The 57,671-nt window shown below is 38.4% G+C and carries 46 protein-coding genes and 3 tRNA genes (1 of these 49 running past the window's edge); 25 read left to right on the forward strand and 24 right to left on the reverse strand.

Annotated features, from left to right (window positions below; genetic code table 11):
• Positions 1-9: 9 nt before the first annotated feature.
• Positions 10-660 (forward strand): hypothetical protein, encoded by a 651-nt coding sequence (locus tag C1E24_RS08135; protein ID WP_138480400.1) that lies wholly within the window; start codon positions 10-12, stop codon positions 658-660.
• Between the two features lie 22 nt (positions 661-682).
• Here C1E24_RS08135 and C1E24_RS08140 read toward each other — a convergent pair whose 3' ends face one another.
• Complete coding sequence (locus C1E24_RS08140; RefSeq protein WP_240721962.1) at positions 683-925, reverse strand: hypothetical protein; 243 nt, start codon at positions 923-925, stop codon at positions 683-685.
• 334 nt (positions 926-1,259) lie between these two features.
• On the opposite strand from C1E24_RS08140, the gene C1E24_RS08145 reads away from it, so the two are divergent.
• Positions 1,260-4,805, forward strand: a complete 3,546-nt coding sequence (locus C1E24_RS08145) for an AAA domain-containing protein (protein WP_138480402.1) — start codon at positions 1,260-1,262, stop codon at positions 4,803-4,805.
• A 429-nt stretch (positions 4,806-5,234) separates the two neighbouring features.
• Here C1E24_RS08145 and brxL read toward each other — a convergent pair whose 3' ends face one another.
• The 8 genes from brxL to C1E24_RS08185 all read right to left on the reverse strand — a co-directional run bounded on the left by brxL (position 5,235) and on the right by C1E24_RS08185 (position 19,730).
• Positions 5,235-7,286, reverse strand: coding sequence for a protease Lon-related BREX system protein BrxL (gene brxL, locus C1E24_RS08150; protein ID WP_138480404.1), 2,052 nt, complete (start codon positions 7,284-7,286; stop codon positions 5,235-5,237).
• A 17-nt stretch (positions 7,287-7,303) separates the two neighbouring features.
• On the reverse strand, positions 7,304-9,556 hold the full coding sequence (locus C1E24_RS08155) for a PglZ domain-containing protein (RefSeq protein ID WP_138480406.1): 2,253 nt from the start codon (positions 9,554-9,556) through the stop codon (positions 7,304-7,306).
• A gap of 12 nt (positions 9,557-9,568) precedes the next feature.
• The gene (pglX, locus tag C1E24_RS08160) at positions 9,569-13,270 is read right to left on the reverse strand and encodes a BREX-1 system adenine-specific DNA-methyltransferase PglX (protein ID WP_138480408.1); all 3,702 of its coding nucleotides are present in this window, start codon (positions 13,268-13,270) and stop codon (positions 9,569-9,571) included.
• A gap of 2 nt (positions 13,271-13,272) precedes the next feature.
• Positions 13,273-16,974: a BREX system P-loop protein BrxC gene (brxC, locus tag C1E24_RS08165; RefSeq protein WP_138480410.1), complete on the reverse strand. Its 3,702-nt coding sequence runs from the start codon at positions 16,972-16,974 to the stop codon at positions 13,273-13,275.
• A 9-nt stretch (positions 16,975-16,983) separates the two neighbouring features.
• Positions 16,984-17,532 carry a hypothetical protein gene (locus tag C1E24_RS08170; protein ID WP_138480412.1) on the reverse strand — a complete coding sequence of 183 codons (549 nt, stop codon included), beginning with the start codon at positions 17,530-17,532 and terminating at the stop codon, positions 16,984-16,986.
• A complete protein-coding gene (locus C1E24_RS08175) occupies positions 17,510-18,298 on the reverse strand; it encodes a BrxA family protein (RefSeq protein ID WP_138480414.1) in 789 nt (262 codons plus the stop codon). The genes C1E24_RS08170 and C1E24_RS08175 overlap by 23 nt, the downstream gene beginning before the upstream one ends.
• A complete protein-coding gene (locus C1E24_RS08180) occupies positions 18,291-19,202 on the reverse strand; it encodes a helix-turn-helix transcriptional regulator (RefSeq protein WP_138480416.1) in 912 nt (303 codons plus the stop codon). Before C1E24_RS08180 ends, C1E24_RS08175 begins: the two co-directional genes overlap by 8 nt.
• Before the next feature lie 342 nt (positions 19,203-19,544).
• Complete coding sequence (locus C1E24_RS08185) at positions 19,545-19,730, reverse strand: AlpA family transcriptional regulator (RefSeq protein WP_138480418.1); 186 nt, start codon at positions 19,728-19,730, stop codon at positions 19,545-19,547.
• 115 nt (positions 19,731-19,845) lie between these two features.
• Between C1E24_RS08185 and radC the strand changes: the two genes are divergently transcribed.
• Both radC and C1E24_RS08195 read left to right on the forward strand, forming a co-directional pair.
• The gene (gene radC / locus C1E24_RS08190; protein ID WP_138480420.1) at positions 19,846-20,319 is read left to right on the forward strand and encodes a RadC family protein; all 474 of its coding nucleotides are present in this window, start codon (positions 19,846-19,848) and stop codon (positions 20,317-20,319) included.
• A 9-nt stretch (positions 20,320-20,328) separates the two neighbouring features.
• Positions 20,329-20,751: a hypothetical protein gene (locus C1E24_RS08195; RefSeq protein ID WP_138480422.1), complete on the forward strand. Its 423-nt coding sequence runs from the start codon at positions 20,329-20,331 to the stop codon at positions 20,749-20,751.
• Between the two features lie 73 nt (positions 20,752-20,824).
• On the opposite strand, the gene C1E24_RS08200 is transcribed toward C1E24_RS08195, so the two are convergent.
• Entirely contained in the window at positions 20,825-21,484 is a 660-nt protein-coding gene (locus C1E24_RS08200) for an inovirus Gp2 family protein (protein ID WP_138480424.1), read from the reverse strand.
• 470 nt (positions 21,485-21,954) lie between these two features.
• Here C1E24_RS08200 and C1E24_RS08205 point away from each other — a divergent pair, with 470 nt between their 5' ends.
• From C1E24_RS08205 to ftnA, 3 genes are all read left to right on the forward strand, one after another.
• Positions 21,955-22,866 (forward strand): hypothetical protein, encoded by a 912-nt coding sequence (locus C1E24_RS08205; RefSeq protein ID WP_138480426.1) that lies wholly within the window; start codon positions 21,955-21,957, stop codon positions 22,864-22,866.
• Positions 22,867-23,214: 348 nt separating this feature from the next.
• Positions 23,215-23,370, forward strand: a complete 156-nt coding sequence (locus C1E24_RS20930) for a hypothetical protein (protein WP_169792717.1) — start codon at positions 23,215-23,217, stop codon at positions 23,368-23,370.
• 220 nt (positions 23,371-23,590) lie between these two features.
• Positions 23,591-24,115 (forward strand): non-heme ferritin, encoded by a 525-nt coding sequence (gene ftnA, locus C1E24_RS08210; RefSeq protein WP_138480428.1) that lies wholly within the window; start codon positions 23,591-23,593, stop codon positions 24,113-24,115.
• A 142-nt stretch (positions 24,116-24,257) separates the two neighbouring features.
• On the opposite strand, the gene C1E24_RS08215 is transcribed toward ftnA, so the two are convergent.
• From C1E24_RS08215 to C1E24_RS08225, 3 genes are all read right to left on the reverse strand, one after another.
• Positions 24,258-25,634, reverse strand: a complete 1,377-nt coding sequence (locus tag C1E24_RS08215; protein ID WP_138480430.1) for a class II fumarate hydratase — start codon at positions 25,632-25,634, stop codon at positions 24,258-24,260.
• A 9-nt stretch (positions 25,635-25,643) separates the two neighbouring features.
• On the reverse strand, positions 25,644-25,907 hold the full coding sequence (locus C1E24_RS08220) for a hypothetical protein (protein WP_240721963.1): 264 nt from the start codon (positions 25,905-25,907) through the stop codon (positions 25,644-25,646).
• Between the two features lie 811 nt (positions 25,908-26,718).
• A complete protein-coding gene (locus tag C1E24_RS08225; RefSeq protein ID WP_130255919.1) occupies positions 26,719-28,245 on the reverse strand; it encodes a fumarate hydratase in 1,527 nt (508 codons plus the stop codon).
• A gap of 145 nt (positions 28,246-28,390) precedes the next feature.
• Here C1E24_RS08225 and pabB point away from each other — a divergent pair, with 145 nt between their 5' ends.
• The 3 genes from pabB (at position 28,391) to C1E24_RS08240 (ending at position 31,791) form a co-directional block, all read left to right on the forward strand.
• Positions 28,391-29,743 carry an aminodeoxychorismate synthase component I gene (pabB, locus tag C1E24_RS08230; RefSeq protein WP_138480432.1) on the forward strand — a complete coding sequence of 451 codons (1,353 nt, stop codon included), beginning with the start codon at positions 28,391-28,393 and terminating at the stop codon, positions 29,741-29,743.
• 21 nt (positions 29,744-29,764) lie between these two features.
• Entirely contained in the window at positions 29,765-30,325 is a 561-nt protein-coding gene (locus C1E24_RS08235) for a CoA pyrophosphatase (protein WP_138480434.1), read from the forward strand.
• 89 nt (positions 30,326-30,414) lie between these two features.
• Complete coding sequence (locus tag C1E24_RS08240) at positions 30,415-31,791, forward strand: L-serine ammonia-lyase (RefSeq protein ID WP_138480436.1); 1,377 nt, start codon at positions 30,415-30,417, stop codon at positions 31,789-31,791.
• Positions 31,792-31,855: 64 nt separating this feature from the next.
• Here the strand turns inward: C1E24_RS08240 and cysB are convergent, their stop codons facing one another.
• Positions 31,856-32,833, reverse strand: coding sequence for an HTH-type transcriptional regulator CysB (gene cysB / locus C1E24_RS08245; protein ID WP_138480438.1), 978 nt, complete (start codon positions 32,831-32,833; stop codon positions 31,856-31,858).
• A 274-nt stretch (positions 32,834-33,107) separates the two neighbouring features.
• Here cysB and C1E24_RS08250 point away from each other — a divergent pair, with 274 nt between their 5' ends.
• Positions 33,108-33,869 carry a hypothetical protein gene (locus C1E24_RS08250; RefSeq protein WP_138480440.1) on the forward strand — a complete coding sequence of 254 codons (762 nt, stop codon included), beginning with the start codon at positions 33,108-33,110 and terminating at the stop codon, positions 33,867-33,869.
• Between the two features lie 29 nt (positions 33,870-33,898).
• On the opposite strand, the gene C1E24_RS08255 is transcribed toward C1E24_RS08250, so the two are convergent.
• Complete coding sequence (locus tag C1E24_RS08255; RefSeq protein ID WP_138480442.1) at positions 33,899-35,188, reverse strand: NCS2 family permease; 1,290 nt, start codon at positions 35,186-35,188, stop codon at positions 33,899-33,901.
• Positions 35,189-35,657: 469 nt separating this feature from the next.
• Between C1E24_RS08255 and C1E24_RS08260 the strand changes: the two genes are divergently transcribed.
• The 3 genes from C1E24_RS08260 (at position 35,658) to C1E24_RS08270 (ending at position 37,249) form a co-directional block, all read left to right on the forward strand.
• On the forward strand, positions 35,658-36,107 hold the full coding sequence (locus C1E24_RS08260) for a tetratricopeptide repeat protein (protein ID WP_138480444.1): 450 nt from the start codon (positions 35,658-35,660) through the stop codon (positions 36,105-36,107).
• A 237-nt stretch (positions 36,108-36,344) separates the two neighbouring features.
• Entirely contained in the window at positions 36,345-36,776 is a 432-nt protein-coding gene (locus C1E24_RS08265; protein WP_138480446.1) for a SulA-like leucine-rich domain-containing protein, read from the forward strand.
• A 14-nt stretch (positions 36,777-36,790) separates the two neighbouring features.
• On the forward strand, positions 36,791-37,249 hold the full coding sequence (locus C1E24_RS08270; protein WP_171040829.1) for a YchJ family protein: 459 nt from the start codon (positions 36,791-36,793) through the stop codon (positions 37,247-37,249).
• A gap of 38 nt (positions 37,250-37,287) precedes the next feature.
• On the opposite strand, the gene C1E24_RS08275 is transcribed toward C1E24_RS08270, so the two are convergent.
• Positions 37,288-37,809 (reverse strand): VC2046/SO_2500 family protein, encoded by a 522-nt coding sequence (locus tag C1E24_RS08275; RefSeq protein ID WP_138480448.1) that lies wholly within the window; start codon positions 37,807-37,809, stop codon positions 37,288-37,290.
• Positions 37,810-37,921: 112 nt separating this feature from the next.
• On the opposite strand from C1E24_RS08275, the gene C1E24_RS08280 reads away from it, so the two are divergent.
• The 3 genes from C1E24_RS08280 to C1E24_RS08290 all read left to right on the forward strand — a co-directional run bounded on the left by C1E24_RS08280 (position 37,922) and on the right by C1E24_RS08290 (position 38,222).
• A tRNA-Tyr gene (locus C1E24_RS08280) sits at positions 37,922-38,006 on the forward strand.
• A gap of 19 nt (positions 38,007-38,025) precedes the next feature.
• Positions 38,026-38,110: transfer RNA gene (locus C1E24_RS08285), tRNA-Tyr, on the forward strand.
• A 27-nt stretch (positions 38,111-38,137) separates the two neighbouring features.
• Positions 38,138-38,222, forward strand: a tRNA-Tyr gene (locus C1E24_RS08290).
• A gap of 26 nt (positions 38,223-38,248) precedes the next feature.
• On the opposite strand, the gene C1E24_RS08295 is transcribed toward C1E24_RS08290, so the two are convergent.
• A complete protein-coding gene (locus C1E24_RS08295) occupies positions 38,249-38,920 on the reverse strand; it encodes a M48 family metallopeptidase (protein ID WP_138480450.1) in 672 nt (223 codons plus the stop codon).
• 84 nt (positions 38,921-39,004) lie between these two features.
• On the opposite strand from C1E24_RS08295, the gene C1E24_RS08300 reads away from it, so the two are divergent.
• Positions 39,005-39,985, forward strand: a complete 981-nt coding sequence (locus C1E24_RS08300; protein WP_138480452.1) for an ion channel — start codon at positions 39,005-39,007, stop codon at positions 39,983-39,985.
• Between the two features lie 27 nt (positions 39,986-40,012).
• Here the strand turns inward: C1E24_RS08300 and C1E24_RS08305 are convergent, their stop codons facing one another.
• The 4 genes from C1E24_RS08305 to C1E24_RS08320 form a co-directional block, all read right to left on the reverse strand.
• Positions 40,013-41,620 (reverse strand): hypothetical protein, encoded by a 1,608-nt coding sequence (locus tag C1E24_RS08305; protein ID WP_138480454.1) that lies wholly within the window; start codon positions 41,618-41,620, stop codon positions 40,013-40,015.
• Between the two features lie 236 nt (positions 41,621-41,856).
• Positions 41,857-44,277 (reverse strand): ATP-dependent helicase HrpB, encoded by a 2,421-nt coding sequence (hrpB, locus tag C1E24_RS08310; protein ID WP_138480739.1) that lies wholly within the window; start codon positions 44,275-44,277, stop codon positions 41,857-41,859.
• 29 nt (positions 44,278-44,306) lie between these two features.
• On the reverse strand, positions 44,307-46,169 hold the full coding sequence (locus C1E24_RS08315; RefSeq protein ID WP_138480456.1) for a GGDEF domain-containing protein: 1,863 nt from the start codon (positions 46,167-46,169) through the stop codon (positions 44,307-44,309).
• Positions 46,166-46,975: a hypothetical protein gene (locus C1E24_RS08320; RefSeq protein ID WP_240721964.1), complete on the reverse strand. Its 810-nt coding sequence runs from the start codon at positions 46,973-46,975 to the stop codon at positions 46,166-46,168. Before C1E24_RS08320 ends, C1E24_RS08315 begins: the two co-directional genes overlap by 4 nt.
• Positions 46,976-47,357: 382 nt before the next feature.
• Between C1E24_RS08320 and C1E24_RS08325 the strand changes: the two genes are divergently transcribed.
• Positions 47,358-47,855 carry a MarR family winged helix-turn-helix transcriptional regulator gene (locus C1E24_RS08325; protein ID WP_138480460.1) on the forward strand — a complete coding sequence of 166 codons (498 nt, stop codon included), beginning with the start codon at positions 47,358-47,360 and terminating at the stop codon, positions 47,853-47,855.
• Between the two features lie 95 nt (positions 47,856-47,950).
• Here C1E24_RS08325 and ablB read toward each other — a convergent pair whose 3' ends face one another.
• Complete coding sequence (ablB, locus tag C1E24_RS08330; protein WP_138480462.1) at positions 47,951-48,805, reverse strand: putative beta-lysine N-acetyltransferase; 855 nt, start codon at positions 48,803-48,805, stop codon at positions 47,951-47,953.
• A 587-nt stretch (positions 48,806-49,392) separates the two neighbouring features.
• Between ablB and betI the strand changes: the two genes are divergently transcribed.
• The 5 genes from betI to C1E24_RS08355 all read left to right on the forward strand — a co-directional run bounded on the left by betI (position 49,393) and on the right by C1E24_RS08355 (position 55,325).
• Positions 49,393-49,983 carry a transcriptional regulator BetI gene (gene betI, locus C1E24_RS08335; protein WP_138480464.1) on the forward strand — a complete coding sequence of 197 codons (591 nt, stop codon included), beginning with the start codon at positions 49,393-49,395 and terminating at the stop codon, positions 49,981-49,983.
• Positions 49,984-49,985: 2 nt separating this feature from the next.
• The gene (betB, locus tag C1E24_RS08340; RefSeq protein WP_138480466.1) at positions 49,986-51,449 is read left to right on the forward strand and encodes a betaine-aldehyde dehydrogenase; all 1,464 of its coding nucleotides are present in this window, start codon (positions 49,986-49,988) and stop codon (positions 51,447-51,449) included.
• Positions 51,450-51,458: 9 nt separating this feature from the next.
• Complete coding sequence (gene betA / locus C1E24_RS08345; protein WP_138480468.1) at positions 51,459-53,108, forward strand: choline dehydrogenase; 1,650 nt, start codon at positions 51,459-51,461, stop codon at positions 53,106-53,108.
• A 298-nt stretch (positions 53,109-53,406) separates the two neighbouring features.
• Complete coding sequence (locus C1E24_RS08350; protein WP_138480470.1) at positions 53,407-54,624, forward strand: BCCT family transporter; 1,218 nt, start codon at positions 53,407-53,409, stop codon at positions 54,622-54,624.
• 2 nt (positions 54,625-54,626) lie between these two features.
• Entirely contained in the window at positions 54,627-55,325 is a 699-nt protein-coding gene (locus C1E24_RS08355; RefSeq protein WP_138480472.1) for a TorF family putative porin, read from the forward strand.
• A gap of 83 nt (positions 55,326-55,408) precedes the next feature.
• Here C1E24_RS08355 and C1E24_RS08360 read toward each other — a convergent pair whose 3' ends face one another.
• Positions 55,409-56,386 (reverse strand): aldo/keto reductase, encoded by a 978-nt coding sequence (locus C1E24_RS08360; RefSeq protein ID WP_138480474.1) that lies wholly within the window; start codon positions 56,384-56,386, stop codon positions 55,409-55,411.
• Between the two features lie 106 nt (positions 56,387-56,492).
• Between C1E24_RS08360 and C1E24_RS08365 the strand changes: the two genes are divergently transcribed.
• Positions 56,493-57,359: a LysR family transcriptional regulator gene (locus C1E24_RS08365; RefSeq protein ID WP_138480476.1), complete on the forward strand. Its 867-nt coding sequence runs from the start codon at positions 56,493-56,495 to the stop codon at positions 57,357-57,359.
• A 5-nt stretch (positions 57,360-57,364) separates the two neighbouring features.
• Here C1E24_RS08365 and C1E24_RS08370 read toward each other — a convergent pair whose 3' ends face one another.
• On the reverse strand, positions 57,365-57,671 hold the 3' end of the coding sequence (locus tag C1E24_RS08370; RefSeq protein ID WP_138480478.1) for a zinc-binding dehydrogenase. Its footprint extends 701 nt past the window's final position; 307 of the gene's 1,008 nt are visible here — the last part of the coding sequence; its start codon lies beyond the right edge, outside the window — the gene reads right to left on this strand; it ends in the stop codon at positions 57,365-57,367.

The following is a 57,671-nucleotide window of genomic DNA, read 5'->3' on the forward strand; positions in this document are numbered from 1 at the left end:
CTGATTTAGTTGCGCAGAACACCTTCACTTGAAGAAGAAAAAGAAATTTATTTTAGTGAAAGCTCAACCTGCGAAGATAATGATAACCTATTAGACTCATACTACAGTGAAAAATCTAATTACACATACTGTATTGAAGAAGTTAACCGACTAATTGATGCATGTAAGTTCTGTATTAAAAGTGAATTGCAATATGATCCCCTTAAGGCATGGCAATACCTTCACGAAGCATTCAATGAGAAAATAATCTTTGGTGTCAGCAAATATATTGGGAATGGCAGAACTTATGGGACAATGCATGGTGCTGATTATATAAAGTTTACAAAAGAAGCATCGCAGCTCTTCAACAAAATCAGCTGTCACCCTGATGGGCTGGTATTCAACTCAGATATTAACGAAAAATGGCTTAATGTAGACCGCTCGTTCGAATTAATATGTAACCTGCACAATTCATTTTCTTCAGAGTTTGAAAAGTTATTTTTAGATGCTTTAAAAGAAGACCCACAGACAGACTTAGTTGACCTTGTTGATTCACTTAGTAACTATCCGGATAGACTTACATTCCAACAACGTTGTGAGTTATACAAAATCAACTTGTTTGATATAATTAGACTTCATGACAAGGCTTATTACTATTTGGGGGAGTTACAGATTTCATAGTTCATATCGAGCTGTTCTATTTTTAAGCGCCGCAGATCACAAGAGCTGAAGGACTCACTCTTTGACGAACAGTATCAGTGATAAAATTGTAATTACCGAGCGAGATTTCATCTTTACAGTTTATTTGAATAATAACACCCGAACTTGATGCCATACCGGCACTGCTGACTAGCGGATTTGAAAGTGCTTGCTCTAATGCAATTTGCAGCTCATTCTCATCATTGCATTTGCCCACGCCTAATACAGCATCACCCTGCGTATCCATGACCCGCACAAAGTCTCTCAAATCAACATTAATCAAACCTTAATTTACCAGATCTAATTGTATGGTTCAGACAAGCATAAATATCGCGCACTACTCAAACAATTTTCTGGGTATTACCGGCACCCCAATAACTTTCAAAACCTATTAGTAACTATATATTCACAGAATTAATTATGGAATTTATATGGCACTATACTCCAGCCACAATTCTTCGACTACTCGAATAGTAAATATCAGTATGGCTAGAAGGTTGTTTTGTTAGAACTTGATCAAGTTCTAACAAAACAACCTCCATTAGTAATATAATATCCGAATACGAATTAAAGGACAGTGTATGAATAATCAGGACTGGATTCTCTATTGGCGTAACTCTCTTGCCGATGCTGATAGCGCGAAAGGTGCACTAAAAAAGCAAGAGCTGAAGAATTATGTGCGAGCTACAACCAACGAGTTCAAAGAAGGTAAACTTAAACCTGATTCTAAATTGCTACAAGATCTGTTTCATAATGAAGAAGACACTCTTAACGCTGTAGAAATTCATTATCGACCAGTTACCTATTATCTGCGAAAAGTACATGGCAAAGATTACAAAAACAACATGCCTGATGTACTGACTCCGATTGTCTGCACTTTATATGTAAATCGTGAAGGGTTGCTATTTCCCCATACAACACCATTCATATCTCGTGATTTACTTGCTCCTCAAGGAAATGACGCCTTTACTATTGCTGAAGTCGATAAACTCGATGAATTCCTGACAGAAAATGAAATTCCAAAACAGTCAACTGAAAGCATTTCAGCCAAATTCGAACAAAAAGAACAATATCAAAACCATCAAAAAGAATGGCAAAACTACTACGAGCTCACCCAACAACTATTTGCAGATTACTGTGATAGAAGTCGAATCGATCAGTTTTACGAACACATCGAAAGCGGTGGCTTAGTCAACAAAATCAGTGATTGCTTGGGAGTTTCAAGGCATATATTAAAACTGTACGATAAACTGAGCACTTCAAACACAGCCTTGCCTTTGATTGATAGTTACGCGACAAAAACAGTAATCAACCATGAAGAGTGTATTGATGTATCACAGACTGTTAATTCGCGTTTGGGCCACTCAAATAGTCAATTCCCACTTGCTAAAGCGCAATGCGATGCCTTGGCGCATACCTTAGCTATGCAAGAAGGCGATATTCTTGCAGTAAATGGTCCTCCTGGCACTGGTAAAACAACGTTTGTTTTGTCTGTAGTCGCATCAATGTGGATTGAATCTGCGTTAAAAGAAAGTAAGCCACCGTTAATCATTGCGGCATCGACTAATAATCAAGCAGTCACGAACATAATTGATGCTTTTGGTAAAGACTTTGATGAAGGCGACGATGAACTATCAGGCCGTTGGATCCCCAATATTTTTAGCTATGGTGGCTACCTACCGTCGGCGTATGGGGCAGTGGAAGCTGCCAAAAGTTATCAAACTAATTATTTTTATGAAAAAATAGAGCAGTTGGACTTTCTAGATCAAGCGCAAGCACATTATTTGGAAAGAGCAAAGCAGGCGTTTCCAGAAGAGAATTTTGACGATGTAACGCAAGTTAAAGCGTATCTCCTTGCCGAATTACGCCAACATAAGAAAAAGTTAGATCACATTCAAAACAATTGGAATCAATACAACCGCCAACTAAATGAAATCTATTCTCGGCTAGGGGAGAACCCCCAACAAGCATTAGCAGCTCAACGACAAGTAGTTTCTAATGCACAAGTATTGAAAGATAACGCCAAAAAACACTTAACTGCTTGGCGAAACTACCTTGGTAAGGAATCTATATGGTTAACACTGTTTAAGTGGTTACCGCCAATCAAAAATAAACTTGAACTCCAGCGCAGGAGTTTCATGCTAAACCTTATTAAGCACGATGAAGAGCAAATTGAGAACCAGTCATCAGACTTCTTTGAGAGTCTACTCAAGGGAGTATTTTCTAGTAAAAAAAACGACTTTGATAATCAAAAAAAACGATATCAATCAAACTTAGAGCAGTATCAAGAGTTTGAACAATCACGTTTGAATTGGCTTGATGCTATCCATGACTTTACTGAAGACTCTACAGAGCAAACTATTCCGCATCTGACCGATATCGATTCGCTTTTAGATATTACGACCCGCTTTCGAATGTTTCGATTATCAGTACATTACTGGGAAGCATGCTGGCTGCTAAGTTGCCGTGGTATGGGCCAAGATCTGAATAAGCAGGCCCGCAAAACAGGTTTGAAAACGGTTCGTCCTCGCTGGCAACGCCGAATGATGCTTACTCCTTGCATTGTATCAACGTTCCATTCTCTGCCTTCTCATATGTCTTACCAATCTCACGTTGGCAATAATGAATTTGAATCTGACTATCTACTCAATGAAATTGATCTGTTGATTGTTGATGAAGCAGGTCAAGTAGCTCCTGAAGTCGCTGCAGCCTCATTCTCACTAGCCAAAAAAGCATTGGTGATTGGTGATATTTACCAGATCTCGCCGATTAGAAGTGTTTGTTCATCAATTGACCGGGGGAATTTAAAACAGCATAAAATTATCAGTTCTGATGAAGACTACCCAGTCATTCAAGAGGAAGGCCGAAGTGTAGTGACAGGCAGTGTTATGCATATAGCACAACAAGCAAGCCGCTTTCATTATATGCAGCAAGCTCAGCCTGGCATGTTTTTGCAAGAGCATAGACGCTGTTACGATGAATTAATCTCATACTGTAATGACCTTTGCTATCAAGGTATCTTGATCCCAAAGAGAGGACAAGCGATCGAAGATAGCCTCTACTCCCCTTTCAGTCATGTACACGTAGACGGTATCGCTGAATCATTTAGTGGCAGCCGACGCAATAAGTTAGAAGCTGAAACTATTGCTGCATGGTTACATGCCAAAAAGGTTGAAATAGAGAATTACTATGGCGAACCACTGTTCAAATGTGTAGGTATCATTACTCCATTTTCAGCACAAGTGAATCAGATTAAGACCGCATGTGGTGAATTCGATATCAAAGCGGGTAAAGCTGAAGATCAACTAACCGTTGGGACAGTTCACTCTCTCCAAGGAGCTGAACGAAAAATCATAATCTTTTCCCAAGTCTACACCAGGCACAACGATGGCGGGTTTATCGATATGGATCCCTCAATGCTCAACGTCGCTGTCTCTAGAGCCAAAGATGCATTCTTGGTGTTTGGTGATTTGGATATCATTGAAGCTGCACCATCATGCTCCCCAAGGGGGTTACTCGCTAAGCATCTCTTCACAGACGAGCGAAATGAGCTTGAGTTTAGTGTTGGTCAACGCCCCGATTTATTACAAATATGCAGCCATCCGAAACTGCTAACAAATACCGAAGAACATGATGCTTTCTTATCAAAACTGCTGAGTGAAGTACAAAGAAAAATAGATATCGTCTCGCCTTGGTTACTGCTAGATAAAGTGCAATCAACTGGGCAGTTAGAACTACTAAAGGCTGCACTGAACAGAGGTGTCCAGATAACCATTCACACCGACAGACATTTCAATACCACTGTCGCAAATCACCTAGATACTAATAAAATAAAAGCGTTTCAACATTGCTGTGCAATCTTAGAACAGCTTGGTATCGTTATTAATGTAATAAATGGTGTTCATAGTAAATGTATTTTTGCCGATGAACGGTATATGGCCGTAGGGTCATTCAATTGGTTTAGTGCAAGTAGAGGCGGAAAATACACCAATATAGAAACATCATTAATCTATGTTGGTGAATTAGAGAAAGAGATCAAAACTCAACTAGACTTCTTAAATAGTCGTGGCTGTAGCACGAATAAGCATATCGGGACGAAGTCACAATGTGCCACTCTTTTACCCTAAGAGGACACAAAATCATTTTTAGAATGCCCTTAGAAAGCTAATTGATAATTATTCATTTTTAATTACCATTTGCGAAGTAAATTACTACCATTCTTATCAATTTTATTGGGGAAATTTGGAGCTAGGAGAGTAACAAATTTTATAAACAAAAATCATAGTTGGCACTTAGAATATCTGAAGTGCCAACTATGAAAGTTCTGGACAATTGCGAGTTAGATATTAAGGTTAGATCTGTGTTAAAGTCGGCAGCTAAAGAGACTTTTCCTTTTGTCTTTGGCATCCAAACCTTCGTTCGACTAAATCAAATTAAGGCTCTTGATATTTAGCGAATGTAAATCTATTTACTTTTTCTCCTAAGTTATTATTTAAAAAAATAGCTAGAGTCAGCTTTGATATAGTGACTAAAGAAAGCTGTTCGATTCGCAAGTATTAATCAAGTAATATAGCCTTCTGCATAAGTAACTGGTTATTTTGATAGAATGGCACATCAGTGTCACCTAGAATAGTTGCCGGGATATTTGCGAGTTCAGCTAAGTTATCCATTGGAACAATAACCACTTTCGCACCATTTTCTGAAAGCATGGTTACTTTATCTTCAAAGTTAATTGCTCGTTCAATTGCCCCACCAACAGATATGTTTCCAAGCACAGCAAGACCAGCTTTAAGGTTCTTTTTGTATAATGCTGAAACTATAGAGATATAAACCGCAGAGCCAATACCAGACGATATAGAACCTCCTAGCAGGTTACTAACCTGTATTGTTATGTCGAAGTTCTTAAGTGAGTGTTGTTCGCTTAAAATAGTCTTCTCATTACCTTTAATATATTGGTAAGTATTTTTGATATTTTCTTTTACCGCAGTACTGCTAACACCTGTGATATTTAGCTTACCTGAGCCACCAACTACTATCGCTTCAATTCTAACTAAAGCAACATTATCACCATCACTGGTACTGGTATAACAAACACCTGCTGGTAATGGTGTATTTTCAATTAAGTGAGAACCTTTTTCTTCAGGTAAACCAACAAAGTGCTCTTCTTGAGTCTCTTTATCAATGTATGAAAAGTTAGTATCCCAAAATTCCATACCACCAATACGTTTTAATTGCTCTTTAACCCTTCTACGCATTTCTAATGCAATCTCAAGGTATTCTCTAACATCTTCTTTGGTGTAGTTACCGTCAGGGTGCATTAGTTTAATAAAACCTGAAACAGTCTTTTTAACAGGCTTAGTATCACGTTGCTTTAAGTGAGCACCAAGCGAGAAGAACTTTTCAACTACATCGGTATAAGTTGTTCGTCTAAATGATTTTAAAGCTTCCGAGAAGTAATCAGTACTAAAACCAAAATTTGCGGTGAAGTGACGAGGAGCAAACTTGATCATTTCCCAACCAGGTAAATAGAAATGAATACGATCAAGAAATGCCGTATCATTATTTACTTCATCAGATAACGGACTGAATAAGTGAGATGTTTGTAATACGGTTTCTACAGGCTGGTTAATATTACCGTTAAGAATAATCGATGCTACACCCGTTATTTCACCACCAGCACCAGCACGAGAGAATGAACCTGATTCCATATAATCTTTCATTAAAGGAACTGCATCACGGTCTTTAAATATTTTATCCGTTGCTTCATCGAAGCAAATAGCGTCCCACTGGCCAACCGCTCCAACTTTGCCCGTAGAGCCGTGAACAAATAGTTTTGCAATTGTGCCTTGGCCACCAGAAATTAAAACAGCGTAAGGAGTCAGTTCTTTATAAACAAATGATTTACCCGTTGAACGAGGCCCCAACTCGATAAAGTTAAAATTAGATTCAACCATTGGCAGTAAACGTGAGAGCAGTAGCATTTTAACTCTATCACTAACACCTTCAGCGGTTGGTTCATAACCACAGCTTCTAAGTAACAGGTTTAGCCATTCATCTTTATTAAATTCATTTCGCTTACTTACTATCTTGCTATTATCGAATGAAGATAACTGAATAGGTTTAATATCGGTGATCACAAACGGATAAATATTTGAGCCAATTTTAATATCAGGATCATATTCAACATCAATGATCGCCCAAATACCGCCCATTAATATTTTTTCATGATCTTTAACTAAGCGATCAGTAATATTGCCGTTCTTGATATTACTGTTTTGTAATTTAGCCCAATAAATATCTTTTTTAGAATCTAGTTCCACAGATATTTTATCGATTATTTTATAACGACCTTGCTCTCTAATCTTAGAGTGAATTAACGTGCTTTCTTCAGGGTTTACATAATGCTCAGAAAGTATCTTCTTAACATTCTCCATCCCTTTTTTAATTTGCTCATCATCATCAGTAGAGCATGAATTGGCAATTAAATACTCTAAAACAAATACAGGAACATTTGCCCCAACTTTTACTGAGCTAACAAGGTCTTTCTTAACCACAAAGCCTCGAAAATGCTCTAATAATTTTTCATCTAATTCATTTGAAACTGGCATCTATCAATCCTTATGGGCTAAAACAAGCCACCTAAATCACGGTCATTGTTTTTCTTTACAACGGCCTTGTCTAATTGTTCTTTAGTTAGTGCATCAAGTAACTGAACTTCAATTTCATTATTACCATCAAAGGTAAACTCTTTAGTAGTTGTTTCACCCCGTTTAAGAGTAAAAACATCACTTTTACCGATTGGTTTACTGTCACAAAACTTAACTAAATAAACCTTTCGTTCCATCTCAAAAATATTATCTTCAGAATCATCTGCTTTTATTTTTAATAAGTAGAGTTCACCAGACACATTTTTCAAATCAGCTTTGTTAGTAAATTTAGCGTTAAGGGAACCACCAGTTTCTGCTGTTCTTTCCCAACAAAAATACGGTGTAATTAGCTCTTGAGGTGCTGCACCACCATGTGCAAAGCCATAAACACTTGGCGTTTTAAATGGATTCATTGTTTTAGAAAAGTAATTGTAATTAAACTCTTCATATTGCTTTTCTATTTCAACATATGAATCTAGAGATTGCTGTTTATCTACAGTACGAATATAACGTTCAGCAACATGATTTTGACCATTTAATGTCGGTGTTATTTTATCTGCTTCAGACAACATGCCCGTTAATACAAAACCATGATCCGTAATTAAAAACACTTTCTGATAACCACTGTTTAATAACGTGGTTATTTTATTGGTAAAGGTTTCTACCGCTTGTGGGAAGAACTTAAGGGCTTTGTTATTTAACTTATCACCCATATCGTCAATATCTTTGTAGGTACAAATAAGATACTGACCTGAAAGTGCTTCATTGTTCACATCATCTAAAAGTACATAATCAATATCGCTGCTAGGATTCTGCTTTGTAAGGTAGGTTTCTCGTTTTTTCTGAACTTTATCTACCATGCCGTTAGCCATGTAGATTCGACTCATGTTGTTTACCGTAAGTGACGGTAAATCAGCCATTATAATGTCGTTAGTAAACTTAAAGTTATCACTTACCTTTTTCGATACTTCACAAGCCAATTCATAAGCAACACCATCACCAACAATAATTGCAATTTTTTGACTGTTTTCATTAATGATACGCTGCAATATACCTGTTTGATTCTCTTGATAGCCTTCAAGGTATTTAAACCATTTATCAAAAAACACATCGACTAAGTGCTTATAATAATCTTGGTATGGGGCAAGTATTTCAGGGGTATTTAAAAATTCGGTATATAAATTCCGAATGGCAGTATCGAGTTTATAAAAGTACTTAGTATAAAATTCAATACATTCTTCTCTAGTACTTAAATAGCCAATATCCTTGTCATCAAACTCTAACAGTACTTTTACATCAGCCCAAAACGTTATGTTTACTGACTGTGCTTGTTTTGACTGATCACGCTGAGTAATTCTAGCTAAATGATTTGGTATTAACGCTTTATTGTTAATATCTTGGCCAATTGCTTTCAGCCATTGCTCATCAATTAATTTGAATGGGTGATTTACATTGATGTTCCAAATATCATTATTACTATCTAAAACATTAGCATTACTATTTTTACTTAAGTAATTGGTGAGGTACTTTTCAAATGAGCCTTCATGTTCTTTAGAGTTTAGCCAATGAACATAAACAGACTCTAAAATAGAGTCGCAATCGTCACAGGCTAACCCATCAAACATTTTCGCCACTATTTCATCAGCTAATGTTTGAGCAGGTTTTTTAATATACTCTTGTCCTAGTAACTCATTTACTTTCTGATAAAAGGTTGTGAGTAATTGTTCATCATACTTTTTAGTGAAAAGAGCAGGATCATGAATAAAAGGTAACAGCTCTTTTTCTAAATCAAATATTTCAGATGCACCTTTATGGCATAAATCCATCCAATAGGATAAGTCTTTGCCAATACTTACTTTAGCCGCAGTGATTAATTCATCTTTTGGCATGTTAATATTTAAGTTTAGAGCTTTATGCACTTTGCCTTTTATATAGTTTTCTAAATGGCGAATATCTAAACAACCATTCACTTCGCAATATTCTCGAATGTACTTTAAATCGTCTTTAACTAAATTAGTATAAATTACGTGCTTAGTAGCAGTCGGCTGCTCTTTCTCAATTAAATACTTAACATGCAGCTCTTCAATTTCTGAGTTTGCACGATGCACATTAAAGGTTTTATTTAGTATATCTAATATAAATTCAGCATCGGTGTGCTCATCAATAAATACTGCAACAATGTTTTTACTAAAAATCTCTTCGAGATCTTCTTTTAACCATAAATCAATCATAATGAGTTCCGTCTACCAATCTGCATTTAAGTATTTTTTCATTTGCTTGGCATTTAATACATCACAAGCTAACATTTTCTTATGCTGTAAAGGTGCAATATTTTTTGCTACGCCGTCATCAATGATGGGGTCATACCCCTCTTCGAGTAGCTCATCAATTTTAATTTTAAAGACTTCAATTTCTTTCAATTGTTTAAAGATTTTATCTTTTTCATTTTGAGCACCTACAGATTCGTTATTGATTAAGTCACTTTGACGATTAACCAACGATCTTTCTCTATTTTCAATATACACAGAGCGTATCCGCATTAAATTATCACGATTCCATTTATATATAGACACATAGCAATCAAAGCCTTGCATTGGGCCACTTGTTAAATGCCATATATAAGGTGTCTTTGGTAGATATAGGAATAGATTAAGAAGGTTAGAGACCTCAGAGAAAAAATACTTATCAATAAAATCACTTATAGTTACACCTAATATTGTGTCGAAAGTTGAAAATTGAGCCTGTGTAAAACCTTTTTCGATAAACCTATTTTCAATTCTTTCTATTAGTATTTTCTCTCCAGAGTTTGGAATTAGAGGAATTATTCCATCTTCATCATCTAATAATATTTCATTTATTAGCTGCAATAAAAATTCTAATGCGATTCTGTTTTTTCTTTGTTTTGGTAACTGCCCCAATTTACTGAATGTAAACCATAAATTGATAGGGTTAATTTGTTTTTTTTCACTGAAAGCTAAAAAGTCATTATTTTTTTGATAAAGAGTTTTTAATTCTAATTCTTCAGCTTCCATTTCACTTTCTTTAAGATCAGCTTTAACTTGACTCGTTATATAATGAAGAATTTCTTCTTTATAAAAATCACTTTTTTTATATTTTAAAATAAAAGCATCAAGTGCATCATTGTCTATAGGATAATTGCAACAATCAGTACCTTCCTTTTCATTCAACGCATTTTTATCACTATCACTTAATTCGTATATGTCTTCTATAAGATAATTTATATATGTTTCATTCAGAGAAATTATACAATTTAAGAAATTTTCCTCATTCAGATATCTTGAAATTCGAACGTTCAATTTACTATCTGAGTAAGTTTCTAGAGGTGATGATAAATATTCATGCTCTAGAATTGAATACTGACAAAATTGCTTTCTAATTTTAATGTTCATTTCCACTAAACTAGCAATCTTTTTACTTACGTCTTTTGTCGGGATAATTAAAGGAATTCTTTTAATATCACCTACTTGTATTTCTACGGTAGGGTTTAAGCAACCAACTATATAATTTGAAAACTTTGAATTTAACACGGCTAATAAATACGAATTAGGCGCAGTATCACTCAATGGAAATATACTTGAACCTTTGATATCAAATATAAAATCCTCTGGAAGAATCCGATAAGAGGCAGAGTCACCTCCAGTAGCAGAATAAGTTATTCCCTCTTTAAAATAAAAAGATTCATTTTGAGGCCGTGACCTTTGCTTTCCATTTTTATCAACCATGCCTCGAATCTCTTTTCCGTCTTCCTCCCAATTAACAATCAACCAATTATTTCCGTACCACTTATTATTAGGGCCACCTTTTGCGTACATAAACCACTTTTTTGGGGCATGTTTATTTAAGGTATAAATATTTGATGCTTTTACTTCCCACCAATATCTTAAAAACCTATCATTATCAGCCGTAGCTAACCCTTGACAGTTCTTAAAGTGTTTTTGAATTGTAGACTTCTTAAATTTATCTCTTAAGCCATCTGAAATCCAATATACAAAAGGGCTAGTTTCTATCTTCTTGAAGTTTTCTTGGTCTATACGAATAAATGTTTTATTGCTTAAACTTTCATTTAAAGCTCTTCTCTCTACTTCTGAGTCCATCTTGAGTGAACGTAAGTCGATAATGATAGACGGCACGTCAATTCTTTGTTTCTGTAGTACATATAAAACGGGGTATATCACTCGCAACTTAGTACCAAAGACACCTCCAGTACCAAAATGAACCAAGGTACTTAAGTGCATCTCATTAATGAGGAAGTTTCTAACATCTTCAAATGACTTTATAAACATAAAAGTATCAGGATGAATCATTGCAACCATGCCTGATTGTCCAATCAACTCATAGCAACGCATAATGAATGATGAATACAAATTCGAGTGAAATTTGTTAGGTTTTTTATAGTTTGCTTCTACAAAGGCTTTTAATTCACTACCAAAATCACCACTATCTGTATAAGGTGGATTAGCAGTCGCTATATCATATTCAGTGGTTAATAACTCTAGAAAAGTTATCGCATCACGAGTTTTATTAGCAATAAAAGTATCGGTATCATTGCTCGCAAACAGCTCTACCGCAGCTTTTAAATTACTGAAGAACTTTTCCGTGAAATCTTTTTGCTCACGTATATCTGCATCAGCAAATAGATCAAGAACTTTGTCACCTTGCTTGGCTTCAAGTTCCTTTAATTTTGCTTTTAGCTTTTCATCTAAACGAATTAATGAACCAAATTTATAGGCATAACGAAGGTCATTCCAAATATCTTCAATCAATTCTTTTTGGGTATTATCTAAATTGCTACCTTCTTCAAAGATATGGCGAGCTTCATCATAATCAGGCAGGTAAAAGTCTGAAGAAACCACTTTGAAGTTAAAGCTACCTTTGATAAACCTACGCTTTTTACGGGCTTTTATGTATAAGCCTAATTGGGCTAACTGAATGGCACGATCATCTAAATCAATACCATGAAGGTTATTCTCGATTATTAGCTGTGGAATATCATCTTCGTCATAGTCGGCATCGTAATTTTCGATTTGATCGATATATAACGCATAGAAAAAGTCAAAAGCATATAGCAAAAAGTTACCAGAGCCAGAAGCTGGATCTATTAACTTTATTTCATGTAATGGTTTAGGGTCACGCTCTTGAGTTTTTGGCGCATTAGCTATTTTAAATTGTTCTTTAATTTCTGATTCTGGATACATTTCTAGGTAAAGTTTACCCAATGAATTTTCAATCAAAAACTGAACAACCCAACGTGGCGTATAAACCTGTGATTGCAAAGATACTTTGTCGTATTCTGTTTTCGCTTTACTGTCTTTAAAAGCTTGTTTCTTAGCGTTGTTATAGCTTTCGTATAACCAACCTAATACATCATCACTTTGCCAAATATCGTTTTCAACTTGAGAGTCTTCTTCAATTACGTTAAATGCTTCGATGATTTCATTTAACGATATTGCGTCAGGCAATAGTGCATAAGGGTATTCTTTACCATAAAGCGATAGTGAATCACCTAATTCGTTAAAAGCGTATTTAAAGTAGTCACGAATACCTTCTAACTCATTATCACGATTTTCAGGGTGTTCTTCTAACCATGCTTTATGTCCAAATGAACGACCACCATGCTCTGCTTGTTTAGTGATAACAGGTGGGAATAAATTGGCTGATTCCATTACTTTAACGGCTGCGAGTCGGTTAAATAAGGTAAAGCTCAATTCATCCAGTAACTTTTCTCTAGCATCTTGATAGCAGCCTGTTTCGCCAATATGGTTTTCAAGCATTACCTCAAGATGTTGGCGTTTCCCTCTAACTTGCTCTGGCAGTTTTTCGAGTTCTATTTGTTTATTTGCACCTATGCCTAATCTAGCAAATTGCTTATCAAATGAGGCGGTTATTAAATTGCGAATTTTATCTACGTGATCCGAAAGTTTCATTATTAAGCGGTTCCCTTGCTTGAATTAGCATTAACAGAACTAAGATCTAGCTCTATTTTTTCGTCTGGTTGCGCTGAGGCCAGCGCACGTAATTGAGCCGTTAAGATGTCTTTATATTCTTGCACTGTCATATCAGTACTTGGAATAGACAATTTCAGCTTGCGAGGCGTTTTAGGTTGTATAGGCTTCGCAGTTATAGGGGCAGGTGCAGGCTTCCCACCACTAGGTTGCGGCTCTGGTACAGGTGTTGGCTCAGGTTGAGCAGGTGGTTCACTCACAAAACTATTTTCGAGAATTAGTAAGTCGTTTTCTTTAGACGGAACTAATTCTGTACTTGTTAATAATTCAGATAACGAAAAACCACTGCTTTTACATGATATTGAAAAACCTAATTCTGGCTCTGTTAATACTCGGTCTTGGCAATATTTTTTAATGGTATTTAGCTGAGTTATGTTGTGAGCATTTAACTCTTTTGGGTAGTTAGTAGTTAATACACTATTCGCTTTGTTCACTTTAATTAATAGTGCTTCGCATTGAGTTGTTAACTCTTGTGTAGCCGATTTAACTAATCGGTAATAAGCATCTTTAATTTTTTGTGCTTGTTGCTGAATTGCTGCAAAGTTTTTCACCATGTCTTGTTTATATAAGCTTAATAACTCTTTACTAGCGATGTGAATGGCTTCATCGGTAATGTTAGCTTTAACTAATTCAGATGTAACTGATTCTGCAAAGGCTTTAAAGTCGTTAACCTTTTCGTAGTTTTTCTTAATAAACTTTTGTGCTTTTAATACGGTTTGAATTGCCGATTTATAAACATCTGCATTGGTTAATAGAAACTCTACTTTTTCTTTATAATTGTTTTCAGTAACTTTGCTAGAGAAATCTAACAATGTGTCTTTTTGAACAGCAACATTGCTAAATAAAGATTCAAAATTATTAACGGTACTGTTTAATGTTGAAATAGCGGTAATGAAATGATCCGCTAAGTAACGAGTCGCTTCTGCTAATTCGTAATCGTTAGTACTCCAATCCACTTTTTTATTTGTATGCTTCTCAATATCTATTTCCATCAATAACTGAACTGCTTGGTTTTTCTGTGTTGAAGTTAAAGATGCTGTAATAGATTTAAACGAAGCTGATTTAAATTTGGTGGTGTTGGTAAAAGCTTCATGAACTGCTTTTTGGTCATGCGATAAATACGGGTCGCCATTGTACTTAACTGCCAATTTACCTGCTCTGAGTAATACAGCTAACGTGGTAGCTATTGTACCGAAAGAGTAGCCCCAAGGTGCATTTGAGAAGTCTGTTTCAAGTGTACGCCCATCAACATGGCGCGATTTAATTTTTGCATTTAGCTCTTCAACTAACTTAAGGTGTTCACCTGTAAAGTTACCGTTAGAGTCGAAAAACTTGAAATCATCACCAGAAAATAATTTGTGTAAATCTTCTTTCCTGTTGCTAAATATTTTAGGAATTAACCCTTCAGATAACTGAGTTTTCAGTTGCTTGAAATAGATGTTTTTAACAAGCTTTCTTTGATTTTCAGCTATTGTGCCTTTAAAGGTATCTTCGTTAAGTAAATGCTCATCAAACAAATATACTAATGTTGAATGTTTGTAAGCATCTTCAATTAATGATCTAAGCTCTTTTTCTTTTTCTTCTTTTATTGTTTTAAATTCACCAATAATTTTACGTTTATCAGCATCTGACTCTGTTGAGTACTTTTCTTCCATTAACTGGTAGCGGTGAACCTCAGCAATTAACTTATCGATTTTTGCAAAGTTTTTGTTATCTGGAATTAATGTAATTAAGTCTTTGTCGTATTGAGTTTCTAACTTTATGTTCTCAATAAAGTCTTGTCTGTCATCACTAATATTAAACAAGCTATATGCTGTTAATTTCAGATTTTTATTACCGCCAGAGCTAGATAGTTCATCTTCTTGATCTGATAAAACGCTAAATTTAAAGTTGGTATGGCCATCGTTAAATGAAGCTACTGGATTAAACGTTTTGTAGTTTTTAATAAAATTAATAAGATCACGTTTTTTAGTAAATAGCTCAACGTCAAACTCTTTCATTTCATCAAGTAATTTACCTTCAAGATCTGATGTTATCTTGTAGTTATTATTTGATAATAAAAGTACCTTAGCTTCTAACAATAAAGCTAAAGACTTTTCTACTTTTGGTTTGATGCTGTAGTAGTCATTTACGTCTGCAATATAGCTTTTGGTAATATTTTCAATGGTTGGTGATACAACTTCTGAATCTGCTAATAAATGAATTGTTTTTAATAGCTTCTCACCATCAATTTCTAAAGCACTCTCATCGAGTATCTTTGTCGCTGTTTGATATTTATTAACTAAGTCTACTGGTGGAGCGGTTTGAGCTTCACTACAAAGTGCGTGACCCGTAGTAAATGAAAATAAGCTTTGTTCACGCATTTGTTTGCGTAGTACATCAAACGTGGTGATGATCATGCCACGGGCTGCAATTTGTGTTGCAACTAGTGCGTTTGAACTGAATAAGAACTTTTGCAAAATATCGAATTGATACTTATGAAACGGATAATACGTTGCAAAATCATGAGCTGATTCTGTTTTCGTTGGAAATGACGATTTTAAGTTTGTTGCGTCAGAAATGAGTCCGTCATTCTTATTATAATATTCGACAAGTTGCTCAAAATAGCTGTCTTTCTTCTGTAGTAATCGGCTACGAATAATGACATCAACTTCTGTCGCTTCAAGATGAATTTTAGTTTTAAACCTATCTGTTACTTTGGTTAAGCTGCTTCGGCTAACATTTGCGTTGTTAATAACACTGTCTAGCTTTTCTTGAGCAATTGCCATTGTCCAAACTTTGCTCGCTATACTCGATAAAGCTTCGCTTACTGCCTCAAGTTCTAACAATGAAAACTTATTTTGACTAATTGCTTCACTGGCTTCATCGAATACGAAGACTAAAGTTTCATCTGTTACAAAACTAAGATATCGCTCCAACTCCTCTTTAAATTTAACTGCTGAAAAACTTTCGATAGACTTTGAATAAACGTCTTTTGTCTCTTGATATTCAACTTCAGAGTAACCCATTGCGGTAAAGAGCTTTCGCATCACTCGTGCAACTTGTCGGTTACTTTTCTTTAATTCACTCCATTCTTTACCTTCAAGCTCTATAGCTTTTTGTTTGAATTCTTCATATTTACCTTCAATGAAAAGTTCAAACTCCATATAGCCGTATACATCATCTCTAAAGCCTAAATTTTTGAGTAAATTAGAAAATAATGTAAAAGAAAGACCTTGATCGGTGTTTTGTTTTGCTACGTCAAGAAAGACCACGCGACTGTTAATACTATCTAAATTACGTAGTGCGTTTTCAATTAATCCTTCGTTCTTAATGCCCTTTAGTTGAGCTATAAAACGCTCTCTTGCAGGAGTACCATTAATATTGGGGTTATCAATGATGTAACCGAGCATTTTACCAAAGTAGGACTTACCAGAACCATAGAAGCCTGATAACCAAACACCAGTTTCTTTTATGTTTGAAGTAAATATATTGGTGAAATTATCTAAGTGACGACCCAAACCTTCAGTAACAATATAAGACTCAATCTCTTGCTGGATTTCATTTTCAGTTCTGTCTTCTAAATCAATTACGTTCTTAATATCTTCTTGAAGATCTAGGGTTAAAATTTCGTTTATTGTGGTCATTATTTGCCCTTACTTCAGCAAGATACAGCGATATTTAGACGCTGCTTTAAAATTTAAGAAAAATACGTTGTCATCAGTAATTTTTGCAGGATAAAAGATGACTAAAGGATGCTCTAGTTTCATTACAGCGGGGTGTTCCATGATATTTACGTTTTCTATGCCTGTACCATATAAACAACCAGAACGGACAAGCATTGGAATTTTGCCATTAGCGATAGCCTTTTCTATCGCTTGAATGATTAAATCAAACAAGTCTGTTTCGGGATCATCTGATTTGAAAAGCTTGCTAGGTGTACTAATAAAGTCTTTATAATACTCTTCAAAAGCATCCCAACCATCTTCATCAATAGCTTGGACAAGTAATTTACTAACATCGATAAACTCAGCTTGTTGGTGATAAAGCTCTTGAGCTTTCTCTAGGTATTCTTGCTCTTGGTTTGGTGGATAAGTAAATAAAATACTATTTCCACCATTCGCTTGTTTCCGAAGCTGATCTTGATTGGTTATTTGAAATTTTAACGCTTCAAATTTTTGCTTATGTTCTAGCAGATAAGACATCGCAAATTCCTTTATAGCTATGTGTTAATTCAATATTTAATTCAACACCATTGAAATCCATGTTGAAGTAATCTTTGAGTGACAATTTCTTTAATCTTTCTTGAATATCGCTTTTGTCAATAAATACCAAAGGAAATATTTCATTTGAGAAAACTTCACTATTCTCAGGCTCATTTATTTTTAAAATGTATAAAAACAGAACCAGTAATTCTGAGGATATTAAGATTCTTTTAAATGCTTTTTTTCTTAAGCCTTCAACAAAGTTTATTTTGGTTAAAAAGTTAAGGTACTTGGTAGCTAGAGTTGAGGTTGTAGTTTCTGACCACTTCGCCTTTAACTCTTCATTCTCACCAACAAACTCTTTTAAATAACCAATAAGTACATCTTTAGAAATGAATGTTTTACCTGATGAATATTCTTTCGAAAAAATTCGAACTGAAATATCTCTGAATAATCTATTGGTTAACGCAAACTGCCAAAACAAGATTACTTCTTTGGTTTGTAGAGTTAGGTCACTGGCAAAAATAGACTGTATTAAATCTTGATGGTCTTGATTTCTAAATTGTAAAAAAGCAACTTCAACACCTCTTTCAATTCGAGTACGACTTTTTTCCGTTCTCAAATCAAATTCATTATCACTTGCCGATTCAACATCAAAATATGATTCAATCGTTTTAAAAATAGGTTCACAATCTTTGATACTACCAATGACGTTTATAGTCGTATCATATTTTTGTAGCTTGGAGGCCGGGTTTAAATTATTCATTCTCTGTGTATCCTGGTGCAATAACTAAATTTTTAGCACCATATAATGCTATGGAATTTTTCAGCCATAATTGATATTCAGCACCTTTGAGGGTTGCATCAGGAGTGCAATCGACATTCCATCTGCGAAGCAAATATCCAGCTAATGCAGCACGAACTTTCAGTTCTAAAACACCATCAACCATTCCATAGTCCATCATTATGGCTTTTGGTTCTTTGATGTTATTGGGGTGCGGTACGATTTGTAAATCGATCATTCTCACCCATTGATGGTCATTGATTTCTTCTTCATGACTTTCTATAGGAGTGTCTTTAATTACCACTTTTGATATACGAGTCAAAACAAAATCCCTAAAAGACTCTGTTTTTTTATCAAACGCTCTAACATGCCAGCGCAAGCCATTATCAACTATCGTATGGGGAATAATCTCCCTCGCTTTTGAACCTGAGCTTAACGATGTATAAATAATTGAAATAGGTTTCTGTTTTAATATTGCTTGAACAATTTTCGCTACGATAAATATATCTGGAACATTGAGTTGATAAGGTGCATCTACAGGGAAAGGAGTTTCTAAAACGCCATGGAACCCATCACTGATCTTATTTGATAGTTTCGCCATAGTTTGACGAGCATCATAGTTAAATAGTGGTTTGAAGGTTTTAGCTTGAAAATAAGTTCTTTCTTTTTGATCAAACTCCATATTGCTTGGGGCTAACTCTTTATAAACAGCTAGATCTCTTGTGGCATTTGCCATGCCCATTTCGAATTTTGTAGTGAGTTTTTTTCGGCTAACAGCACCTTTGAATAGTAAAGAAAAATCGATAAACGATAATCTTTGCTTCTGTGCAAAGCTCAAACTGTTAAGATCAACCGCTTGTTCTTTTGTTTTTTGAAGAGAACCCATATCTGCACTATTAGTATAATCAATTTGATTAGGTTAATATAATACATTTTAAGGGAGTGTCAAAAACTATTTGGTGATCTCTTTAGCTTCTACCAAATCATGCTTATTTTCTTGTTATGCAGCATAAAGCCTGAGAGGGTTACTGCATTGCAATGCTTCAACATAGAACTGGTTATTGCTCATAAAGTCATTACCAATAAAAAGTACTGTATATCCATAGTTATTTCGTTGTAAAGTTCTGTATTAAACGTGACTGTTTTTCCATTACTAGCTCCTTACCAATCAGGTTGACGTTATAATTTCCCAATTTAATTAACGTGAAAAACTTTTAGTTTGAAATCCTCATTGTTCATCTCTCGCAGCAACTTTTGCCAAAATCCAATCTTCTACCTCGCCTTCAACCCAGGCGACAGAATTTGCGCCTAATGAAACGCTTTTCGGAAATTCATCTTTAGACATGAATCTGTAGACAGTGGCTCTGCTTAAGCCAGTGATGTTTAGTACTTCTGATAATTTAATTAGTCTCATTTTATTCTCCTGATGGGTTAGTACATACCATCTCGGGGAGACGTAATTTTTTATCCCAAACCAATCTATTTCACATATACATCATTCACTTGCATACAAACATTCGGAGACTTTTATGCAAGTAACAAAACCCAAATATGAATTTACTGAATGCGTAACTGATGAGCAGATACTTGAAGCAGCGGCTTATGTGATTGCGCAAAAGAATATGCGTCAAGGCATTCTTAGTTGCCCTGCTGATTGCGCTGAGTTTTTACGCTTTAAATTAGCGCTGGTGGAGCACGAAGTATTTATGATGTTTTTGCTCGACTCACAAAATCGCATTATTGAGCTGGTGGAGATGTTCAGAGGCACCATTAATGGCGCGACTGTTTACCCTAGGGAAGTTGTTAAAACTGTACTGAAGTTTAATGCGGCTTCTGTAGTGATTTCACATAACCACCCTTCAGGTATTTGCGAGCCATCTGAAGCTGATAAGTTAATTACCAATAGACTCAAACAAGCATTAGCTTTGATTGATGTGTCTGTTCTAGACCACATTGTGGTGGGCGAGCAATGTTATTCATTTGCTGAGCATGGTTTGCTTTAGGGAGGACTTATGACTTTACGATTAAAAGAGCTTCCTAACTTAGCTATACCCGATCCACTAATTGAGCTCATATCTACTGAAGTGATTAAGAATAAGCCAAGTAAGCAAGGCTATAAGGCTTTTTCGATTCGATTTAATGTAGTAGATGCCAACCATGAAGAAGCAGCCACCAGCCCCGCTATTGAGCTTAGATTTGAACGCACTGCCAATGGCTTTCAATTGGTCTATATTCTTGACCTAGAAGAAGCTGGACAGATGTATCCTTGGTTCAAATTAGCAAATATGTTGATCGGGCTTGATAAACGCTGTGTGCCACAATACGGCTGGCAAGATGAGCAAACATCAAGCTCACTTAATCAAATAGAGCTTATTGCTTTGGCGTATCGATACTCAACGGGCGTCTATAAAGTTGAAATAAGCTTCGAATGGTAAAAAATGCAGGGGCTTAACCCCTGCTATCTCTTTCTATTTTTTTTCAGATATACATTATTTAATAAAAGCGTTCTTATTTTTGGCTGCACCCGAATGTGCGATGCCCTTCACCAAATTGCTTAGTTCTCACTTTGGCAAAGTACGATACACGATGAAACAGCGCATTAAATTGCTCAGTAAACTGAAGGCTATTCGCATCAAGAATGTAGTAAGGGTTCTTAGGTATATGAACTAAACACTTTACCTCTTCAAAGGGCTTTGCTAAGGCACTCGCCCATGCAGTTACAATACGATTAAACAGATTAACTTTCTCTGACTCAAAGTTACCTAATGTTGAGAATTGGTCTTTATTAAATAAAAGAACAACGTGATAGTGATGATGCAAAGAATGGTTGTGCTCTCTTGCCCAAATGTACCTTAAGTTAGTCTTATGTACTAACCCACCTGCTTTATGCTTTCGTGCTTCATGACTTTTGATCTGTGCTTTTAATGAAGCGAAGAATCGCTTTAAAACGTTGTTAGAACTGTCTACTTCTCCTTTAGGCAATCTTAAGTCAACACGCACTGCAAACGTGCGTTTATGATCACATAAAGCCTTGCTAATCACCTGCTCCATTATTGCGAGTTGATGAATAAAAAGAGGCTGCTCTTTGTGAGCTTGTGTGTCCCATTTAAAGTATTTGTTTGTCGTTGTTGTTTGTAATCGAGACGTAGTACTTGATTGAAATGACATGATTCATCCTTTTGTTTTGAGAATTCATATCACTGCTCTAATGCTTATTTTTTTATTTGTTTTGAGTATCTATCAAGTCGTGAATGCTATGACTGCATTCACTTGTTAAGTCTTAAAAGGGTTCTTAATAAACATACTAATACTACCAAACCGAAAATATAGGTGATAACAAAGCCTGAGACTTTAAGGCTTTAATAAGCTTCAACGCCCAGACTTATTGGCATTTAAAATCACTTTACTACTCTGAAGTTAGCTGCATTCAAAGGTTTTTATGGTGCAAACCCAGATAATACAGTAAGAATAGGATGTTTTATCAACTGGAAATCTACATGAGATAACAATGGTATCCTTAAGAGATCTTAGCAAGGTAGAATGGGGATTCTATGGAATTCTTTGTGTAGATAAATTTAGCTACAAATATTATGCTTAGATGTGTAAGTTTAGTACTTAAATAAAATGGAGTTTGACAGATGATTGGAAGTGCTAGTAGCGAAAGTCATGAGCTAATGTATTTAAGAAAGCTGGCTGATTATGAACTTATGTGTCTTTATTTTTTAGGACCGGGCTCTGATGGAAACTTAATTCAAGATACAAGTAGAGATTTCATTATCAGCTCTTTGCTAACCTTCATCGAACTGAATAACGTAGGTAAAGACTGGTGTGAGAACTCACTTAAAGAAGCTCTTAGCTTTAATGAAATAAATGAAATAATTGGCGCTGATGGCTCTATTAGATTTATCTGTTTCAAATACAAGCCTTTTAGTCTATTTTTTCCCCTAAACTTAGAACAACTTGCCTATGTTTCAATCAACAACACTGCTAACAGCAAGCAAGAAAAAGTATCTTATTTACGGCAAATACTTAACGAGCATAGGAAATTAAAAAAACCTGCAGATCTCGAGTTTATAACCAATGATTCAGACCTTACACTTTGGGCTTTAAACTATATTACGAAATACTATCAGACACGCGACCTTAATCAATCAAAGCCCCTCCTTAATAATTGGCACAGTAGAATTACAGATATTTATCAAGTCGAAGCAAAAATATTAATTGATACGCTGATTTCACAAATTGTATCTATAAACACAATTCATCTTAATAATTGCGTATACAGTTTCGAAGATAAGCAAAGACTATATGAACTCGAGAGGCGAGACTTAGTTTTAAAACTTAAAAGTGCTTATACAAGAAGAAAATCAAGGACTAATAAAGATAAAGAGACTAAAGAGTTTTCTTTTACTATGAATAAGAGTATCGAAAAGAAACTTTCTGAGCTTTCCGCCCATGAAGGTAAGACAAAGTCAGCTATTGTTGAAGAGCTACTCACAAAAGCTTACAGAACAATGAAAAAGAAGCCATCAGTTTTAGGTGAGGATTAATCTATCTTTGTTTTTTACCATTGCACTCCAGGTTGCACTCCAGCGAAAAACATAAATACATTAAAGCCATATTTAACAGTGAATTAATAACAAAACTAGACTTCCCCCAGCTCCACCAAACGTATAAATCAAGACATCTCAGGATGTCTTTTTTTATGTCTTTTACTCAATAACACCATATCTTTTATTGTCAGCAACTTACCTTATAACAAGCACAAGAGCCCTCAAATCCTGCTCTCTTTACACCCCGATTTATCTGGATTTTTTCGCGTAATTCATGTAAAAAGCTCGCCTACTAGCAATATGATAATAATGTGTATTTGTATTTAACCCATTTAGTAGGTATCGATGAGTAAGACTTTATGTGAGTGGAAGCGAAAAGATATTGAAAGCAAGTTATCTCAGCTTGCTGATATTGTGTCGCCTAGTCATTTTATTTGTAAAAAATGTGCGCGTTCTGCCAGTGATAAGAAATACCTTTGTAAAGGCACTAAACTGAAATAATCATTCGCATTCTTACTAACAATTTTACCTAAATAGTCATTCATCGCTGGTTTTTACGTGATGAGCTTTAATGAGAGTGATTGCGCTTTTTGCTTAGTTGGATTTTTGCGCTTTTTCTCGCCTAAATTGTTATTTTTATTTGTTTTTCTTTATGATCTACTTGTATTCATGAGCGTATTAAAGAACAATGCGTGCATAAATTCTTAGAGGAGTAACCGCTATGTTAGCCCCAGCAATGGTTGAAAAATTAAACGAGCAAATTAATTTAGAATTCTATTCTTCAAACCTATACTTACAAATGAGTGCTTGGTGTGAAGACAAAGGCTTCGAAGGTGCTGCTGAGTTTTTAAGAAAGCATGCAGTTGAAGAAATGGAACATATGAACCGTTTATTCACTTATGTAAGTGAAACCGGTGCTTTACCTATCTTAGGTTCTATTGAAGCACCTCCTCATGAGTTTAATTCTCTTGGTGATGTATTTAGAACCACTCTTGAACATGAATGCACTATCACTAAAGCAATCAATGAGCTAACTCATGTTGCTTTCACAACGCATGATTACTCAACGTTTAACTTCTTGCAATGGTATGTTGCAGAACAACATGAAGAAGAAAAGCTGTTCAAAGGTATTTTAGATAAGCTAGAATTGATCGGTGAAGATGGTAAAGCACTATTCTGGATCGACAAAGATCTTGCTGAATTAGCGAAAACTGGTAGTACTTCTATCATGGAAGCTGGCGCTTAATCTAGATGTCACTCACAAAAAAGGTAGCTATTCAGCTACCTTTTTTGTTTTAAAATCAAAAGCACAAAATTATCATTAAACATACTTTCAATGAGAGTTACATTCACCGAATTTAAATTAACTCTATTGATTTCTGACTTTTTTACAATCCACCTTTAGTTAGTTTTTCTGGGTTTAACAACTCTGTTAACTCACCTACAGACAAATCAGTGTGTTCGCTAGCCACATCAACAATCGGGCGCCCTTCTTTGTATGCTGTTTTGGCGATAAACGCCGCTTTTTCATAACCTATGATCGGGTTGAGAGCCGTCACTAGAATAGGATTTTTTGCCAGTGCTTTATTAACGTTTTCTTCGTTCACATTAAATGTTGCAATGGCTTTATCGGCGAGGAGTCGGCTGACATTAGCTAAGATATCGATACTTTCAATAATGTTATGCGCAATCACAGGCAACATGACATTGAGCTCAAAATTACCTGATTGCCCAGCCACCGAAATTGTCGTGTCGTTACCAATCACTTGAGCGCTTACCATGGCTGCCGCTTCTGGGATCACCGGGTTAACTTTACCAGGCATGATTGAAGAGCCTGGCTGTAGCGCTTCTAGTTCAATTTCAGCAAGACCTGCCAACGGGCCTGAGTTCATCCAACGTAAGTCATTGGCAATTTTCATATTCGCCACAGCCATTACTTTTAATTGTCCTGAAAGGCCTACAATCGCATCTTGTGAACCAATATGATAAAAGTGGTTGCTACTTGGTTTAAAACGAATACCAATATTTGTACTTAAATATTGCGTGAACACCTTGGCAAATTGTGCGTCGGCATTTACACCCGTGCCTACTGCTGTGCCACCTTGTGCAAGTTCGTAGACTCTTTCTACGCTACTTAATATACCTTGGTACGCGCAGTCAATCTGATGCTGCCAACCACCTAAGGTTTGAGCAAAAGTCACTGGCATCGCATCCATTAAGTGTGTACGACCCGTTTTAACCACATGACCGACTTGTTTAGATTTTTGCTCTATGACTTGTGATAAGTGCTTTAACGCAGGTAATAACTCATAAACTACAGCAACCGCACTACTGACATGAATAGCGGTTGGAATAACATCGTTTGAGCTTTGCCCCATATTCACATCGTCATTAGGGTGGATCTGAATACCACTTTGCTGTGTTGCAAGTGTCGCGATCACTTCATTGGCATTCATATTCGAGCTTGTACCCGAGCCTGTTTGAAACACATCAACCGGGAATTGGTCTAAGTGATCGCCTTCAATAATACTTTGCGCTGCTTTGGCAATCGCCTGTGCTTTATCTTGTGAAAGATGCCCTAGCTCTGCATTTGCCTCGGCCGCCGCTTGTTTAATGTAAGCAAGTGCTCGAATAAACTCTTGCGGCATAGTTAACTTGCTAACTGTAAAGTTATTGACTGCACGCTGGGTTTGCGCTTTATAAAGTGCGGCTTCAGGCACATCTAATACACCCATGCTGTCTGATTCTTGGCGAAATGTAGTCATCTTTGACTCCTATAAAAATGGATTAAATTCACGACACAGCACTCTTGCTTCAAGCTCCAGCGCCAAATATTTTTGTTTATCGGCTTGCTGCTGTTTGTAGAATCGCTTCAAAGCGAGAAGAGGCTTATATAGCTGCTCAAAACATTGCTTTCTGATTGACTCATGTACGAGCGGATCAGCAATTTTATTGAGTAACTCATTGAATACTCTTTTTAAATACAGTTCTTGTAACAATGTGCAATGACTGCTGCCGTACCATTTTGCTAATGCCAAACTGCCCTCAATATATTGGGATACCAAAACAGGTGCTTCTAATTGAGGTCTTCGACAGTGGGTTTTTAAACAAGGTGTGTAACAAGCAATAGTTTCTTTCAAACACATATGAACCGATTTCAAAATCACAATTGATAATCATTATCATTACAGTTAATCGATTGGTTTTCAAGTTTGAATTTGAAGAATTTAAATTGCTGTAAATAATCAGAAGAAAGTTCGGGCACTGAGGCAGGAATAAATATGAAGAAATTCAGTGATTACGCGGCGTAATTATTTGAATATAAACGTGATGAAAATCGCTGCTACCAAACCAACTCTGTAGCACCGACTATATGTCGGGTACGCAGACTGATAATGAAAATAAACGCGATATAAAATCGCTGCTACCGAGCCACTCCTGTTGCACCGACTTTATTTTGGGTATGTAGACTAATATTGAAAATAAACGCGATATAATATTGCTGCTACCAAACCAACTCTGTAGCACCGACTATATGTCGGGTACGCAGACTGATAATGAAAATAAACGCGATATAAAATCGCTGCTACCAAGCCACGGCTGTAGCACCGACTTTATGTCGGGTATGTAGACTTATTTTAAAAATAAACGCGATATAAAATCGCTGCTACCAAGCCAATTCTGTAGCACCGACTTTATGTCAGGTATTCAGACTGATAATGAAAATAAACGCGATGTGAAATTGCTGCTACTGAACCAACTCTTGAGCACCGACTTTATTTTGGGCGTTTAAATACAAAAAAGGAGTGAAATTCACTCCTTTTATTTTAATTAAAATAAACTAATTGCTTATTTTAATTTGCTGTCTAGCTCTTCGATTTTCGCTTTCCAAATCGCAGGGCCTGCAGTGTGCGCGTTGTTACCATCACTGTCTACTGCAACTGTTACTGGCATATCTTCTACTTCAAACTCGTAGATTGCTTCCATACCTAAATCTTCGAACGCTACTACGCGCGCTTTCTTGATTGCTTTAGATACTAGGTAAGCTGCACCACCTACTGCCATTAAGTAGATTGATTTGTTTTGCTTGATAGACTCAACTGTCGCTGGACCACGCTCAGCTTTACCGATCATGCCTACAATGCCTGTGTTTTCTAGCATTAGATCGGTGAATTTATCCATACGCGTTGCCGTTGTTGGGCCTGCAGGGCCTACTGCTTCGTCGCCTACTGCATCAACAGGACCTACGTAATAGATAAACTTGTTCTCGAAATCTACACCTTCAGGCAAACCTTCGCCTGATAAGATCATGTCTTGAAGACGCTTATGCGCTGCATCACGACCTGTTAAGATTTTACCTGAAAGAAGAACAGTTTCACCCATCTTCCAATCTAGCGTGTCTTCTTTCGTTAATGTGTCTAAATTTACACGACGAGTGTCTTCACCCACTTCAAAAGTCAGCTCTGGCCAATCTTCAACTTTAGGTGCTTTAAGATCAGCAGGACCTGAACCATCTAGCGTGAAGTGTACGTGACGTGTTGCCGCACAGTTCGGGATCATTACAACTGGCTTAGATGCAGCGTGTGTTGGTGCTGTTTTGATTTTAATATCAACAACCGTTGTTAAACCACCAAGGCCCTGTGCACCAATACCTAACTTGTTCGCACGTTCAAAGATATCTAAACGTAGCTTTTCTTCAGCTGTTTCTGCACCGCGCTCGATTAACTCGTGAATATCAACCGGATCCATCAGTGACTCTTTCGCTAGTACCGCTGCTTTTTCAGCCGTACCGCCAATACCTATACCTAGCATGCCCGGTGGACACCAGCCTGCGCCCATAGTAGGTAGTGTTTTCTCAACCCAAGCAGCAACATCATCAGATGGGTTAAGCATAACCATTTTCGTTTTGTTTTCTGAGCCGCCGCCTTTCGCTGCGATCATCACTTCAACTTCAGCGCCTGGTACCATATCGATGTGTACTACTGACGGCGTATTATCTTTGGTGTTTTTACGTGCGCCAGCAGGATCGGCAACAATTGAAGCACGAAGTGGGTTGTCAGGGCTGTTATAAGCGCGACGTGTCCCTTCATCAACCATTTGTTGTACAGTTAAGTCTGTTTTATCCCACTTAACATCCATACCTACTTTAACGAAACACGTTACGATACCTGTGTCTTGACACAGTGGACGCTTGCCTTCAGCAGACATACGAGAGTTAATTAAGATCTGAGCAATCGCATCTTTAGCCGCTTTGCTTTCTTCTTTATGGTAAGCCTTTTCTAGCGCTTGAACGAAATCGAGTGGGTGGTAATAAGAGATATACTGCAATGCATCTTCAATGCTGTCGATGAAGTCTTGTTGACGGATCATACTCATGACGGTTCCTTAATAATCGTAAGTCAAATATAGCTTACGCCTTTAACATGTTGACGGTTTTAAGTGATATACACATCACTATTGTAAAACTGGCAAATATGATACCCTCCTCGCCCGTTTCGGGCTAGTTTTCAGGTTCAAGTAAATGATAAATGAGCAAATCAATTGTAAAAAATTAGACATTAAGCTATCTACTGAGTTAGTTTTTGAGCAATTCGCCCATTTGCCTCACGCAGTTTTATTAGATTCAAGTAACGCGAAACACGAAAATAGCCGTTACGACATCATCAGTTTTGAGCCAAAACACCTCGTCGAAGCGAAAAATAAGCTCGTATTTTTAGATGGTAAACAACAAACGCAAAGTTGTTTTGCCATTATGCAATCACTGTTAAGTGATTTATCGAATACACAAACCGCTGAAAATTTACCTTTTACCGGTGGATGGTTAGGTTACTTTGGTTACGACTTGGGTCGTTATATTGAATCCATGCCCGAGTTGGCAATCGAAGACATTAATATGCCTGATATGAGTGCAGGTCTATATTTAGATGCACTGATTTTTGATAATCACACCTCTGAGTGGTTTTATGTTTCTCAGCCAAACTTCGATCGCCTTGACACGTATTTAGCGGCAATTAACAATCAAGCTGCAAAAGCAGTTCCTTTTAAGCTCACCTCTGAGTGGCAATCGAATCTTGATAAAAGCGCGTATGAAAAACAGTTTGATAAAATTCAAGCTTATTTAAAAAGTGGCGACTGCTATCAAATTAACTTAGCTCAGCGCTTCAGTGCAGAGTTTAATGGCACCCCTTGGTCAGCCTACAAAACCCTCAGAGCACACAACAAAGCACCATTTGCTGCTTTTATAAATCACCCACATGGGTCAATTTTATCGGTGTCACCTGAACGCTTTATTCTAGTTGAAGATGGCAAAGTCGAAACTAAGCCAATCAAAGGCACACTGCCTAGATTAAAAGAAGCAACAGCCGATAAACAACAAGCCGAAATACTTAAAAATAGCCCTAAAGATCGCGCTGAAAATGTGATGATCGTTGACCTTCTCCGTAACGATTTAGGGAAAGTGGCCAAACCAGGTACCGTGACTGTGCCTAAACTTTTTGATATCGAAAGCTTCCCTGCTGTTCATCACTTAGTGAGTACCGTACAAAGTGAATTAGCTGAAGGCAAAACGGCTATTGACCAACTTGAGGCGGCTTTTCCAGGTGGTTCAATCACTGGTGCACCTAAAATTCGTGCCATGGAAATTATTGAAGAACTCGAACCTCATCGTCGCAGTGTATACTGTGGCTCTATCGGTTATATCAGCGCATGCGGCAAGATGGACACGTCAATTACTATTCGAACTTTGGTATGCAATGAAGATAAAATTCATTGCTGGGCTGGCGGTGGCATTGTCGCTGATTCAAAAGCCGCATTGGAATACCAAGAAACTTTAGACAAGGTAAACAAAATATTACCTATACTTAGTAATAGCTAAGCAGTAAAACGGGAGGAGCAAATGAAGTTATCTGACATTGTATGTAAATTTAACCTCAGTGCGCCTCTCATTGATTCAGCTCACTTTGAAAATACCAGAGCAAGCGCCGTATTATTACCTCTGCTTGAGGTGAATAACAAAGCCGCTTTGTTATTCTGCAAACGGGCTTCTTACTTAAAACACCATCCAAGCCAAATTTGCTTTCCAGGTGGTAAATTTGAGCAATTTGACCCCTCACTCCAGGCCACAGCAATACGTGAAACCAACGAAGAGCTGGGTATTTGCCCTAGCCACATCAATTCTATCGGCCAATTACCTACCCATAACACATTAACAGGCTTTACCATTTCACCTATTGTTGCAACACTTCAATCTCATGCTTCATGGCACACTGACAGTGAAGAGGTAGAACGGGTATTTACGATTTCACTCGAACGTTTATTTGACGAAAAAAACTGGCGCTCAATCGAAGTACAATTAGGCGGAAAAGCCCGAAAATTCGATATTTTTCCTACTGAGCATGGCTTACTATGGGGCGCGACGGCTAAATTAGTTAAAAACTTTGCTCAACTGGTCAACTAACCACCACTTAGCCAGCGCAAAATAGTTACATTGAAATACTTTAACGTTATGATGTGCGTCCGTTCAAAGGCAATGTTGAGTAGAAGTTTATGATTAGTGCATTTGATATGTTCAGTATCGGGATTGGCCCGTCGTCGTCACATACAGTCGGCCCAATGCGCGCTTCACGTCTTTATGTAAAAGATTTACAAGAAAAACAATTAATCGACAAGGTTACTTCTGTCAAAGTAGAACTGTATGGCTCACTTGGTCAAACTGGTGTTGGTCACGGCTCAGGTAAAGCGGTAATTTTAGGCTTAGCAGGTTACGACCCTGAAACCATCGATGCCGATGCAGTCCCCGAAATTTTAGACACCATCGAAAACGAACAAGTTATATATCTAGATAAAACCCATAAAGCGGCTTTTCCAAAGCAAGGCGCGATTGTTTTCCATCGTCGTAAAACCTTGCCAAAGCACTCAAACGCGATGGAAATTTTCGCATATGCTGGTGAAGAGTTAGTTCACAGCCAGGTTTATTACTCTATCGGCGGCGGTTTTATTGTGACCGAAGAAGCCTTCGACCAAGAAAAACAAGCCGCACTTGATATTCGCGCAGAAAACCCAGCACCTTACCCTTTCAATAATGCTCAAGAGTTATTGGATATGTGTAAAGAGACAGGCTTAAGTGTGTCATCTCTAATGATGGCAAACGAGAAAACACTTCGTGCAGAAAAAGATATTAAAGACGAGCTTTTCAATATCTGGACCGTCATGAAAGCTTGTATTGAGCGTGGTATGCGTACTGAAGGTATTTTACCGGGCGGCTTAAAAGTAAGACGTCGTGCACCGAGCTTATATTTAAAACTAAACGTTGAAAATAACAACGACCCACTGCGTGCAATGGACTGGGTTGATTTATTCGCTCTAGCCGTAAACGAAGAAAACGCAGCTGGCGGCCGTGTAGTGACAGCGCCAACAAATGGTGCAGCGGGGATCTTGCCGGCAGTATTGATGTATTACCATACATTCATCAAAGAAGTCGATGCAGAAATTGCCACACGTTATTTATTAACCGCTGCTGCGATTGGTATTCTTTATAAAAAGAACGCGTCAATTTCAGGTGCAGAGGTTGGTTGTCAAGGTGAAGTCGGTGTAGCTTGTTCAATGGCGGCTGGTGCACTCACTGAAATCATGGGCGGCAATGTTGTTCACGTTGAAAACGCCGCAGAAATCGGCATGGAGCATAACTTAGGTTTAACATGCGACCCTGTTGGTGGCTTAGTTCAAGTTCCTTGTATCGAACGTAACGCTATGGGTGCAGTGAAAGCTATCAACGCGTCTCGTCTTGCTATGCGTGGTTCGGGCGATCAAAAAGTATCGTTAGATAAGGTTATTAAGACCATGCTTGATACTGGTAACGATATGAAAACCAAATACAAAGAGACTGCACGTGGTGGTCTTGCTGTTAATATTATCGAATGTTAATAACTAACAATAATTAGATACAAAAAAGGCTGCAATTGCAGCCTTTTTTCATTTGTGAAAATAATTATTTAACTGGTAATTTAATGTCTTTAAATAACTCATCAACATCGTCTTGATTACGCAGTAAGCTTGCTTTTTCGACCAACTCTTTGGTTAAGTGTGGTGCAAAGCGTTCAATAAAGTCATACATATAACCGCGTAAGAAACTACCTTTTCTAAAGCCTATCTTAGTTGTGCTCGCCTCAAATAAGTGGCTTGCATCGATACAAACCAAATCGTCATCAGTCTGCGTATCGATAGCCATAGTTGCTAACACACCCACACCAAGACCTAAGCGAACATAAGTTTTAATGACATCAGCATCGGTTGCAGTAAATACAATATGTGGCTCTAAACCATGGGCATTAAACGCTTTATCAAGTTCTGAACGACCAGTAAAACCGAATACATAGGTGATCAGTGGATACTTCGCGATATCTTGAACCGAGATATTCTTACCCAGTTTTGCAAGTGGATGATCTTTTGTAACCACAATGCTTCTATTCCAGTGATAACATGGCAACATAACCAAATCACTGTACAAATGCAGCGCTTCTGTTGCGATAGCAAAGTCAGCGTCACCACGAGCTGCCGCGTCAGAAATTTGCTGTGGCGTACCTTGATGCATATGCAAAGACACTGCAGGATACTTTTGCATAAAGCCCTGGATCACACCTGGTAGCGCATAGCGAGCTTGAGTGTGAGTTGTTGCAATATTCAACTTACCCTGATCTGGTAAGGTATGCTCATTCGCAACGGCTTTTATTCCTTCGACTTTAGAGAGGATTTCTCGAGCAATATTAATGATTTCATTACCCGCAGGGGTAACATGCGTAAGGTGTTTACCGCTTCGACCAAAGATTTGCACACCGAGTTCATCTTCGAGCATTCTAACCTGTTTAGAAATACCAGGTTGAGATGTGTATAGACTTTCAGCCGTTGCCGAAACGTTAAGGTTGTGATTGAGGACTTCTACAATATATTTTAGTTGTTGTAATTTCATAATATTTTTATTGTTTTAGTTTTTTCACGAGCAACGGCGTCGTTATTGAGCCATACAGCATTTTGCCCTAATTCTTTAAGGCTAGCATATTTGAAGACTTTCAGGTAGCAATTGCCTCATTTGTTTGCGACTGACCATTATTTGAATCTTAAACTATAATAAAAAGCTATGAATTAAATGTATTTTTTATCAGAATATCGTGTTGCGCTATTCAGTAAGTGATAATTTCATGTAAGATAAAAATGGTTTGAGAAATTATGATTGAGAAGTCGCTATGCTTGTCCCAATAATTATTGTGCTAATTGTTGCTTTGATCATCATTGCCGTATGGGTAAGTGCAGTTCAGCAGCACAAAGAGAAGCAAGAAGCAGAAAGAAGAAAAGAGCTTGCTAAACAAAAACGCATCATTGAAGAATCTGAAGATGTGATTGTAAATAGCAGTAATATTCCAATGTCTGAGTTTATGATCCAAGTACTGCAAAGACGTGTTCATGACGCTTTAGCTGTAATGGTCGAACTCTCGCCTACATCAAGAGAATTAAAAAACCGCTTGCACGAATCAAAAGAGCGGATGAACTCAACACCTGAAAACGCAAATAATTCTGACAATTTAAGCCTACCAGACAATGACAAACAGCTTATCGCCTTAGTGCAAGGTATTAAAAAGCTGAGAGGTGTACTTCGCTCTGAACATTCTAAAGGCAAAGTTGAAACGCAAAAGTTTGTTGCTGAAGATAGAAGACTTGAAAAGCTGCAATTAAAAATTAATGTTGAAAGTCAGATAAAACGCGGTGTCGCAGCAAGAACTGCCAACATGGTCGGTTCAGCTCGACAATATTTCGAAAAAGCCTATGCCACGATTTGTGCCGTCACCTACTCTGATGAATATGTCACTAACAAAAAGCAACTACTAGAATCTTACTTAAATGAAATCAGTAATGAATTAAAAGCGTCTAATGAGTCATCTGTTAAACAGAAAAAAGAGCAAGAGCAAGACGATCTAGATGTTTTATTTGCACCGAAGAAAAAGTGGTAACACTTTTCTTCGGCATCAATTTTCACCAATTAGCTTAGAGCAAACTTTACTAAAAATAGCGCGGTTAATACCCAAACACTCATTGTGATTTCATCTTTCTTACCACATACAAACTTCACTGCAGTATAAGCAATAAAGCCCAAAGCAATACCATGTGCAATAGAAAAAGTCAGTGGTGTCATCAGTAACACGACGCTCACTGGGATTGCATCTGTCATGTCATCCCAATTCACTAACTTTAAATTTTGCAACATGAGTACCGCAACGTACAAAATTGCCCCTGCAGTGGCATAAGCTGGGATCATTTGCGCTAAAGGTGCAAAGAAAGTCATTAATAAGAAGCATACGCCAACAACAACGGCGGTTAATCCCGTTCTACCACCCACTGACACACCTGATACAGATTCAATATAAGATGTCGTTGTTGAAGTACCTAACATAGATCCTGCAATTGTGGCAGTACTATCAGCAGAAAGTGCGCGACCCAAACGTGGCATTCTGCCCTGCTCGTCTGCTAAACCCGCTTTTTGCGTTACCGCCACCAAAGTGCCTGATGTATCAAATAAGTCTACAAACAAGAACGCAAAAACAACACTCAACATAGAAAGCTCAAGTGCACCAGCGATGTCTAATTGCATAATAGTCGGGGCAATACTTGGCGGAGCAGACACTATTCCTTGATACTCAATCAAACCTAATGCCCATGCAGTAATCGTTACAATAAAAATACTGATCAGAACCCCACTTTTGACGTCTCTGAACATCAATGCTGCGATAACAAAGAAACTTAAAATTGCCAGTAACGGACCTGCACTGGTGATATCACCCAGTTGAACAAGCGTTGCAGGGCTTGCGACAATGATTTCGGCATTTTTAAGCGCGATTAAAGCTAAAAACGCGCCAATCCCCGTTGCAATCGCTTGCTTCAATACAAGTGGGATCGCGTTAATAATCCACTCTCGCACTTTAAATAAACTTAAAACAAGAAAAATACAGCCAGATAAAAACACTGCCCCTAATGCAGACTGCCAGCTATAGCCCATACCTAACACAACGCCATAAGTAAAAAAAGCGTTCAAACCCATACCTGGAGCAAGTGCAAGAGGATAATTGGCCCAAAAACCCATAATAAAACAACCAATTGCCGCAGCAATACATGTGGCAACAAATGCAGCACCAAAATCCATGCCTGTTTGCGCTAGCATTGCCGGGTTTACAAAAACGATGTAAACCATAGTGAGAAAGGTCGTGAGTCCAGCAATTAACTCAGTTTTCACACTAGAGCCTTGATGCTTGATTGAAAATAGCTTTTCGAGCATAGATGTTTCCATTGGTAAAAGTTAAAAGAAATTTATAATTCTTATAAAAGCGGCGCTATTTTAGCGGTTAATGACAGTGATTAAAAATGCAATTGCTGTTTCTTTTAGCTAAGGTATTTGTCAGGCCTATTAATATTTCAGGTTCAACTTTTACCGCTGTTTGTTTGGTATTTACACAAGGCTGAGGCCTGCTGACTAAAATCGCAAAGTATGGTTATTCGATGTCAGCCAGTCGATAAAGCAGTAGAGATGCTGTGACATAAAAGAAAATAAGGAGGGGCTTTTGCACCTTATATGAATAATAAAGGCATCTCATCACAAAAAGCTTTAAAAAATAACTGCATAATGACCGTAAAAATATATAATTAGTTAATCATTTGGCAAGAATTTAGCATAACTAAATTTATGGCCAACATGGTCACAAAGTTTTGACTACAATAATATTAAGCTTTTCAAAAATAGGTAGAGTATGGATAAATCGCCAGATAATAGCGCGGCGCATCACGACTTAGAGCAACAGCTATTTAATGTGCTTGAGTTCGTTACAACACCTCCTAATGGTGAACTACGCTATCCGAAAGAGCATGACTCTGTCACTGCTTTTAAAAAAGGGTTGTACTACCTACAAGAAAAATCCTATCCGCTGGCAACGAAGTGGCTGCGTATGGCTGCTATGTCGGGAGATAACAAAGCACAGTTTTATTTAGGTTTGATGTTTATAAAAGGGCAAGGTGTGCCACAGAGTGCATTCCATGCTATGGCTTGGTTGTCACTCGCTCAAAGCCAAGGTGTAGATGCGGCCAACGCAGTAATAGAACAAATCAAACCGCATTTAACAACGAAAAGAATCAAAGATGCGCAGTGCTATGCTGCCACCTTGTACGAGCAAATTCATCAATTACAGTTCCAGTCTAATTAAGCCTATTTTTTCATACAGTAGTTTTATACAGTACTCACTGTAAAAACTACTGTATAAAACCACTGTATCTATAGCACGTCAAAAAAAACAAAAACATCAAACTTGCAACCCGTTGAATTTAAAGACTTTATTATGTAACTCTATTGAAATTGATTAAAAAGTAACATTTCTGCTTGCAATAAAACACTGTATAAACTACTGTATATAGATACTGTATAAACAACCAGTGAGATGATTATGTTACAGACAACCGCAGTTTTACCAAGTTCAGTAAAAAAAGTAGATGCTGTAAAAGCCATTAACTTTGTTGAAACCCCTGATGAAGTTTGTGCCAGTCTTGAACTACTTAAGATCATTCACCAATGTAATAACAAACAAGGCTGGACTTTACTAATTGCACCTGACCATATCCCAAATAAAGATATGCTTGAGGCCAGCTCAATAGACTCAAGTAAATTATTAGTGATCAGAAAAAAACACATCGTTGATTTAGAGTATGTACTAAATTCAGCGTTAAATAATGGCAATTTTGCAGCGGTTATTACATGGACTGGTATTACGGATCCGGAGCAGCTTTCGCAAATGCACTTAAGCCAAACAGATATCTCGCTATACTGTTTTACTGAAACCTGCAGCAAAGTGTGTACAATAGAGCGCATTGCAAGTTAATAAAAGATTTTCTTATGTGTTACTGTTCTAACACTCAACCTTATGAGTCATGCTGCAATGTATTTATTGCAAAGCAAAAGTTACCGGACACAGCTGAACAGCTTATGCGCTCTCGTTACAGTGCTTATGCTACTAATAATGCACAATATATACTTGAGACTTATGCCAAATCTGAGCAAAGCAATCACAGCCTTGAAGACATAGCTGCATTCGCTTCATTTGCCAACTTTATCAAACTCGAGATCGTTGCAACAAAAACTGAACCTGATTTTGATTATGTTGAATTTAGAGCACATTATTTAGCAGACGGAAAACATTGCCAAATACATGAGGTTTCAAGATTCATTAAAGAAGAAGGGGCATGGCGTTACTTAGATGGCCAATTATATGATGTGCCTGAGTTAAAAGTATCTAGAAATGATCCCTGCCCCTGTAACAGTGGCAAAAAATTTAAAAAGTGTCACGCTAGCTGATTTAGACCGCTTTTAAGCTCACTCACTATCATCTCGCATTAGGCGGACAACTGAACCGCCTGCTGCATTTCTCCGCTAGCTAAATGATCATAAAAACCCGCTGCATCTATTTTGGGTTTATCAACCTCTAATGCGCCAGCTCTTTGAGCGAAAATTTTAGCCTGCACAGTCGGTTCACAATTATCAATAATAGCTAACTCAATATGCTTCTTATCGTCTCTGATATGTAAAGGTTCTGGCGAAAGACAATTTCTAAGCCTTAATTCAGCAAGTCCTTGCTCATGAAGTAAACGGCTATTATTTTCACCTATGGTCATATCATAAGTGTTGGGTGCCGTTTGTTGTTGGGGACCAATTTGAAGTTCTTTTTTTAACGCATCTTCACTCTTATCTGGCTCAGTTAATTCTGATTCAGGTAAATGAAATTCACTGAAGTCGAGTGCGTTTGGTGAAAGCATAGCCAAACAAAGCGCAAAGTCAGCACGACGCTCTTGTGCCACGCTTTTTGCTAGCGTGTCACCAAGCTGATGCTCCTTGTTTAAAATGCGCTCTAATTGCATAGAGTTTCACCGATTATTTGAAAAGTTATATTTTTATCGGCATTTTTTTAATTTTCTTTAGTTGTTTTCTTTACTTAATAAAAAACTTTGTTATTATCAGCGCCGTTGTTTAGGAGGGGTTCCCGAGCGGCCAAAGGGATCAGACTGTAAATCTGACGGCTCTGCCTTCGCTGGTTCGAATCCAGCCCCCTCCACCATAACAACACACTACAACTTGGAGGGGTTCCCGAGCGGCCAAAGGGATCAGACTGTAAATCTGACGGCTCTGCCTTCGCTGGTTCGAATCCAGCCCCCTCCACCAAGTTGTACAAAATTAGATATCCCCTGTGGAGGGGTTCCCGAGCGGCCAAAGGGATCAGACTGTAAATCTGACGGCTCTGCCTTCGCTGGTTCGAATCCAGCCCCCTCCACCATCTCTTTCTTATTAAATCATCTTACTTCATTCTATCATTAACGCTTTACCATTCTTGTTAAACCATAATCTTGCTGACTTATAATCTTCATAGTGCTTTTCAACAAGCTGCCAAAATAATGTGTTATGTGCCAGTACATGACAATGTGCTAGCTCATGAACAATAACATAATCAATAATATGCTCTGGCGCCCCTGCAAGAAGGCTATTAAAAGTAAGCGCTTGTTTACTGCTACAACTCCCCCAGCGGCTCTTATACTCCCTGATTTTCACCGCTGAAACATGACAATTCATTTGCTTAGACAATTGCTCTAAGCACAACTCTAAATAACTAGAGAGCAAATCTGTCAGTAATTTAATGATCGCTCGCCTAAACTCAAGCCTCTCTTGGCGCAGCACTTCAGGTAAATATATAAAGCGGCTCTCATGATCTATTACAGGCTTGTTTATATCTGAAAATTCAATCTTGTAAACTGAACCAAAAACCAAAAGTGACCTTGTTTGCAAAGGCTTTTGTTTATTAGGCGCAAGCTCTAGTTTCTGTCTTTGTGTATGTACCCAGTCTTTTTTGCTCTTGAGCCAATTTTCTAAAGCGACTTCACACACGTTTTCGGGGGCTGTCACGACCACTTGCTCTGGTGTGACTTTAATTGCAACCGTCTTTCTTCGTTTACTAAGCTTTAATTGATAATCAAACATTTTTAAGAATTTTTTTTACTTCACATTCAAAGCCATAAATTTACTGCTACCTTTAGTGTAATAAGACTATAAAGGGGTTAATTTATGAAAGATAAACCTACTTGCCAGTATCACTCTCCTGATGGCCGTCGCTGCCAAGAAATTGATATGGGTTCTGGTCTTTGCTTTTGGCATGACGCAAAGTTCGATAAAAGTGGGCTTGAATTATCGCAAAAACTAGAACGTTATGCCAAGCGTGGTGGGCTTCTACAAGGTTTAGAATTGAAAAGAGCAAATCTCGAGGGACTAAATCTTGTCAAACATAATGACCATACTGGTTACGACTTATCATATAGCAATTTTTATCGTGCGAATTTAAGAGGCGCGCACTTATTTAACAACAAAATTGAAAATGCCTCTTTAATGAAAGCAGATCTGCATGATGCCAATTTACATTGCTGTAAGCTTTCAAATTCCAACTTATTGGGTATAAAGCTAAACAATACTCGGATCGATAATATAGATTTAAGTGGTAAGTTACAGCAAGAAAATGAGGCAAGCTTAGCGGCCAAAGAGAAACGAACAGAAGATGCCGCTGACTTCTTCTTACAATCTGAAGAGACATACCGCACACTTAGAAAAGGCGCTGAGCAACAAGGTCTTTTTGAAATGGCAGGTAATTATACCTACAAAGAGCTGCGTATGCGTCATTATCAATACCCGACTCATTCAAAAAAGCGCTTTATGAGTGCGGCTGTTGATCTACTCTGTGGTTATGGTGAAAAACCCGCCAATGTGATCCGTTTCAGCCTTTCAATGATTGTATTTTGCGCACTGATGTACTTCCTGTTTGGCATAAGCTATCAGGATGAAGTGCTTTCTATTAACTTTTCACAAAGCTTTTCTGACAATATAAGTGCACTGCTTAACAGTTTTTATTTTAGTGTAGTGACATTTACAACTCTGGGTTATGGTGACATTACCCCCATCGGATTTTCTCGCTTTATTGCCACGGTTGAAGCATTTACAGGTAGTTTCTCTTTGGCATTGTTCGTCGTAGTCTTCGTAAAGAGAATGACGCGTTAATCGCGTCATTCTCTTATACAATATGTATTACTCATCTTTAGGCCAGCTAAATGGAATACTAGGAACAGTAAGCCCTCTTGCGGCCAATGCTTCTGGTACTGTCAGGCTTGTATCTGAAGCGCTCCACAGATCATTCGTAAATACTGAACTGCTATCTTCGGCAGAGATATCACCTAAGACACCACTTAAATCTATATCAAATATGAAACTACCTGAGCCATCATAGTCACAACTTGTTGTCGGTGCATATTCAATATTAGCTCTATGAACAGTGCCTAAATACACACTTAAACTGGCATCGTACTCGAAGAATTGTCTTTGTGTTTTAGCAACGAGCGCATGGCTTGCACCTGGCCCAGCCCAATTACATATAAACCCTTGGATCCAACCGTCAGTGTCTGTGACTTGTTCACCATAACCAAAATGCGCTTCACCATTATCTAAACTTGTATCATTAAATCCTATATTAAATATCCGACTGTGAGAGTCGTTCACACCCGCTTGCCAAACATAGCTATAACTACCAGCCAGAGAGGTTAAATCGAAATCAGCACCTAAGATTGCAAAATTTTCACTCCAACCATCGCTGTTTGAAGCGCTATACGTATTATCAACATCAACTAAACCATTACTATTAAATACTCCTGAGGCACTATGGCCGCATAAGGTGGCATTTCTTAATTGCAAGTTCATCTCATCATCTTCTCTTTCATACGCGAGAGACGCTGCGAACGTACGTTCATTCTGACTGCAATTAAACCCTGGCCACTCTATACCTGACACCCCTTGCTTTCCTTCAACCGTGTATTGTAATAACCCGGTATATTCAGTTTCTTCTGAACTAGGCGTGTGCGACATTGAAATAGTAATTCGATAGTCATTGCCAGACACTTGATAGTCCATTTCAGCACTATATGTCCAGGTATCTGACGCAAGAGAGATGCTTGCATAATCGAAGCTAACGCTGGTTATCCCTTGGGCATTCATATAAGTGGTGAGATCTAGTGTTGCGCCCTCTTCCGGCAAAGATTCACCTTCACTGTCTGCAACGCTGATAAAACTCGCAATAACCATTAACGCCATTTCTGTTTGTGATTCAACACCAGAAAGCAGTGCATTTATTTGCGATACGGCGCAAGCGTTCCCACTGCTATCTTCTGCAAGCCACAAACCCAAATCACCACTGGGTAATGTACCTGAACTACTGCCTGAGCCACTCGCTTCAGGGTGCCCTTCATACATTAACTGGGGACCGAAACAATCTGAGTTAATGCTAACTTGATAGAAAGAGGCAACATCAAATGCATCTGAAATTGCAAGCTCCCCGGCTAACACCTGCCCTATTTGCTCTGTTGCGGAAAAATAACTAGGGACAGTTGGGCCAAAGAGAGGTGTACTTGGCGCGTAACTCGGGCTGGTTCTTGCCTGTTTTTGCTGAGCACTGTCAGCAAAAGGTGATGACACCATTAAACTAGTTGGGAAACGTAAAGCAACTTTAGGCGCTTCAGTTTCGTCATTTGTTGATTGTGTCGGCTCTGGGGTAGGTGTCATATTCTGACTATCTTCAGAGCTACTTGAACCGCAACCGGATAGACATACAAAAGCAGTTAAAACAGCAGGCAGGTAAGGTTTCATGCGACAAACTCCGTGATTGGCTTTAATAAAACGATTAGCAAAGCCTCAGAAAATTGCAAAACCCCTTTTTAAAAAATGTAGACATACTCATTGTAAATATGATCTAGATTGTATTTATTTCTCTTAGCCTTAACAGCATCAAGTCAATAAATTAGGCGCTAAGCGCTGACAATAACTTACTGTTTCTTACAATTTAAAGCGAGATCCCTAACTGCACTTTAAGTGATAAAAAGTCGCTACATACGACTTTTTACTCTATTTGTTGCTGGACTATTGGCTGGATCATCAGGCCAAAAATGTTTTGGATAACGCCCTTTCATTTCTTTTTGCACTTCTTTGTAACTTGTACCCCAAAAATTTGCTAAGTCTTGCGTGAGCTGTAAAGGACGTTGCGCCGGGGATAATAACTCCATTAACAAAGGAAGCCGCCCTTCACACAGTCTTGGGGTTTCAAGCATACCAAACACCTCTTGCATTCGAACGCTGAGTTTTGCTGGTCCTTCTTGTTGATAAGTGAGCTTTATATTAGACCCTGAGGGCACTTGTATTCTGACCGGCAGGAGTTGTTCTAACGCTTGCTGTTGAGACCAATCTAAACGACTCATTAGTGCATCTTTGAGCGCGAGTTTAGTTAACGCGCCGAACTGCTTTACTTGCTCTAAATATGGAGACAACCATGTTAAATCTGCTGTTAATGCATGCTCAGATAAATCATTGAATGTGTCAGGGTAAAACTTACAGGCTAGTTCAAAGCGCGTAAGTAACTGCTCACACTCGCCGTATGATTTGAATAATGACAGACCTTGTTTAGCTATCAAACTTAACCATGCATGCGTTCTTGCTTGTGTGTCAATTTCGGCTCTGCTTGGTTTGCTCGAAAGGATTATCTGCCCAAGTAGTTCTCGGTCTTCATGAATAAACTTCTGCTGTTTTTCATCAAATTCGCAAACGGTTTGTTGGCTTATCAAGTATGGAAGATGAGTATTTAACTCTTCAATATGTAAGGGCGTCGCACTAAACACCTGCATGCCCTTTTCCCCTCCTAAGGATACAATTGCTAAGTACTCAGCAACCGGCCAAACTTGTTCATTGACTTTGACACCTGCACCGTTTGCCATTAAAAAGCCTTGCCCTCTGCGTTTTGCAATACGATCGGGGTAAGCTAATGCAATAAGGAGTGGCACGGCGGATATAGGGAGCTCTGCAAGTTTTGTAATATTAAGCCTTTTACACCAATGCTGATACGCTTGCTTGAAGCTTGATGTTGGCTTAGTTAGCATGGTAGACAGTGCAATCACTACATCAGGGTTATGTTGTTTTCCTTGCTCCCATAAACTAACCAATGCACAAGCCAAAGCAGTAATGTCCGGGAGTTCAACTTCAAGTTGTTGGGCTTTTAATAACATATGGGCGTGTCTTGGTTCAGTGCCAAAACTATGGATCTGAGCGCCTAATGGGGTTAATTTTCCTTTGGCATCCAAGACTTCTAACATCTGCAGTAATTGAGTCGCTTGCTCTTGCTGAGATAACGAAGGCTGATCGAGTAATGGCAGTGCTGACACTTCTGCTCCCCATACTTTGGCTTCGAGCATTAGGGCACTGATATCAGATGTTTTTATCTGTGGTAAATCGTGGGCTATGCGTCGGTCGAACTGCGTTTTTTCACCAAGTCTATAAACAACTCCCGGCTCAATACGCCCAGCACGCCCCGCCCTTTGCACCGCCGATGCTTTTGAGGTTGACTGCGTTTTAAGCTCACTCACACCTGTGTTCAAGTTATAAACCGCAGCGCGTTTTTTGCCACTGTCTATCACTACTCGAACACCTTCTATGGTCAGAGACGTTTCTGCCACATTGGTGGTCAATACAACTTTTCTTCTTCCTTGCGGTGCTGGAGCAATAGCGGCTTGCTGTTGTTGTTTGTTTTGCTCGCCAAATAAGCTGACAACATCAATATTGTCGCCCAATTCACCTAAATTTTGTGCTACAAAATTAATCTCTTTTTGGCCTGGAAGAAAGACCAAAATACTGCCTGATTGCTCCTCAATCGCTTTATGTATTAAATTTGGAATGGCTGCTAACCACTCTCGCTCGTTGCGAAGTGGCACATACATTTCTTCGACAGGATAGCTTCGCCCCTCCGAGCTAATTAAAGGACATTGTAAAAATTGCAGGTAACGTTCGGAGTCTAATGTCGCAGACATGACTAAGATTTTAAGATCATCTCTCAGTGCGCTTTGGCTTTCTAATGATAGAGCCAACGCAGTATCTGCTTGTAATGAGCGCTCATGAAATTCATCAAAGATAAGTAGATCTATGCCATCTAACTCTGGGTCTTGCTGGATCATGCGTGTCAAAACACCTTCAGTGACGATTTCTAAACGCGTTCGGTGACTGACTTTCGCTTCTTGCTTTATTCTTAATCCGATTTGCTCGCCGACTTTTTCACCTAATTGTTGAGCTAAGAAATTAGCAATATTACGAGCCGCTAATCTGCGCGGCTCTAACATCACTATTTTCCTAAATTGCCCTGATAACATGAGTTGTAAAGGCAACCAAGTTGATTTACCTGCACCTGGGGGGGCCTGTAGTAATACACTCGGATGAGAAGATAAGGAGTCGGTCAATTGTGAAAAAACAGATTCAATCGGCAGCACAGTTTCGCTCAAATAGATAAACTTTTTGTTTAGTTTATCATGGTATTGATGATCTCCTCACGGTTTGAGATTGCCTTTAGGTTGCCCTGCTCTATTAATTGCTTGGCATTATTAACAATATCTTCAGCCTTAAAGGCTTTGTCAAACTTTGCTTCTGTGATCCCAACCCATGCATTCCTGCCACCGTTCTTCGCCGTATATAAACACAAGTCTGCAAGTTCGATGGTTTGCTCCCAGTCAAGCAGAGCCGAGTTTCTTTGCAAAGGAAATGGTGTAAAGCCAAATGAAGCAGTAACCGGAATTCGTATGTTATTATCTTTAAACTCAAAAGACTCTATATTAACTCTGATCCGCTCTAGAATTTCTGCTGCTGCGTCACGCGAGATATTAGGCATTAATAGTAAAAATTCTTCACCACCCCAACGAATAATGACATCATTTTGCCTAATCGTTTGTTTTAGCACAGTTACAAAAGATTTTAGAACTGCATCACCTGCGCTATGCCCATAGGTGTCATTGACCCGCTTAAAGAAGTCGATATCGATTAAACACATAATGGTTGACTCGGTCATAATCTCAGTGGGTAAATATTCGTCAATGTGGGTGAATAAGAAGTGACGATTATAGGCCCCTGTTAGACTATCTGTATAACTTAATGCTTGAAGCTGTTTATTTCTAATTGCAAGCTCTTGTGTACGCTGAGCAACTTGCTGCTCAAGTATTTTCAAAGTACGTCTGTTTTGCCAGCGCCAATATATAAAAAATAGTAATGTAAAAAACAACACCACAAGTAATATCACTCGCTGTTGTAATAAAGCGGTGTTTTCTATTGCTTGCAACTGTTGCGTTATTTGCTGCTCTTTTAGGGCATTATCTTTTTCAAGTAAAGACAGCTGCTGCCTTTGCTGATCAAAGTCAAATCTTGCCTCAAGCTGCAGTAACTTATTATTTCTTTTTTGCAGGTCTAAGGCCTTTTGCGTAAATGCATAGCGCTTCAAATATAAATGCGCCCATTGGTAATCTTGGATTTGAGCGAAACTGGCAGCCAGAGTATGTTGTAATTGTGCTTGCTCTTCTAAAAAACGTGTGTGAAAAGTACTTTGTAGACCATCTTGGGCGGTTAAAATCGCTTTAGCAAACAAACCAGCTTGAAGGTATGTCTTCGCTTGCAGCACTTTAACCATTAACTTGGTATGATGAAATTGACTATCAGAATTGTACTGGCTGATTTGATCGATCAAACCCTGTGCTGCAATGTGATCACCCATTTCTAACTTTACTTTTGCTTTCTCAATCAGCAACTCAATATAAATCGACTTACTCATATTTGGTTTGTCTAGTGCATCATCAAGCACATACAATGCTTGCAAATAACTTCCTTTACTAAAATAGATCCTAGCCCTCCAAAGACAAACCTTAGCCCTCAAAATACTGACTTTAGGCAATTGATTGACCAAAAGTGCTATTTTATCCATTTTTTCTGATGCTTGTTTAAAACGCTCTAACGATACCTCAAGATGAACAATTGAAAGGTAAACACTGATCAACAAAGCGGGATCGGCCAGCTCTACCGCGATATCTAGAGCCCGTTGATTAAGCGTTAAGCTCTCTTTATAGTCTCCGTAACGGTGTTTTAGTAATGCCACCAATAATAATGCTTCAGCTTGAACTTTAGCATTGTTAACAGAAGCAGCTTCTTGCTCGAGAGCCTTTAGGTTTGGCAATAATTTTAAGTCATATGTTGCCAATACTGCTTTTTTATATACCTCTAGCTTTGCGGGAAGCTCAGCAAAACTTTTAGTTTGTAATTTAGACGCAGGTGTTTTACTGGAAGATTCAAAACAAAAAAAGAAGATGAATAGCGCAATAAGCTGAGAAGTATATTTAATCATTGCAATCCCGGATTGAGCATTTGGATGTTTATCGTTTGCCAATCCGTGACTTTCTCATTAATGAAACCTGACTGTTTCAACGCTTTTTCTATTGTGCCATTTGTTCTCAATATGCCGAGACCTTTATTCAGTGCATGAAATACGGCGCGACCTTCTGGGTGGCGCTTACTTACTACAAAATGTCTAGAATCAGGCAAAAATACCTTAATATTATTGATCGGTACATATAGCCGATTTTCAAAGTTTAGCTCTAAACTATCACTGACACTAAAATTAATCAGCATGGCATCAACCACACTAGTCTCTACCATTTCCAACATGGTTTCCCAAGGGCCAATAAAGCTCACAATGTTTAAGTCGGTATTATGAAGTGCACGCCAGTCTACTTTCCATCTGGGGTTTGCAACGACGGTTAAGTTATCTATCTGAGCTTTAGCTAAATTGTGGAGATGCACGTTACGCTTAGCAACATATAAACCCGCTTCGTATTCACCAAATTTGACTAAGGGCGTGCTCACATACAATGACCCTCGATAATTGAGAATGTCTTCATGCCATACGGAGCGCGCCAAAATGAGACTGTCACCAGCAATTAAATCCGAATACTCTAAGATATTAATAGAAGGTTTTGGGTTAAAAACGATAGGTCTATCAATACCTCCAAGTTTTAACGCTTGTTGCAAAAGGATCATTTCAATGATTTCTATATGTGATCCTTTTGTTGTGGCATGAAAGTCTCTGATTTCATAAGGTGAGCGACCATTTAAAAAACTTTGATAACGCTGCGTAAAGTTTTCACTTTGCATGATATCTACCACCAAAGGCGTTTGTGAAAAACACCAATTAGGAAGTAAAAGAAAAAGAGTTAGAACACAAAACCGCATACACACCGCACCACAAAGTAAAGTGCACTACTATGCACTTTTTGTGAACATTATATGAGCAAGAGTATTTATAGCAACAAATTTAATGCAAAAGGATTAATTAATCGAACCTTTAAACTACAAAAAATTTACAAAAAGAACAATTTAAGGCACTAAAATATATTTCGTACAAACTTATTTTTACAACTTCAAAGCACATTAAAGTCAGTACTTCAAAATTAAGAAAATTGATTTTTCATCAGTATTTTAATCCTTTTGAGATAGATGCTATTATCGGCACAAATAGTCTATCAGTGCTGTAATCATGGAAAAATACGAAGAGCTACTCGTCTCAATCAGAAAAGTCATCCGTGCGATTGACTTGCATTCTAAGCAATTAAATAAATCATCGGGTCTAACAGGTCCACAGTTACTTATCATGCAAGAAATTGCGCGAGTTAAAGGTGTAACGGCGAGTCAGGTTGCCAAACAAATAAACCTCAGTGCAGCAACAGTAACCAACATATTAGATAGACTTGAAAACCGTAACTTGATCCAACGAATTAGAAGCTCAGAAGACAAACGACGTGTTGGGTTATTTTTATCTGAAGATGGCAAGACAGCATTAATTGATGCTCCCCAGCCTCTACAAGAGCACTTTATTCAAAAGTTTTGTCAGCTAGAAGAATGGGAACAATCTCTATTGCTTTCGTCTATGCAACGAATTGCTTCTATGATGGATGCAACAGAAATCGATGCAGCACCTGTGCTTGAAATTGATCCTATGCATCTTAGTAGCCAAAAACAGGCTGAGTCAGAATAACTCTCTTTATTAAGGGCAGTACTTATTTGTATAACTGCCCTTTTGATTATACCACTCACTGTTAATTAAGTGATCTATTTTGAGGACTGATAAAATTACTCTGCCAACTTTTTATACCAAAGGTTCAAAGATTTAAACTCATCTTCAATTCTGTTGTTATTAGTTAGCCGCCCACCAAACTCATATTTTTGCTGCGAAAATATCTTGTTGATCGGTAATGATGTCGCCAAACATAAGGTATAAACGTATTTAATATCTTGCAGTTGTAAAAACTGCTTAACTTTGTTTAAAAGCGCAGATGCTATGCCTTGATTCTGAAATTGTGTCATCACGCCCAGATCGTACATACGCGCATTACTGGTGTCTGTATCTAGCTCAACGCGCAAGCAACCAACAATCACACCCATATAGTCAGCACAGTAATATTGCACACCATTATTCATACTCGTCCTAATGAATTCTTCGTTGCTTACAGGAGACGAGTAATTGGTATAAACATGCCCATATAATTTACTTAAAGCACGAATATCGGTGAGATTGCAGCTTCTGAATTGAACCGGCTCGTTAAACTTTCCCGGGTGCCAAGGGTTAGCTTTTGAAGCTTCAGCAACGATTTCATCGTATTGTTGACTGAATTCACTTTGCTCACGATTTTTATCTAAAAAATAAGAAATAAATACCGCATCTTCGCTTCCGAAATAACCCGGCACTGTCGCTTCAATCTTATAGCCTTTTTTCAAAAACGATACTAGCTGTGAGCCTTTTACTTTTGCGATTATCTTGCCATAACCTTGCGCTAAAGCGACTTGAACTAATGCGTCATGGAAAGTATTTGGGGTTTTTATCGTCGAGTCAGTCACATAAATTCTGCTATTTAGCTGACCGTGGCGGATTTGATTAAATTCAACAATTTCATCGCAGTCGTAATAACTACTTGCTACGGCTGACATGATCTCTCCATAAAATAAGTTAATGCGAGAAAACACTTACTAAATACAAATCATTGTCGAAAATAATTTGATTTAAAACTTTAAAACGCACACACACACCCGTACATCCAATTAAGGTTATTTGTTTATATTCAATATTTTATAAATTTAACCAAGGAGGGCATGACGCTACAAAGTGGCTTTCAAATACTTTGTATTCGAACTATATTAACAATTATTAGAACTCGAAGCAAATTACAAATCACTAAGAACACAAGCCACAACAGCTATATTTCAGACTATATTTAAAGCAAACACCCAGTAAATTTGAAAATAACACCATAAAAAACGCCCTACCCTCGATTTAAAACACCTTAACCAATGTAAAAACCAGTAAAAACACACAGGAACGAATTATTTTAACTGTAAATTTAACTGCTCAAACAAAATTAATTAAAGCCAAATACACAAAACAAAAACGCTAATAGAACATAAGCTTAAAACACATCAACTCATAAGCACAAAGAGCAAAAACCAATGCAAGCTTGAAAAATTACTTAGAACTCTATAGGATTTATTTTAATTGAACGGTCAATTAATAAAAAGTTATGCCAAAAGTAGGAATGGAACCGATACGTCGCCAACAACTTATCAATGCAACGTTAGAATCGGTCGCAGAAGTGGGATTACATGCCACAACCATCAACAGTATTAGCAAAAGAGCCGGTTTATCGTCTGGGATCATTAGCCACTACTTTGGAGGCAAACAAGGTCTCATCGAGGCGACTGTACGCTTTTTATTAAATAACTTGAAAACTAGCTTGATCAGTAAGACTCAGCAACCTTGCTCTGCTGAAGAACGCTTAATGTTCATTGTTGAGGCCAACTTTTCTGTCATTCAACAACAAACCAGTAGTACAAAAACTTGGTTAAGTTTTTGGGCGCAATCAATGCACGATGAACAATTGCACCGATTGCAAACCGTAAATGCAAAACGCTTATACAGTAACTTAGCATTTTCTTTCAAAACATTAATGCCAGAAAACGATGCCAAACGCGCTGCTAAATTAGCGGCTGGTATGATCGATGGCTTATGGCTAAGGGCTGTTTTAAGTAAGGCCACAGAGCAAGAATTTAAGCAAGCTGAGCAGCTTGCAAAACATTATGTGTCTTCCCTCATTTCATCTTGTGGAGCTTAAAAATGACCACACCTGTTTATCAGAATTTTATCCATGGCCAATTTGTGCCGAACCAGAGCAAAGAAACGTTTGCAGTCAAAAACCCTGCAACTGACGAAGTGATTTATCATGTCGAAGTTGCAGATGAGTCAATTCAAGAAAAGGCAATTGCCAGTGCTCGCGAAGGCTTTACAGCTTGGTCAGCTATGGCCCCAATCGAAAGAAGCCGAATTCTAAACAAAGCCGTTTACTTATTACGTGAGCGTAACGATGAGCTGGCAAAAATCGAAGTATTAGACACAGGTAAACCAATTCAAGAAGCTGATTGTGTCGACATTCAAACTGGCGCTGACGTGATTGAATACTTTGCAGGTCTTGCACCAACACAAGTCGGTACACAACAACCCGTTGCTAACGACTTCTTCTATACCCGCAAAGAGCCTTTAGGTATTTGTGCTGGTATCGGCGCATGGAACTACCCGCTACAAATTGCCTGTTGGAAATCAGGTCCCGCTCTTGCTGCTGGCAACGTTTTAATCTTTAAGCCATCAGAAGAAACACCGCTAGGCGCCATTAAACTGGCTGAAATCTTCATTGAAGCAGGCATGCCAGCAGGTGTTTTCAACGTCGTGCAAGGTGCAGCTGAAGTTGGACAATGGCTGACAACACATACAGAGATCGAAAAAGTATCGTTCACTGGCGAAGTTGGTACAGGTAAAAAAGTCATGCAAAGCGCAGCTTCGAACTTAAAAGATGTGACCATGGAACTTGGCGGTAAATCACCTTTAATCGTGTTTGATGACGCCGATATCACAGAAGCTGTGAGTGCGGCCATGTTAGGTAATTTTTATACGCAGGGTGAGATCTGTACAAATTGCACTCGTGTGTATGTACACAAGTCAGTTTATACGCAATTTATTAACCAGCTTAAAGCGCGCACTGAAGCAAATATTATCGCAGGAGATCCCCTTGATCCTAATGTTAATCTGGGCGCGCTTATTTCTAAAAAGCATCAAGACTTGGTGCTAGGTTACATCGAAAAAGGTAAAGCAGAAGGTGCCACTTTACTAACTGGTGGTCATGCCTTATCACCTGAATCAGCCCCGAACGGTTACTTTGTTGCCCCGACAATTTTTACAGACTGCACTGAAGACATGACCATTGTCAAAGAAGAGATCTTTGGCCCAGTAATGAGCGTGTTAGTTTTCGAAGATGAAGCTGATGTAATTGCAAGAGCTAACAATACAGAGCTAGGCTTAGGCGCCGGTGTATTTAGTCAAAATATTCAACGCGCGCACCGTGTTATCCACCAGCTAAAGGCCGGTATTTGTTGGATAAATAGCTATGGAAACTCCCCTGCCGAAATGCCAGTAGGCGGTTACAAACAATCAGGTATTGGTCGCGAAAATGGCATCGAGACTTTAAATAGCTACACACAAACCAAGTCGGTTTATGTGGGTATGAGTCAAATCGAAAGCCCATTTTAGGAGTCTAACATGCAGTACGATTACATCATCGTCGGTGCAGGCTCTGCGGGCTGTGTGCTGGCAAATCGCCTTTCAGCTGACGCGAAAAATAAGGTGCTATTACTAGAAACGGGTGGGTCTGATAAAAGTATTTTTATCAAGATGCCAACGGCACTGTCGATTCCGATGAATACCGACAAGTATGCATGGCAATTTCATACTGAAGCGGAACCTTATTTAGACAACCGTAAAATGCACTGCCCACGCGGCAAAGTGCTAGGTGGGTCATCATCAATTAATGGCATGGTGTATGTAAGAGGGCACGCCAAAGACTTTGATGAGTGGCAAGCTCACGGCGCTCAAGGCTGGGATTACCAAGCCTGCTTGCCCTATTTCAAAAAAGCTGAGACCTGGTACCAAGGCGAAAACACTTATCGTGGTGGTAGAGGTGAACTGGGCGTCAACAACGGTAATGAAATGAAAAACCCGCTTTATAGCACCTTTATTGATGCGGGCGCTCAAGCCGGATACCCGGTGACAAATGATTACAACGGTGAGCAGCAAGAAGGCTTTGGCCCTATGCATATGACGGTGAAAGGCGGCGTGCGTAGCTCAACCTCTCGCGAGTATTTAGATCCAATAAAACATCGTAATAATTTAACGGTGGTTACAGGTGCGCTTGTTAGTAAGGTGTGTTTGCTCGATAAAAAAGCCACAGGCGTTGAATACCGAGTGAATGACAAAGTATGCCAAGCTGATGCGAGCAAAGAAGTTATATTAAGCGCGGGCCCAATAGGCTCTCCTCATATTCTGCAGTTATCTGGTATCGGTGAACGTGAAGTCTTAGAAAACGCAGGTGTAGAAGTAAAGCATGAGTTGCCGGGAGTCGGTAAAAACTTACAAGATCACCTTGAGTTTTACTTCCAATACAAGTGTAAAAAGCCAATTACTTTAAACGGTAAACTTGGCTTGATTTCAAAGGGCTTGATCGGCACTGAATGGGTGTTGAATAAATCAGGTCTTGGCATTACAAACCACTTTGAATCTTGTGCTTTTATACGCTCAAAAGCCGGTATTGAATGGCCTGATATTCAATATCACTTTTTGCCAGCGGCGATCCGTTACGATGGTCAGTCTGCATTTGATGGTCATGGTTTCCAAGTGCACGTCGGGCATAACAAACCTAAGAGCCGAGGGAGTGTGACCATTCAGTCAAGTGACCCGCTGGTGCCGCCGAAAATTCAATTTAATTATTTGCAACACCAAGAAGACATTGAAGGCTTTAGAGCCTGTGTGCGCCTCACTCGAGAGATTATCTCTCAACCAGCCTTTGATGAGTATCGTGATGGCGAAATTCAACCTGGTGAACATATTCAAACCGATGAACAGATTGATGAGTTTGTTCGACAAGCCGTTGAGAGTGCCTACCACCCTTCTTGTTCATGCAAGATGGGCGAAGATGAAATGGCTGTTGTGAACTCACAAACTCAAGTTCACGGTATTCAGGGCCTGCGAGTGGTGGACTCTTCCATTTTTCCAACTATTCCAAATGGCAATTTGAATGCACCGACGGTTATGGTCGCTGAAAAAGCCGCAGATATGATTTTAGGAAACGCACCATTAGCACCTATGAATGCCAAGGTGCATTTACATGAAGATTGGCGTAACAAACAAAGATAAAAAATCATACCAATCCGCTTAACAAAGTAGTCTATTTTGAGGCAAGAAAACCTTGTTGGTAGCAAGGCAAAGATTTCGTTATTTAGTTGTTCTAAATGAGAAATTTTTAACGCAGCTATCATCAGGTTTAATCCCTGAAAATGATTAAGTGTTATTGTGGATTGGTAACACACAGGTGCACTTAATTGTTGCACCTCGCTCTCACGGTGAGCCGTTTAGGTTGAATGAGAGCAACGACATATAACAATCATAACGGGAGAAAATATGAGTTATTTCTACTTATTTTGGGAGGGTGACAATGACCTTATGGCTTAGTGCGGGCATTTTATTTACCCTACTTTCAATTGCTTTCATTATTTACAAATGGGGCAATGTCGAAGTCGTCGGTGTTACACCGGTCAAAACTTTTACCTTTATTGCTATTTTGTTTACTTCAGGCCTAGATGTTGGCTTAGTGATGTTTCCACTCACTGAGTTTGCAGGTTATGCAGACATAAACGCAAGCCCAGAATATGGCTTCACAAACCCACTTGCTATTGAGTTTGGTTTTTGGGGGTTCTTGATCTGGGGATTCTACTTCCTTACCTGCTTTTATTTCTGTGTAATTGAGCCTAAAGTCAAGTTCTTCGAGATCCCTCTCGTTAAACTACTTAATAATGTTGTGATCATTGGCACCTGTGCGTTTACAGCATACCTATTACTTTCAAACCTGCCTTGGTATTTACCGAGCATGGGCGATGGCGAGTCAATCATTCCAACTTTCTACCTCATTGTATTTGCAGCTATCGCGTTTGCAGTTTACTCAAGTACTGACATTAAATATGTGCGCTTTTTAAGTATCACTACCACTTGGGTATTCATTGGCTTAATTGCGTTAATGTGGGCCAACGCCTTCGTATTTGGCGACAGTGCAATTTCGGGTTACTTCAATAACTTTGCTTTAATCGGCGACTATTTTGCCAACATGCATCAGTTTGTATTGCCGATTAATGATTACCATGAGTTTTACTTATTTTGGTGGTTTGCTTGGAGCATTATGATCGGTCAATTTACTTCACGTTTCGTAGGTGGACTAAAGGCCTATCAAGTACTCGCTGCGATGTTGATATTCCCATCAATTCCAATTGCGGCTTGGTTTGCAGTGCTTTATCACTACCATGAAGCAGGCATTGCCACAGATGGCTTAGTAAACTTCGCCATGGTGTTTGTTGGCATTGTATTTGTGATCAACTCTCTCGATTCGCTTGTGCGTTTATATACAGATAATCTAGGGTTCACAGTTCAAAAACTCGGTAAAGCAAAATACATTGCGCTGAACATCGCCGCGCTGTCTCTGCTAACCCTGCTATTCAAACTCAACTTTTTACAGATCCAATGGGTTGGCGCCATTGTGATCGGCATTTTCTTCGCCTGTTTTGGTTACATCTTGGTGCAAAAATACAAAGCCGTAGCCAATATTGAAGGCTCTCCAAAAGAAAATGAAATCGACTATACAAAAATAGAAACAGTAAGCTAATTATGACAACAATGATCAAAACATCTCTTATTTCTCTAGCGCTATGCTCAAATTTGGCAATGGCAGACTGGAGCACAACCGTGACTGGCGCATCAGATTATACTTTCAATGGTGTTAGCCAAACTGATAACGGCCCTGCTATTCAAGCGAGCCTTGACAAAGCATTCGATAATGGCGTATATGCTGGCTCTTGGGCATCGAATGTGGATTTTGGTACTGACACTAACTTAGAGTGGGATTTCTATGTAGGCCGTTACGCTGAATTAAACAGCCAATGGAGCATTGACTATGGTATCGCTTATTACACGTATCATGGTGAAAGCGCATCTAGCGACGGTAACTACCCGGAAGTATACGCCAAGTTCGGTTTTAATAATGAGCTAGGTAATACCGAGTTTAACTTCTGGTATAGCTGGGATTACTTTGGAACTGATGCTGGCCATACTATTGCGATGGTGGCACACACCGTTGAACTTGCGCCGAACCACAATTTAAGAGCCAGCTTTGATATCTCAAACTCATTAGATGGCGATAAATATAGTTGGCAAGCCACTGACAAGTCTTACCATCACTATCGTTTAGCGTATCAAACAAGCTACGAAGGTTTTAATATTGAGGTGGCAGCTGAAAACACCAACCTAGATTTGGATACAGCTGATGAACGCATCGTACTTTCTGTAGCAAGGACATTCTCTTTATAAGAGAGTTTAAAACTAAAAGGGTGACATTATGTCACCCTTTTTAACAACCAATAGCACTTATTATTAATTCCTCTTCTTTCATTCTAAGGCAGCGCTTGCCCTCTCGCGCTAACGAAGAGGCTATACCATTCATCTCTGGTCAGCTCAAAATCAAGCGCCATGGTCGCACCTTTTATTCTATCTAAATTAGTTGTGCCAATTACAGGTTGTATATTACTCGGGTGCTTTAATAGGAATGCCAGTAGAATCGCTTCTGGTGTTGCATGGTGTGCTTCGGCCAATTCAAAAATGAGTTTCGTAGTTTGTCTCGTCACATGACACTCTGACTGTAAACCTTGCTCTGAGAATCGACCTTTAGCTAAACATCCCCAAGCTTGGAGTTGTATCTGCTCATTTTGACAATATTCTAAAGTACCACTTACAAAGTCCACCTGATGATTGCCCGCACTGCCCACCATGACACCGTCATTGAGCCAATCCAGCTTTCCTAAACTCATCTCGATTTGGTTTGCGATTATTGGCAGTTCAAGATGTTTCTGCATATATGAAATCTGGTGATGACTCATGTTAGAAACCGCAAAATGATTAACCTTGCCTGCTGATTTTAACTCTAATAATGTCTCAGCCAACTCTTCAACTTGCATTAAAGGATCTGGCCTGTGTAGCATTAAAATGTCTAAGTACTCTGTATTTAAACGTCTTAAACTGCCTTCAACTGAGTGCTTGATCCACTTTTCAGAGAAGTCATAACGGCCAGGTAAAACCCCTTCTTTAAAACGGATCCCACATTTAGATTGCAGTATCATGTTTTCTCTCAGTTCAGGCTTTTTCTTTAACACTTCACCAAAAACCTGCTCAGCTTTACCATTTCGATAGATATCAGCATGGTCGAAGAAATTAATACCATAAGCCATAGCCGCTTCAATCACAGAATGAGCGTGTGAGATATCTTTATTCATAATCGAAGAATTATCCCACTCACCGCCTAAACCCATGCACCCGTATGCAATGCGACTAGATTGAGGGTAATATTTTTGAAGTGGTAAAGTCTGTTTTGTCATTAAGTCACCTTAATTTGTTTTTAGTCTCTTTAGTTTATTGTTCTGTGCCATGAATAAAAGGGTATAATTGAGAAAACATTGTTTTATATAGCAAACAATAATATCTATGAACGAACATAAACGTGTTGAGTTACTGATGCTATTTTTAACACTAGCAGAACAACTTAGCTTTACAAAAGCCGCTGAGCAGTTAGGGATCTCTAAAGGTTATCTGTCTGAAAAAATAAAACTGCTTGAAGCCCATTTAAAAACGCCTTTAGTCATCAGAACAACGCGTAGTGTCAAACTTACCGCTCAAGGTGTTCATGTTTATGAGCAAGCATTGCAAATAAGAACCCAGTTGTTTGATATAGAAAAAACCACTGACTCACAACAAGTTGCTGGGGTTTTAAGACTCACTGCGCCAAAAATGTTTGCGAGCACCTTTCTTTTCGACATTTGCCATAAGTTTAAACAACTGTACCCGAATATTGAGTTTGTAATTAATTCAAGTTACCGAACATTTAATTTAAACCAACAAGATTTTGATTTGGCTTTTCGTGCCACCTCATCACCGCCAGATAACATGGTTGCCAATAAACTGTTCGACTATGAGCATATCATTGTTGCCTCACCGAGTTATTTGAAATCAAGTAGCTCAATAGACTCGCTTGTTGATTTAGAAAACCACCAGTGCCTAACAGTGACTGAGCAAACCATCTGGCCTTTTAATTCCCAACAAGTAAGCGTCAATGGTTGGCTGTCGAGTAACGACAACCACATCTTAAAGCGCTCTGCCCAACAGGGCGCGGGGATTTTCAGGATCGCGAATTATTTCGTTAAAGATGAGCTAGATTCTGGTCAGCTCGTTGAGGTATTACAACAAGAAAAAATAAAAGACAGTGGCGGGCTTTATATGCTCTACCCTCAGCTCATTTACCCGCCTTACAAACTGAGAGTATTTATCGATTTTGTGAAAGCTTATTTTCAATAAGCTTTTTAAGTAAGCTTAACAACCGGTCGCTTAATGCAGGTTTGGTTCAAAAGGCACTGTAACGTGTCTTTAACGCTTTCGACGTTAAACTCAATCAATTCTATTTCTGGTGCTTGTATGGCACCACTTTCAATACCCTTTAAAAGCGTCTCGCCCATAAAACATAAATGTTGCTGTGCGCATAAACTATTTGCCAACCAAGCACCTGCAATCGACACCACGCCAATATTAGGCGCTTTTTCGAATAGTAGCTCTTCAGGGATTGCAGAAAACCCATTTAGACAGGCTATACGCCCACAGAAACTCAGTTTT

Origin of the sequence: Pseudoalteromonas phenolica (assembly GCF_005876835.1) — a bacterium.
GTDB classification, from domain to species: Bacteria; Pseudomonadota; Gammaproteobacteria; order Enterobacterales; family Alteromonadaceae; genus Pseudoalteromonas; species Pseudoalteromonas phenolica_B.

Bases quoted from the DNA above. Each gene is read 5' to 3' on its own strand.
- C1E24_RS08140 (WP_240721962.1), bottom strand. From the start codon at position 925: ATGGATACGCAGGGTGATGCTGTATTAGGCGTGGGCAAATGCAATGAT.
- C1E24_RS08145 (WP_138480402.1), top strand. From the start codon at position 1,260: ATGAATAATCAGGACTGGATTCTCTATTGGCGTAACTCTCTTGCCGAT.
- brxL (WP_138480404.1), bottom strand. From the start codon at position 7,286: ATGCCAGTTTCAAATGAATTAGATGAAAAATTATTAGAGCATTTTCGA.
- C1E24_RS08155 (WP_138480406.1), bottom strand. From the start codon at position 9,556: ATGATTGATTTATGGTTAAAAGAAGATCTCGAAGAGATTTTTAGTAAA.
- pglX (WP_138480408.1), bottom strand. From the start codon at position 13,270: ATGAAACTTTCGGATCACGTAGATAAAATTCGCAATTTAATAACCGCC.
- brxC (WP_138480410.1), bottom strand. From the start codon at position 16,974: ATGACCACAATAAACGAAATTTTAACCCTAGATCTTCAAGAAGATATT.
- C1E24_RS08170 (WP_138480412.1), bottom strand. From the start codon at position 17,532: ATGTCTTATCTGCTAGAACATAAGCAAAAATTTGAAGCGTTAAAATTT.
- C1E24_RS08175 (WP_138480414.1), bottom strand. From the start codon at position 18,298: ATGAATAATTTAAACCCGGCCTCCAAGCTACAAAAATATGATACGACT.
- C1E24_RS08180 (WP_138480416.1), bottom strand. From the start codon at position 19,202: ATGGGTTCTCTTCAAAAAACAAAAGAACAAGCGGTTGATCTTAACAGT.
- C1E24_RS08185 (WP_138480418.1), bottom strand. From the start codon at position 19,730: ATGAGACTAATTAAATTATCAGAAGTACTAAACATCACTGGCTTAAGC.
- radC (WP_138480420.1), top strand. From the start codon at position 19,846: ATGCAAGTAACAAAACCCAAATATGAATTTACTGAATGCGTAACTGAT.
- C1E24_RS08195 (WP_138480422.1), top strand. From the start codon at position 20,329: ATGACTTTACGATTAAAAGAGCTTCCTAACTTAGCTATACCCGATCCA.
- C1E24_RS08200 (WP_138480424.1), bottom strand. From the start codon at position 21,484: ATGTCATTTCAATCAAGTACTACGTCTCGATTACAAACAACAACGACA.
- C1E24_RS08205 (WP_138480426.1), top strand. From the start codon at position 21,955: ATGATTGGAAGTGCTAGTAGCGAAAGTCATGAGCTAATGTATTTAAGA.
- C1E24_RS20930 (WP_169792717.1), top strand. From the start codon at position 23,215: ATGAGTAAGACTTTATGTGAGTGGAAGCGAAAAGATATTGAAAGCAAG.
- ftnA (WP_138480428.1), top strand. From the start codon at position 23,591: ATGTTAGCCCCAGCAATGGTTGAAAAATTAAACGAGCAAATTAATTTA.
- C1E24_RS08215 (WP_138480430.1), bottom strand. From the start codon at position 25,634: ATGACTACATTTCGCCAAGAATCAGACAGCATGGGTGTATTAGATGTG.
- C1E24_RS08225 (WP_130255919.1), bottom strand. From the start codon at position 28,245: ATGAGTATGATCCGTCAACAAGACTTCATCGACAGCATTGAAGATGCA.
- pabB (WP_138480432.1), top strand. From the start codon at position 28,391: ATGATAAATGAGCAAATCAATTGTAAAAAATTAGACATTAAGCTATCT.
- C1E24_RS08235 (WP_138480434.1), top strand. From the start codon at position 29,765: ATGAAGTTATCTGACATTGTATGTAAATTTAACCTCAGTGCGCCTCTC.
- C1E24_RS08240 (WP_138480436.1), top strand. From the start codon at position 30,415: ATGATTAGTGCATTTGATATGTTCAGTATCGGGATTGGCCCGTCGTCG.
- cysB (WP_138480438.1), bottom strand. From the start codon at position 32,833: ATGAAATTACAACAACTAAAATATATTGTAGAAGTCCTCAATCACAAC.
- C1E24_RS08250 (WP_138480440.1), top strand. From the start codon at position 33,108: ATGCTTGTCCCAATAATTATTGTGCTAATTGTTGCTTTGATCATCATT.
- C1E24_RS08255 (WP_138480442.1), bottom strand. From the start codon at position 35,188: ATGCTCGAAAAGCTATTTTCAATCAAGCATCAAGGCTCTAGTGTGAAA.
- C1E24_RS08260 (WP_138480444.1), top strand. From the start codon at position 35,658: ATGGATAAATCGCCAGATAATAGCGCGGCGCATCACGACTTAGAGCAA.
- C1E24_RS08265 (WP_138480446.1), top strand. From the start codon at position 36,345: ATGTTACAGACAACCGCAGTTTTACCAAGTTCAGTAAAAAAAGTAGAT.
- C1E24_RS08270 (WP_171040829.1), top strand. From the start codon at position 36,791: ATGTGTTACTGTTCTAACACTCAACCTTATGAGTCATGCTGCAATGTA.
- C1E24_RS08275 (WP_138480448.1), bottom strand. From the start codon at position 37,809: ATGCAATTAGAGCGCATTTTAAACAAGGAGCATCAGCTTGGTGACACG.
- C1E24_RS08295 (WP_138480450.1), bottom strand. From the start codon at position 38,920: ATGTTTGATTATCAATTAAAGCTTAGTAAACGAAGAAAGACGGTTGCA.
- C1E24_RS08300 (WP_138480452.1), top strand. From the start codon at position 39,005: ATGAAAGATAAACCTACTTGCCAGTATCACTCTCCTGATGGCCGTCGC.
- C1E24_RS08305 (WP_138480454.1), bottom strand. From the start codon at position 41,620: ATGAAACCTTACCTGCCTGCTGTTTTAACTGCTTTTGTATGTCTATCC.
- C1E24_RS08315 (WP_138480456.1), bottom strand. From the start codon at position 46,169: ATGATTAAATATACTTCTCAGCTTATTGCGCTATTCATCTTCTTTTTT.
- C1E24_RS08320 (WP_240721964.1), bottom strand. From the start codon at position 46,975: ATGCAAAGTGAAAACTTTACGCAGCGTTATCAAAGTTTTTTAAATGGT.
- C1E24_RS08325 (WP_138480460.1), top strand. From the start codon at position 47,358: ATGGAAAAATACGAAGAGCTACTCGTCTCAATCAGAAAAGTCATCCGT.
- ablB (WP_138480462.1), bottom strand. From the start codon at position 48,805: ATGTCAGCCGTAGCAAGTAGTTATTACGACTGCGATGAAATTGTTGAA.
- betI (WP_138480464.1), top strand. From the start codon at position 49,393: ATGCCAAAAGTAGGAATGGAACCGATACGTCGCCAACAACTTATCAAT.
- betB (WP_138480466.1), top strand. From the start codon at position 49,986: ATGACCACACCTGTTTATCAGAATTTTATCCATGGCCAATTTGTGCCG.
- betA (WP_138480468.1), top strand. From the start codon at position 51,459: ATGCAGTACGATTACATCATCGTCGGTGCAGGCTCTGCGGGCTGTGTG.
- C1E24_RS08350 (WP_138480470.1), top strand. From the start codon at position 53,407: ATGACCTTATGGCTTAGTGCGGGCATTTTATTTACCCTACTTTCAATT.
- C1E24_RS08355 (WP_138480472.1), top strand. From the start codon at position 54,627: ATGACAACAATGATCAAAACATCTCTTATTTCTCTAGCGCTATGCTCA.
- C1E24_RS08360 (WP_138480474.1), bottom strand. From the start codon at position 56,386: ATGACAAAACAGACTTTACCACTTCAAAAATATTACCCTCAATCTAGT.
- C1E24_RS08365 (WP_138480476.1), top strand. From the start codon at position 56,493: ATGAACGAACATAAACGTGTTGAGTTACTGATGCTATTTTTAACACTA.